A 57,671-nucleotide genomic window follows, 5' to 3' on the forward strand; every position below is an offset into this window, starting at 1 on the left:
GTCTGGATATTTAACCAGAGGTTCATTTCAGTACGTTTAATCTCATCTCCTTCCGGATCTTCAGCGATCTTTTCAAGAATCGCATCTATCTTTTCAAGTTCCAGATCTATAATATCGTCCATGATACGCTGAGCCGCATGAATATGTTGTTTAAATAAATCCCAATTAAACTTCGCTTTAGAAGTGAAAGGCTGATCTACATAAGAAAACAAATTGATAGCCAGCAATCGGCACGAATCATAAGGGCATAATGGAATTTCACCACATGGGTTAGTAGATACCGTCTGATAGCCTAAGTCAGCATAACAATCAGGCACAGATTCTCTGATAATAGTATCCCAGAACAAAATTCCAGGTTCCGCAGAACGCCAGGCATTATGTACAATCTTCTTCCATAATTGTGTCGGATCTATAGTTTTCTGATAAAGTGGGCTATCGCTATGAATTGGATATTGCTGCAAATAAGATTCGCCGGAAGCTACAGCTTTCATAAACTCATCGTCAATACGCACAGAAACATTGGCTCCAGTAACTTTACCTTGTTCCATTTTTGCATCAATAAAATCTTCTGCATCTGGGTGTTTGATAGCTACAGAAAGCATTAATGCTCCTCTTCTTCCATCTTGTGCAACTTCTCGGGTTGAATTTGAATAACGCTCCATAAACGGAACAATACCAGTAGAAGTTAGTGCAGAATTCTTTACAGGCGATGCTTTAGGGCGTATATGCGACAAATCATGTCCTACACCTCCACGTCTCTTCATCAACTGTACCTGCTCCTGATCAATCTTCATAATCCCGCCATAAGAATCAGAATCTCCATCATTACCAATCACGAAACAATTGGAAAGTGAAGCGATTTGATATGGATTACCAATACCTGTCATCGGACTTCCCTGAGGGATGATATATTTAAAATCTTTGATCAATTCAAATATTTCCGTTTCAGATAAAGGGTTAGCATAACGCTGCTCTATCCGAGCTAACTCAGATGCAATTCTATGATGCATATCATCTGGTGTTCCTTCATAAACAACCCCTTCAGAATCTTTCAAGGCATACTTGTTTACCCAAACTCGGGCAGCTAAATCATCACCTTTAAAATAGTCAAGAGATTTATTATAAGCTTCATCAGAGGTATAGGTAATTTGAACTGGTTCCAGGGATTCAACTTTCATAATATATTGAGTTTTCTTTTAATAAATGTAGATCACAAATATACATTTTCTGCACACCCACAACAAACATTAAATCCATAAAGTTTCATAAAAAATCACGCAATAAATTGAAAAACAAACACTTGACTTCTTATTAATCACAAAAAGTTTACAAATTTTAAAAACTAAATAACAAATAAAAATCACAGACATGAATGATCCATAGGCTATTACCTTCCAAAATGGATTTAAAAATCTTTTTATTGGATCGGAATAATAATCTGCACAACAGTTCCTTCACCTGAGGTACTATTTATTTCAAAATCCCCCTTATAATATCTTACTCTTTTTTCTATGTTCTCGAGACCAAAACCCTTTGCTACACGACTCAGGTCAAATCCCTTGCCATCATCACTATATTGAAAAACATAAGCATCTGGATACCCGTATAACTCTATAATAATCGAACTTGCATCACCATGCTTTAAAGAATTATTTATAATTTCCAGGGAAATCAGATATAAATCATAAATCCACACCTCGTCTAAACGCTCAGGAAAGTCGTAAGAAAACAGATCAATCTCCGCATTTCCTAATCCAACATTTAAGCTTAACACCTGACTTTTCAAACTAGACACTAATGCCCCCTCATCTAAAGATTTAGGTAAAATCTGATGCGATACCTCTCTAATATCACTAGTCAGGATTTTAATGTTCTCTTCCGCCAGAGCTATATTCTTAAGCTGAATCAACTGCAATACATAAGCCAACTTACTTCCGAAATTATCGTGTATAATATTTGCTATGGATCTACGCTCCCTAATTTGAACCTGCGTTATAGCTTGTAGCGATTTCTCTTTTTCCAGTATAATTTCCCTGATCAGCTTGTTATTTTTCTGAAAGGTATCTATATAGTTTTTAGTTAACACGTAACCAAAAAGCAGAACTTCATACAAGCAACTATACATCAACCCATCAACTTTTACGTCAATTGATATGATTCCAAAAAAGTTCAATATAAAGCATAAACCCCAGATATTCTGCGGCAAAAAAGCAAGAATAACATAGACTGCCTCATGTTTATTTATTTTCAAATGTAACACAGCGCTCCAGGCCATAAGTATTAAGGCTACAAGAAAATTAAAATAGCCCAACAACATAAAGCCTTTGATCCAACCAAGTTTATCCAACTGCAATAATGCTATGCTAACCAAAATGAGGCAAAAATTAAAAACATTAAGTCCTTGAATAATCCTGTACTTTATAAGATCAAACCTCCTCAAACTCAGATAATGTGATAAGAAAGCACTTAACGCAATCACCCAAAAAAAAGCCACATAAATCCTTAACTCACTATAAAATAAAAAATCAGGAAACAATAAATGCTTTGCATAATTAGTAGACACCAAAATATACAACATGCTCAGCATTGAATACAAAATATAAAACAGAAACAATCTTTTCCTGGTGATAAACAACAAGAGCAGATTAAATAGAACAAGCAAAAAAACAATGCCCATAAAAAATGAAATCACCGCAATCTTTACATTCGATTCACGAGCAAGACTATCACGATCAACCACATTAAAAGAAAAACCTAATGCTGAAATCTCCTTTTTTACACTAACGTAATACACTTTTTCCTCCCCGGGTTTTAATTTAACCCGAAAAGCAAGCGAGGTTAAAAAAGGACTGCTGTAAATAGTACGATCACCAAGGATCCCTGCTAACTTCCCCTTTTCATAAATAACAAGACTATCTATATGATTATTATTAAAACTCAGCCAGGCATCACCATCATTAAGTAAACTCTTATTTCTTATTTTGACATCACACCAGACAACAGTGCTATCATTGTAACCAATATCAATCCTTTCGCCGATCTGATAAGGTCTGAAACTTTTTTCACTAATATTTGTTATGCTCCATGTAGAATTTGTATCAACAGCATATCCAGCATTAACCTCCAGCTCCCCTTGTCCGTAAACAAATGAAACCACATTCAATAAAAAAAGACTAAGAAAACAGGTTATTTTCATTAGCAAACTTTATCAAAGAAGCACTATTACCTATCTCTAGTTTTCTATTTATATTTCTTCTATGCGTATCTACAGTAGTCTTACTGATAAATAGTATCTCAGCTATTTCTTTACTGGTCTTACCTTCTATAATTAATCTGATAATCTGTTTTTCCTGACCGGACAACCTGAATTTAGCTGCAACGCTCGTATCAATTTCCTGAAATGAATTACTATAATTCTTAACTCCTTTATTCGTATAAAACGAAGCATCCATATTCATTTCTATAACAGAAATCAACTCATTAGCCTCCGTTTCTTTTTTTAAAAATGCATGAATCCCAGCCTTTTCAGCCTTTTGTATCAGAAAATCTTCATAATAAGCAGTCAGAATTATAACCTTTGTTCCTTTTAATTCCTTCCTAAGCTCATTGATTAATACAAAACCATCAATATTATCAATATTCAGATCACATATAAACACATCCACAAGGTGCTGCTGTAAATACTGTTTACAAGATACAGAATCCTTAAAACTGATAATATCATACTTGCCGGTATTTTTTTTAAGCAATTCAGTTAATCCGCTAGAAAAAAGAATATGATCATCACAAATAACAATCTTTTTAGTCATTGAGGTAGGAGTTGCGTAGTCTGATTGCCAGCTAATATAACAAAAAACAAAACTATAAATCCATAACTTTATATTCAAAAAAACATGAAAGAAGATACTTGGTCAGCCTCCCAATACATTAAATTCGAACAAGAAAGAAATCGGCCAGTCATCGATCTGATCAATCAGATTCCCACAAACGAAGTAAACAAAGTTATTGACATCGGTTGCGGACCGGGTAATTCAACAGAATTACTCACTGCCCGCTTCCCAAAAGCTAAATCTATCTCCGGGATAGACAGCTCTGCCGACATGATAAAAGCAGCCCGGGAACGAATGCCTGATGTTCATTTTAAAATCTCAGACATCACAAAATGGAAAGAAGAAAGCCTTTATGATGTCATATTAGCCAACGCATCATTACAATGGGTCCCTGATCATAAGGTACTTTTTCCATCACTGATCCAAAAACTAAATAAAAATGGCTCACTTGCAGTTCAGATGCCTGATAACTTAAACGAACCAACTCATGTATTAATGCGCAAGATTGCATCAGGTGGGACCTGGGCCGATAAGCTTAAGGATCGATCAAAACGCAACAAAAGAGAAAGTGCCGAGTGGTACTACCAGCTACTTAAAGACAAAGCATCGACATTAAATATATGGCGTACGACATATTTCCACCCCTTATGCGGCGGTCATGAAGCAATAGTTGAATGGCTTAAAGGTACAGGATTACGACCATTTTTAGCACCACTTGATCAGAATGAAAAATCTGTATTCCTGGAAAAATATACCGCTGAAATTGCAAAAGTCTACCCGGTATATGACAATGGAAACGTACTGCTCCCTTTTCCCAGACTATTTATTGTTGCAACGCGTTAACACACAAGAAATATTAAAACAATAAACAGTGTTAAATAGTTAATTAAAAATAACGGTCACTATCTTTGAAAATAAGAACAGAGAATATTGAAATTTCATCAAAAAAAATCAGTTCGTAACTCATTAAGAGTAATTTCAATATTGTTGCTCTTTGCAGCTAAACAACATACATATGCTCAGGTTCAGCCTGTAGTTGACACTTTAAAAACAGCTCCTGTAAAAAACGACACTACTAATACCCAATATGATGTCGGTGATTTATTTTCAAACATTTTCCAGCCTAAAAAGAAAAATAACACATCCAATAAAAAATCGCCCGTAACCATTATACCTAATGTAGCCTATAATCCAAGTATTGGTGCACAAATAGGCATTAAGGCTGTAGCAGGTAAGGTACTTGGAAAAACACCAAATACATTGATGTCAATAGCAGCAACATCTGCTTCCATAACCACCAAGGGAATCATTTATGTTTATTTAAATCATAATGTTTATACTCCCAGCAATAAATGGAACCTTCAAGGTAGTTTAGTTGCAGCAAAAACCGTTGTTCCTGATTTTGGCTTAGGAATTGGCAACGCAGCACAAGGAAGTGAAGCCGATCTGGTATTAACAAACCCAGACAGAAAAGGCTATGTACTTCATGCAGAATACTACAACTTCAGAGAAAAAGTATACAAACAAGTACAACCTGGCTTATTTTTAGGCGCTGGAGTATCATTTGAAATCAGAAGAAAAATTGAAGATCGCGGAAACACAAATGAATTAACGCCTTATAACATTTATAGTGACCGCTATGGCTTCAACAGAGATCATTATCAATCTAATGGTTTACTTTTCAATATTCAATATACTACTCGAGACAATCAGAACCGAGCCTACAAAGGCATTTATGCTGACGCAGGAATTCGAATAAACCAAACCTGGATGGCAAGTACAAAGAACGCAGTACAAATCACCACCGATTTTAGAAAATACTGGAGTTTATCAGACAGAAACCCAGAACATGTCATTGCTTTCTGGAATTGGGGCTCATACCTGGTAAGTGGTGCCCTGCCCTATCTCGAGCTACCTGGAACCGGAAGGGATACCTACTTCCGTAGCGGCAGAGGCTATACCATCACTTACTTTAAAGGGCCACAGTATTTTTATTCAGAACTAGAATACCGTTTCCCTATCACTAGAAACAAATTCATTAGCGGGGTGACCTTTTTTAATATTCAAACCGCCAATGATAAACTAGGCACCCGTTTATTTGAACAATGGCAACCAGCAGGAGGTGCGGGTTTAAGGATCTTATTTAACAAAGCAACCAGAACCAATCTATGCCTGGATTATGCAATAGGAAAATATGGAGCTAAAGGACTGTTCCTAGGCTTAACTGAAGCTTTTTAAAGGGCATTTTTTTAAACTCTAATAAATAAACTATAATCAGTAAACAAAAAATCTTATTTTTGCAGAAGCAACAAAAAAAACATTCATGTAGGATTTAATTTCTTTCGGAAAAATAAACACAACCAATACAATTGGCCTGTGTAGTTATTCACCTTCTAAAAAGAAAGAAATTATGATCATTCTTCAAGACATCACTTATATACATCCAAACAAGGATATATTGTTTACAAATATAAATCTGATTGTAAACAAACATGATAAAATTGCACTAATTGGTAATAATGGAGTCGGTAAATCTACACTACTTAAGATTTTATCAGGCACATTAATACCCTCATACGGGAATATAAAAACAAACTCTTCCCCCTATTACTTACCTCAGATTTTTGGACAATTCAACCACTATAGTATTGCTCAGGCACTCCAAATAGATAAAAAAATAAACTCATTAAATGAAATCTTAAAAGGCAATGCAACAGATCAGCACTTAACAATACTTGAGGACGACTGGACAATAGAGGAGCGATGTAAAGAAGCATTTTCTCATTGGGGAATTGACAGCCTGGATTTAGGTCAAAAAATGGGAACCCTTAGTGGCGGACAAAAAACAAAAGCTTTCCTTGCCGGGATATTATTACATCGTCCTGAAATCGTTTTACTAGATGAACCCAGTAATCATCTGGACACCTGGAGTAGAAACAAGCTATACGATTACATTCAAAGCACTAAAAACACGCTGATAACTGTAAGCCATGATAGAACTTTATTAAATCTACTCAACACAATACAGGAGCTCAATAAGCACAGCATTAAAATATATGGTGGGAACTATGATTTTTATGCTACGCAAAAAGCAATGGAATACGACGCACTAAACCATGAATTAAAACACAGGGAAAAAGCATTAAGAAAAGCAAAGGAGATAGAAAAAGAAGCTGCAGAACGAAAACAAAAACTTGATGCACGCGGAAAAAAGAAACAAGAAAAAGCGGGATTACCAACAATCATGATGAACACACTTAAAAACGGTGCGGAAAAAAGTGCTTCAAAAATAAAAAGCGTACATACAGAAAAGATCGGTTCACTTTCAGAGGAACTAACTCAATTGCGAAAAACGGTAGCTGAGGTAGATAAAATGAAAATGATTTTTGGAACCTCCTCTCTTTACAAAGGAAAGAACTTGATTGAAGCAAAAGCCATTAATTTTAGATATAACAATCAGCTTTTATGGGAATCATCCTTAAACTTTCAAATTAACAGTGGAGAACGTGTAGTAATTAAAGGTCTAAATGGCTCAGGAAAAACAACTTTGATCAAGATGATTTTAAACATCCATGAACCAACTGAGGGAGTTCTTAAAAGAGCTGATTATAAAGCTATTTATATTGACCAGGATTATTCCCTTATTGACAATACAATAAGTGTATACGAGCAGGCACAACAGTACAACTCTGGGGAACTGCAGGAACACGAAATAAAAACCCGCTTGAACAGATTTCTATTTACAAAAACACACTGGGATAAACCTTGTAAAACACTTAGCGGAGGAGAAAAAATGCGATTAATGCTTTGTTCATTAACGCTGACCAACAAATCTCCAGACATGATTATTCTTGATGAGCCGACAAACAATCTCGATATCCAAAACATCGAAATCTTAACTGACGCTGTAAATCAATATCAGGGAACATTATTAGTAGTTACACATGATGAATATTTTTTAAAACAAATACATACAGAACAAACAATAACAGTCAGATAATGTATTAGGCAAAAAGGAAAACGGCCTGCCTTAAAAAAAGCAAGCCGTTTTCCTTTATTCAAAATATGAAATTACCTTTCACAATTAGCTGTCCAGGTAGCGCCGTCATTTGAAACCAGCATTACCAAAGAACTGGCATTGATTTTAATACCTGTTAAACCATTTCCAATACTTATATAAGTATTGTCATCTTGCTTCTCAAACTTCACTCCCTTAATATCAGGAATACCACTGCCAAAAAAGAAACTATAGGTATCATCAACCTTTGTTACAGTAACCTTTCCATCCTGACTGGTAATAGAAGTGCCGTCTTTGTTATAAGAAACAGAACCTTTATAGGTACCCACAAATAAATCGGCAGTTGCAGGATCTTTATCCTTTTTACAAGACATCATAACCGTTGTTACGACTAGGAATAAGCTTAAAATTTTCACTATGTTTTTCATGTTAAATTGATTTTGATGTAACATAAAGATTACAATAGCCATGCCAAAAGGAATAATCTGCTGCTCTTTTGACTTCAAACCCCCTGTCTATACCATCCAAATTCCCATTAAATCAAACCAAATTGTAACTAACACACTTCTTTTTAATCTATAAATAAAACACAAGCATGAATTTACTAGGCAATATCATTTGGTTCATTTTCGGTGGTATCTGGATAGTACTTACACACCTCTTCTTTGGTATCTTACTCTGTATTACAATTATTGGAATACCTTGGGGCAGACAGCACTTTAAGCTTATGAACCTGGCATTCTCCCCTTTTGGAAAATCACTGAATTAATGTCACTTAGCGATCACTCCAAGTGAAAACTTAAGATAAACAGGAACATGATCAGAAATTTTCCTGGCTTCTTTTAGACTATTAAAATCGCGATAAAAATGAACAACTCCTGCTTTTAAAACTTGAAATGATGATGATTTAAAAAAGATATTGTCATATTCAGACGCCAGGCAATCACCTTCAATACATTCCATCTTTAAAGATGTTTTTTGCCCTGCCAAAGCCGTTAAATATCCCATTTTCTTTAATGGATTAAACACAGTATGTGATTGCGGTAAATTAAAATCTCCGCAAAATATTAGATTATGATCTTTATATACGTCTGGAAAGAACTTAAAATATTTAATCTCTCGCTCCGGTTGCTTTTTTTTGGGAACAGCATGAAAACTCACTAACGTAAAGGCTTTGTTTTCAACCATAAACTGACTTAAATAAGGTTCCCTATCAATCTCATTTGCATAATTCTCATCTAACCAAGCCACTCCATTACGTTTAACCCTTACGGCATTCCACAAAAAAGCATATCGCTCTTTTGAACTCCCTAAACTTGAAGTAGGATTACTGATAATATAATCCCATTTACTCCCCTTACGGTTCAATTCATCAACCAAACGGGCCACTGCCTGACTACCACCATAACCCGCAACAACTTCCTGAATAGCAACAATATCAAACTCCTTAATGATATTAGCGATGAAGGCTATTTCTACATCGGTTTTAGTTTTACCGAAGTGCTGAATGTTCCATGAACAAATACTAACATTTTGGGAATAAACGGAAAAGCTTATAAATATAAGCAAGATGGTGATATACTTTTTCAAACGGAATCGAAATAAAAAAAGGAATGAAAGACTATTTTATATAAAGCTGATTAAACGCTTTTATAAAAACACCATAGTCAGCATTAGAGATAACCAAGGCAGTTTGGTAAAGATTTACGGGCTCATTATCATCATCATACGATTCAAACATCAGCTTCATAGCCGTATTTCCAACCTTAAAATCTTCATGAAATGGGATTACTTTTAGCGTTTTATTAATGTTGATCGTTCTAGCTGGCAATTTAATCATACCATAGAAACGCTGATAGGTTAAGGAGTCTTTTTTAAGAATAATGGTTTCAGAACCATGAATATGCCATATTGAGTACCTTAAAAACAAAATTTCAAAGACAAGAATGAACAAAACGATAATACCAATACCTCCAATTGTAAACAATACAATGACTGCTATAAGTAAGATGTTTAATACATATAAAGATACTTTTAAAGCAAGTGATGGTTTTACCTTTATAGAAGCCATAACACTGCTTCCATCATAATTCACTTCGAAATCCCCTGCCTTCATGCTTGTTTAATTAAAATTTATTTTTGGCCAAAGCTAGTAAAACCTTTAGAATTGTGATTGATGTTTTTATAAAATAGAAATAAGCAAAACAGGCTGTATCATGATACAGCCTGTTTTATTATACTTTTTTTGGAGGAAGCTCAAAAGCTATAGCCTCATGCTCAAAATGCCCATTATGAGCCCCATCGCAAAAAGGTTTGTTTTTTGATAAGCCACAACGACAAATAGAAAGTACCGTCCTTCCCTGTAATCCATAAACGTCACCGTTTCTATCTACGATCTCAAAATCACCTTCGATTTTAACTGAACCGTTATTGTTAATTGTAAGTTTAGTTTTTGACATATTCTGTTAGTTTGCCGCAAACATAGAACAATGCTGACATAGTCCAGAATATCATTTCAATTTAGAAACGTTTCTATTAACAACAGAGATGCTATTGACCAAATATATTCTTATATGCTGACCAACATGCATTTTTAATCTCCTGAGGAAGACCATCTTTTACATAAAACTGAATACCTTTATCAATATAAAAATACCGGTAATAATTACCTAATCTATCAGGCTTCTCACAAGTATGAATATTTTCACGTTTACTTAACCAATGAGCAAAGGTTACTTCAACCCTACCCAATGCATCTTCAAGATCTTTTAATTTTCCTGAGTTTTTATCAACCAACATCAAATCACTATAATCATTCATATCACTATACTTTAATTTACAAAGGTACAAAAAAACACCCAAACAAACCCTATAAGTACCAATAAAACAGACATTTTAACCAAATAAACGAATCTAAAACTTTAATTAGTTACAAATAAATATTTGTATTACAATCCTCGCAGCGAATATGAAATTCTGAAGATTTAATTATTACACTATCATGTTTAAAAAACTACAACTACGATATATGAAAACCTAACTTTGAGGCCTTAAAATAACACACTTCAGTGAATAACATAAAAGAGCTTAAACAGCAAAATCAAGGTATCTCTACCATACTTGCATTTGCCTTACTTCCACTTTCCGGCTTTGCAACAGACATATACATACCATCATTACCCAGTATGGCTTCAAATATGCAGGTTAGCAGCTTACAGGTGCAACTTACATTAAGCCTTTTCTTAATTAGTTATGGAGTTTCTCAACTATTTATTGGCAGTGTACTCGACAGCTTCGGCAGATATAGACTTAGCCTTATTTCCTTAATTATTTTTGCAGGAGCAAGTATTGTAATTGCGAATACGCATAACATTTACCTCATTTACCTGATGCGTGTTATCCATGGCTTTACAGTTGGAACAATCATTGTTGCCAAACGCGCCTACTTTGTAGATCTGTTTAAAGGCGATAAGCTCAAACACTATTTAAGCCTTTTCTCCATCATTTGGTCTACAGGACCAATCGTAGCCCCATTTTTAGGTGGCTACCTCCAAACTGTATTTAGCTGGGAATCCAATTTCTATTTCCTTGCTATTTTAGCAGTAATTTTAGCTATTCTAGAGTACATTTATAGTGGTGAAACCTTAAAATACTTCTCTGAATTCTCCTTTAAAAAAATTACCGGTGTTTATATTAACATGATTAAAACAGCAAGTTTTAGCTTGGGAATAGTAATGCTAGGACTTGCTTACACGATGGTTATGATATATAACATGACTGGTCCGTTTATAATTGAACACCATTTGCATTTAAGTCCCGTAATTGCAGGCTATAGCTCATTAGTACTAGGCTTCGCCTGGATGGTAGGCGGTTTCATTGGCAAAGCCACAATAAACAGTCCATTCTTTAAAAAAATGGCAACAAACTTAATTCTGCAAATTGCATTTGTAATCACAATGATTCTTAGTATACAGTTCATCTCCAACCTTTATTCGATGGTGATATTCGCTTTCCTAATCCACGTGACTGCGGGATATATTTTCAATAATTACTTTACATTCTGTCTGGGATTATTCCCTAAAAATGCGGGAATTGCAAGTGGATTAACAGGTGGCATAACTTATGTAATTGTTTCTTTCTTAAGTTACAGTGTCATTTCTATATTACCAGCAAAAGACGAACATCATCTTAGCGAAAGCTACTTAGTGCTGTCTATACTTTCTGCATTGATCATGTTCGCCGTTTATAGAATGACAAAAAAAGAATCCGGCTATTCAGATGCTGCCTGATGCTGCATATGAAAATACTTTCCGCCCATAAAATCTTTTTCTTTGACAACCTTAAAACCTAGCGATGAGTACAATTTCTCCGCTTTAGGATTATCTTTACTTACCAGCAGACCAGTTATATAATATTTACGCTGTTGGGCATAATCAATCATTGCTTGAATTAACTTTTTGCCAATCCCCTGCCCTTGACGGTCAGAAGCAACACTAACACAATCAAGATAATACTCTCCAGGCTCTGTTTCGTCATCAGGATTATGTTTAATACCGTAATTTTTATTTAGATAATCTAAAAAAGGTGCTCTTAAAGTATGTAGATCAACACCATCATAAGCATTAATCATCCCGCACACCCCTTGCTCATCCTCATAAACCAATGTATTCTCAAAACTATATTGATTGCCTGGCTGTGCCGCAAATCTTTCAAAAAGTGCAATAGCTTCATCAGGATCAGAAGATCCTGTAAATTTCACGGATAGATCATCCATTGCCAGAATAATAAGTCTGGCTATTGCTTGTGCATCTCCTGGTAAAGCTTCTCTTATCATAATTTTCTTTTTTTGTATTACAATCTGTATAAGGGTTCTATTTTAACACACGATTACCGGATCTTTTATAGAAAAAAATCAAATAAACAGAAAGTACAGCTGCAATAGCAAAACTTATTCCAGTAATCATATCAATAAATGAATCCGAGATATCTTTTCCTGTTAGCTTATCTGCATAGTACTTTATAAATGAGTTAGGTAGGTTTATTTCGCCTAAATGCTCTTTTATTTGCCAATGCCAATCAGTTAAAGGGCAATAACCTAAACCATACCATATACCTAATATCAACCAGGAACCTGCAGTAATAACTAATACAATAAAATGCAATTTCCTGCTAGATTGCCATATCCAGCCAAACAAGTTGAATCCAATTATCAATAAATGGAATAACGTAAAAAGAAGATCATATATGTAATACACTCTTATGGCTTTTATGCGAATATAATAATGATCTTGTAGCATTACGCAGCTCAAATGCGTTTTATATTCAAGAAAAGAAAACTAAAACCATCATCTTTAAGTTGTAACAACAGAAAAATGATGATAAATCTAAAATAAAAAACACACTCATGAACTTTAAAAACTATAAATTATTGATTGCTATATTGATAGTTGCAGGAGCATCTGCTTGTAAGAAGAAAGATGGAAGTTTAATGGAAGCTGATAAACTTAAACTAGAATCTCTAATGACTGAAATAAAAGTTTTATCTGAGGTCAAATGTGAAATTGCAGATGATTGGAAATTCAGACCAATTGGTTCTAAAGCCTGTGGCGGCCCAACCGGATATATAGCCTATTCGTCAAAAATTGACACTATTGTATTTATTCAAAAGGTTAACAAATACACTGCTGATCAAAAGATATTTAATAAAAAATGGGGTATCACATCAGATTGCAGTCTTCCTGCAAAACCTGAAAAGGTTATATGCGAGAATGATATAGCTAAGCTTGTATATAAAGATTAATAGAACAGACTATAAACAGAACATTATCTTAATGAGAATGAGACAGGTACATTAAATGCAATATTAGATGGCTTGCCTCTCACCACTCCAGGCTCCCATAATGGCGATTCCTGAATTACCCTAACTGCCTCTTTTGCTAATTCTGGATGCACCAAATTCATCACTTTAATATTTTGTATAGTACCGTCTTTCTTAACTATAAATTTCAACATCACCTTACCTTGTGTGCGGCTTCGCAAACACTCTTGTGGATAACGAATTGTCTTTTTCAGATAGTTATAGAATTTATCCATCCCGCCCTTAAACTGTGGTGAAACATATATTTTTGTGTATTGATAAACAGTGCCATCCTTATCAAAACTTTCACCAGAAACCAACTCACCATTAGCGTAGTTTTCCTTATATGTTGGTTTACCTATAGAATTACCACCAATCCATTCTCCATCATACTGCCCATTTTTTATACCACCTCTTTCTACACCCACATTAAAGTCAGCATCATAAATTCCACACTCACCATTTCCATCAACTACAAGTGCTTTACCTGTTGAATCCTGGACACTTTTAATATATTTCTGCTCCTTACCTCCATTCACAGCGGAAGTATACACAGTTGTCATATACAAAACTCCATTAGGATAAAAACTAAATGCAGTATCAACTAGCTTTCCTTTCTTGTAAGTACCAATTAAGCGTTTTTTACCATTTTTGAAGTAAGAAATATACTGTCCTTCATAAACAGGTGGATCTATTTTACTTGAATACCCGATAGTTTTATTAGCACCGTCAAGATAATGTTCATTTATCACATACAATTCTGACCCTGGTTCAGGCTCTTTAACTATCCTAAGATAATCAGCACTATCGCGTAACTTAACATACTGACCATTGTTCTTTAAAAAATAGAGATTTTGTCTTTGCCCAAATGCAGCTGAACTAATAAAGAGGAACAAAAACAGAAAGCGTATTTTGATCATGATTTTAAATTATCTTATGAAAGATAGAAATAAAATTGTAAAACAAAAAAATCCTATTTTTTCCATAACGAAGTTTTTTAGGTGCTATGATTAGTCACATTTGACATTGAAATGTAACAGATATCGCACAAAAACTGCCTTAAAACTGCTTTAACACTGGTTTGTTACTGCAAAAGCAGTAGCCGACCAGTAACAGACCAGTATCTGACCAGTAGCAGAGCAGTAGCAGGTATTCACCAAACCACCATTATCTTCTGTAATAATTCAGTAACAAAAAAAACACAAATCGCGATAAAAAATAGGCGTAATTACATGAAAATTTTAAGATCGATTTTAGAAGAAAAGTGCTAAGTCTTTAAAAGAGAAACGGGAATAAGTCGGAGAGACTATTCCCGTTAATAAGGTCGATCCACCACAGATCAACCTAAACCAAACTAAACCGAAATGTTAAATACAAAGACTGTGCCAATAATTAAAAAGGCCTATTAATTCGTTCCTTCAGCATAAACAAAGCACTTTTACACCAATCAGGACACCTAAATTATACACCTGTATAAAAAAGTTAACTATTCTCCTATTTCAATAACTTATCAATTGCCTGATAGGTCATAGGATGGTAGTTTGGCCTTGCTTCTTTATAAATTGCTCTGGCTACCTTTGCACCTTCTGGTGTAATCATCAACTCTTTATACAAAGGAATAATGTGCCACATGCGCCCATTTTCTAATAAATATGCTTTTATATTATTGTTCGCATGATTATAATGATGACGTATAGCTAGGGTATACCAGGCCAATTGCACATCAGTATTATGTGATCCAGTAAAATTAAACTCTGCATCCAGGGCAGCCATATCTGCCGCTTTTAGATCAGCAGGCAGCTGACTTATAAAATAACGTTTCTCATTACTGGATACGATTTCTTTACTCAGGCCTTTTACCACACCTGTTTTACGCCATTTTGCCATTAAAGCATCAATAGCCTTAAACCTTTCCGACCCTACAGCAACCACATTAGTAGGAATACCAGGCCCATAAACCCATTTATCTATATCAATCTTCTCTTCTATAGATTTATCACCTTTAATTAAACTCTTTTTCAGATAGTCTAAAAACTGGGCAGTATTTAATGACTTAAAAGCATTTGCATCAAAATACCCTCTTAAAAATGCATCAAATTTTTCTCTTCCTACTGCTGCCTCGATCGTTTTTAAGAAAAAGAAGCCTTTTTCATATGCAATATCATTCGTTCCCTCGTCAGGATTCCGACCAGTATAATCGGTTTGTAACCAGGTATCCCTACTTTCTGCACCCATATCAACAATAGCAGCATTTAATGCTTGTCTGGCAAACACCTCTTGCATTTCAGCTTCCCGTTTGCCAAAAATCTCTTCATCAATTCTACGTTCAAAGTAATTGGTAAACCCTTCATTTAACCAGAAATCATTCCAGTTTGAATTGGTCACCAGATTTCCACTCCAGCTATGCGCCAATTCATGACAAATAATACTAACTAATGATCTGTCACCTGCCAAAATGGTCGGTGTAATAAAGGTCAGATTAGGGTTCTCCATTCCTCCAAAAGGAAAACTAGGCGGCAATACCAATAAATCATACCTACCCCAACGATATGGACCATAAAGCTTTTCTGCTGCATGTACCATCTTACCCATATCAGCAAACTCATAAACCGCCTTGTTAAGTACAGAAGGCTCCGCATATACACCTGTACGGTCGTCAATAGACTTGAAGGTTATATCACCCACTGCCAAAGCCAATAAATATGAAGGAATGGCATGTGTTTGCTTAAAGTGATAAAGTCCCTCGCTATTTTTTGTTTGTGGATTTTCAGCACTCATTAAGGCCAGTAAATCTTTAGGCACACTTACTTTAGCATTATAGGTAAAGCGTATACCTGGACTATCCTGACATGGCACCCAACTTCTGGCAGCAATACTTTGCGACTGTGTAAAAAGATATGGCCTTTTTTTACCTGCTGTTTGTTGTGGGTTTAACCATTGCAAAGCACTTGCTTCTTTGTCAGTGGTATAATAGATATTTATCAATTTTGTATCTGCTGTAATCGCAACTTTTAAAGCTCTTCCCAGATATTCCACAACAGGCCCATATGTATAAGATGCTTCCTTTTCATCTTTCCCTAATGTGATCTTAGATATATTTAATTTACTATCATCAAAAATAATCTCTTTTGCTTTTGCCTTGTTATTAATAGTCCAACTTGCCTTTCCTGTTAATTGTTGTTGCTCAAAATCGACCTTTAAATCAAGGTCAAGATGCTCAACATAAGCTATGGATGGCTGTGCAAAAGAATGCGGATCTTCAGTTTTTAAAGAATCTGTCACTGTGTTTTTTTTACTACTCTGCTGACAAGATAACATCATCAGCATAGCAATCATTAAAGTTAGTTTATTCATGAAATATAATTTGCAGACGCAATTTATGGAATTTTTTGATCAAGAAACTCTTTACACAAACCCTATCCGCCTACAAAAGATCATTAGCCAGATTCGCTAACTCACTTCTTTCCCCTTTCCCAAGCGTTACATGGGCATACAACTCATTATTTTTAGCCTTATCAATTAAATAGGAAAGCCCATTACTCTCAGCATCCAGGTAAGGAGTATCAATCTGATAAATGTCACCTGTAAAAACAATTTTTGTATCTTCTCCTGCCCTCGATATAATTGTTTTGATCTCATGTGGAGTTAAATTCTGAGCTTCATCGACAATGAAAAAGATCTTGCTTAACGTCCTCCCTCTGATATAAGCCAAGGGTGTAATCACAATCTTCTCAGTCTTTACAAAATCGTCAATACGCCCCTGCATTTTAGGATCATCATTGTATTGCTCCTTTATAAACCTCAGGTTATCCCATATGGGTGCCATATAAGGATCAATTTTCGACTTTATATCGCCTGGTAAAAAACCGATATCTTTATTACTTAAAGCAACAATCGGCCTAGTAACATAAATTTGTCTGTAATCTTTACGTTGTTCTAATGCACTTGCTATCGCTAGCAAAGTTTTCCCTGTTCCAGCTTTACCTTGTATGGTGACCAGTTTGATATCAGGATTAAGCAATGCGTTTATAGCAAAGGACTGCTCCTCGTTACGTGGAGAAATATTAAATATAGTACGGGTAGCTACAGTAAAAATCCGACCTTCTTTTGCACTATAATAGGTTACAGCACTCTTACGTTTACCTTTCAATATACAAAAGTGATTAGCTAAATCATCTGTTAAAACAAGTCCGGTTGCATCCATACTTCCATCTGCTTTAAGTATTTTAAATACCTCATCAGAAACATTTGAAATTGTAGCTTTTCCAGTATACAGCTCATCAACATTTTTAATCTTACCAGTTTCGTAATCTTCGGCATATAGTTCAAGCGATTTCGCTTTAAGTCGCAAACAGATATCCTTAGACACCAGAATCACCCTCTTTTCTGGAAATTCTTGTTTAAGACTTAATGCAGCATTGAGTATACGATGATCAAACTTTCCTTTACCAAAAATCTCTTCCGCGTCCAGCTTATCGGGTTTATTATCCATAACCACTTTAAACCGTCCGCTTTTACTACCATTAAAAGGGATCCACTCATTGATAATCCTGTCGCCAGAAGTATTATCCATCAGCCTGATAAAGCTCCTCGCTTCTGCATTTCGGGTCTCATTTCCATTCTTCATGTTATCCAGCTCTTCAAGGACCTGAATTGGAATTGCTACATCGTGTTCTTGAAAGTTTTTAAATGCATTGTGGTCATAAAGAATTACAGAGGTATCAAGGACGAAGATCTTTTGCTCAAAGGAAGGATGTTTTACCGATTTACTCATGACACATAAAAATAATAAATTTCCAGCGTATGGAACGAGTAAATTACATATAAAAAGAAAACGGAGCCTTTCTTCTTTCGATTCAAGTTCTCCGTTTTCACCCATCCTTTAGCCGTAGCTATCAGACAAGCATCAATTCGTTTTTTACTTTACAATTCGTAGTATGCTCAATTTCCTAAGAAGTTGATACCCGTTTAAATTATCCTCCTGATTTATTCCGTAGAATGTTTCATTTTGGTATAATGTCCGTTTCAGATGCAATTAAATTCTGGCATATTTCAGCCTTCATTATTTAAGTTTTCATCGTTGTTTCCATTGATTCTAACTCTTCCTTGCTCCATCAAAATTTCCAGAGGCTTTTGCCCGGAGGCCAAGTATCTCTTTTTGGATATTTTTTCAGACTGTCAAAGTACTCCGTAATTGATAGATCTAATATACGCAGAATAACTATCTGATGCAAATATATTTAACCTTGTTTTTCAACATGTTATCAACCGCTTATCCACAAGTTTATCCACATCAACAAACCTATTTCGTTTCAAGTTCTGTTATAGTAAAAGGTTTATCTCTGCCTTTATACAAACTCCTAATCTTAGTAACCTCCTCCACATTTACCTTCGCGGCATTATTTTGCCACGAGCCGCGAATAAAACTCAATACTTGTGCAACATCATCATCAGATATTTCATCACTATGTGCTATGCCAGGCATATCGGAAGAAACTTCCGGGGCTTCATATAAATGTCCATTAACTTTAACAGGCCCTGTTAAACCATACAATACAATAGCAATCAAATTATCCTTCTTCCCTGTTACCCATTCCGACTTGTTTAAAGGTGGTGCCAAAGAACTGATTCCATTCCCATCTGCAGCATGGCAAGTCTGACAACTAGAAGCAAATAAAGCAGCACCTTTTGGAAATTCTTTATTTAACAATTCAGGATCCTTGCTCTTTTTATCATTTCTTAATCGAGTAATTATATTTTGCAATTGTTGATTAATAACCAGGTTCGTATCAGGTAATACATTAGCTATTGAAGTAGCAAATGCTTCTTCTTTATGAGCAAGGTTACTGATCACTGCAGTAGAGACATAACGGTTTTTAGGGTATTTTTTACCTAAAGCAACCAATAATCCATCAGTCGCCTTTTCATTATATGGCTTAATGTAACCAGCCAGAAAAGCAATATACGGAGCTATCAACTCATCATTCTCTTTCAGCATCTTTTGTAATACAGCAATATAAGCCCCACTTGAATTTACGTTAATAATTGATGGTATTACACTTAAAGCCTGAACTTTAATATTATAATTGTCAGATTTCAATAAATTGAGCACCTCATCAGCCTGCAATACTGAAAGTCCCTCTAACACCCACAGCGCATGAATAACCAGTAAAGAATGAGTTTTATCAGTAATTGCTTTTCTTAAATAAGGAATAGCATCTATACGTTTACCATCTATCAATACCTGCTGTGCCATATCGCGGACGGCTCCATTTGTATGTCCCAGAAGGCCAACAAGCACCTTCGGATTGTTACTAAAATTCAGCTTAGCTAGCCTTTTACCTTTAGGAACCACCTTATAAATTCTTCCGCAACCCAATGGTTCAGTTAGATTTCTTTTTAGGATTTCGTCTTTCAGATAAGGTGTCAGATATGTTTTATGCTGTATGATGCCCCTATACATATCTACTATATATAAGGCACCATCCAAACCATTGTATAAACTCACCGGTCTGAAACGTTCATCAATACTTGTCAGAAATTCCTTTCCTTTATATGCTTGTTCACCACTTACCTCAAAGCCTTTCTCATTAAGGATATTCCGTTTAATTAAGTTAGCCGCAGGCTCTGCAACAAACGCATTGAAATCATATTCAGGACCAAATAAATTACCACGATAAATAACAGGACCACATGCTGCTGTAAAATTCTTTAAACGTAAGCTATCATCCAAAACACCGGCCACATAAGCTCTGTTTACACCTGTTGTAATCCTTGCCGGATATACCCTGTTATCTCTAACTATTCTCTCTTCAAATCCAAATACATGTTTAAGATTCGGATTACCTGCAGCAAAACCAGGCATAAAATAATCACCAACCAGGTTAGTAGAATTGTCATTATAATACAACCGACCATAATTATCCTGACTAATTCCCCATTGCCCCCTAAAGTGAGTCTTTTCAATTAACCATTGGTCGCCCTTTTTACGGTATCTCTTAGTGGATTTAGCATTGTAAATCCAATTATCCAGCGCTCTCAAAAGTCCATTTGGCTGATGCTCTACATTACCCTCTGCAGCATATTCATTATCAACCAATACACGTTTGCCCGGTTGGTCATTTTTAATCTCATAATACCATAAATTAGGTGATTCGGCGACCAAAATACCCCCATCTATCAAACAGATTGCTCTTGGCAACACCAGCGAATCCAAAAAGACCTTCCTTGTATCCATCTGTCCGTCACCATTCTTATCTTCAAGAATCACAATTTTCCCGTTGGGTATATCCTCTCCTTTACCTTGAACATCTGGCATGTACCCAACCATTTCCACTACCCACAACCTGCCTTTCGCATCAAATACTGAAGCCACTGGTACCGAAATTAAAGGTTCTGCAGCAACAAGTTTTACTTCAAATCCATCCTCAACTTTCATAAGTTTAATAGAAGCTTCAGCAGAAATAACCTGTGAGCTACTCGTATCCGGGATCAGTTCTTTATTAACTTCAACTGTTTTTCTATGTGTCTGGCATTGATAAAAGGTAAAAACAACGAGAGCTAAAACAATATAAATGTATAATTTCATGCTCACCTATAACTCTTTATCTTCCAATGCTTTTATTTTTTCCAATCGTTTTACATGGCGCTCTTCACCAGAGAAAACAGCATTTAAAAATGCGTAGACAATATCTTTAGCAAGCTCAATACCAATAACACGTTCGCCCATGCAAAGTATATTCACATCATCATGTTCCACAGACTGATGCGCTGAATAGGTATCATGGCAAACCCCAGCTCTTATTCCCTTAAATTTATTCGCGGCAATACTTACACCTACCGCACTGCCACATATGAGGATACCTCTTTCACCTTTTCCATCTAAAATTGCCCCAGCTACATCAGCTGCATGATCAGGATAATCAGTAGGTTGTTCACTGTTTGTTCCCAGGTCAAGTACTTCATATCCATTTTGTAGTAATGCTGCAACCAGTATCGTTTTATAATTAAAACCCGCATGATCTGAACCTATAATTACTTTCATTGTGTCTATTTTTAAAGGGTAAATACCCGATTTTCAATATAATGTCCTAAATGTAGCGAGTTTTTTTAAATTAAATTGTAGCGTTAGCATGACATTATACGTCTACATTAAAGTTAATTTCACAAACCCTAATCGTATAAACATGAACAAACTTAAAATGTCAGTAACTAAAAAATTCAAAAACCTAGGTGTATTAGCACTTTTATCAATTGGAGCTTTAACTATCCAGTCTTGCTCAAAAGAAAATGCTCCAGCACAAGAGTATTCATTTTTAAACATTACAAATACCTCTCCTACACTGGCAACATTTAATATTTTTATAGATCAGAGTAAAATAAACCAGGGAGCTGTTGCTTTTTTAGGGAACTCAGGATATATGCCTCTTAGCCCAGGTGATCATAACATTAAGTTTACAACTGCCAGCAATGAGCCTGTTATTTCAAAAAACATATCATTGGAAACCAATGGAGTAACCTCACTTTTCTTAATTGACAAAGCGCCAAATATAGACTACCTTATTGTAAAAGATCAATTGGGTAACATGAATTCTTCAAAAGCCTTCATTAGATTTATTAATCTTTCTCCAAATGCACCTTCACTTGACCTTGCTGATAAAGATGGAGAAGTGATTATTTCTGCTAAAGCTTATAAAGCAGCAAGTGCTTTTATTGAGATAGATCCTAAATCTTATGTCCTTCAATTACAAGACAATGGTACAGAGCCTGAATTGGAGCCGAAAGATTTGGAAAGTTTTGAGTTTAAAGCAGGCAAATCATATACTGTAATTGCTGCTGGTTTATTGGGAGACACAGATAGACCTTTTGGTGGTAAAATCTTTATTAACTAATAATTATAAAAAAACTACCACATAAAACAAGAGCCTGATCAATTGATCAGGCTCTATTGGTTTTAGTGTGTGTTTATTAATGTCTGCCTCTACCGTGACCTCTATCTCCTCTATCTCTATCATGACCTTTATGGTCTCTGTCACGGCGATAATCATTACGATCTTTTCTATCCCATCTATCATGCCCTCTGTCATGATCTCTTGAATAATATTTTTTAGCATGTCCATGGGACATTCCGTGCGGATGACCTTTCACTACATAATACCTTGAATCGTTACTGTACCTGATTACTTTTTGTCCTCTATAGCTTTTATACCTTGCATAAGTAACTCTATCTCTATCAAAATGTCTGTACGGATCTCTTGAATTAACAACTACTTTGTAACCGCTATATAAATCATACCCCCTATATCTTGATGGCAAAGAAGCCGAAAATATCCATCTGGAATTTTGCAAGTAAATAAATTGTCTGTTAGGCACATGATAATAAGCTTCTACATCTGGTAGATAATAATAATCTACATAATCATAACCAACCGGCCCCCATAAAGGCTGTGAACCAATATTCACATTAATACTTAACTGCGCCTTGGCCTGGAACGGTAACCATCCTATTACTCCAAGCATTCCTAATAATAATAACCTTTTCATAGCCTTGTAATTTTAAATTTCATTTGTGTGTTGTTAAATCAAATCTCAGTACTGAACATGAAATGAACATGAAATTTTAAGATTATTTATTCCTTTTATTTTTCATCTTAAATTCATATTCAACACACACCTTTGTATTCATCTTTATATATTTACACCATGAGTATAATTCGTCTGTTTCGATACATTACTACAGTTCTGATTTTCGCATGTCTTCCTTTTGGTGCATTTGCTACCGAGACTATAACTGTTGTTATAATTTCAAAAGCTGACTATTACCAGGATAAAAGAGGCGGTAGACAAGAACGTGGCAAAGGTGATAAAGGTGGTAAAAAACCTGAAGTTAAAGAGGTTCCACAGTCTCGCAGACAGCAAAAACCTGGTGAAGTAAAACAAGAGAAAAAAGAAAAACCTGAAAAGGATAATAAACGAAGACACTAAACCTTAGTCAGAAATGAAAGTTTTAATCGTTGAAGATGAAAAAACACTGGCTTATGAAATAGAAGACTTTCTAAAAAAGGCCTTCTATATATGTGATCTCGCCCATGGCTTTAAAGCAGGTCTGGAAAAAATGCAGATCAACACTTATGACTTTATCTTGCTAGACCTTGGCTTACCCGATGGTGATGGTTTAAACCTCCTACCTGAAGCTAAGAAACACAATCCAGATGCGGCATATATCATTCTAACCGCCAGAGGTAACCTGGAAGACCGTATTGCCGGGCTTGATCTTGGCGCTGATGATTACCTGCCAAAACCTTTTTCATTGCTCGAATTACAATCTAGAATGCAGGCCATTGCACGTCGAAAATTTAATGTAAAGGAAGAGTTATTACCATTAGGAGATTTTAAACTTGATCTTCAAAAACGTCTTGTAATGCTCAATGAACAACAAATTGAATTATCAAGAAAAGAGTTTGATTTACTTAGCTACCTCTTTTTGCACAGCAACCGCGTACTTACCCGTATGCAGCTTAGTGAACACATTTGGGGCACTTTTGCTGATGATGATTACGACTCTAATTATATTGACGCACACATCAAAAACATTCGGAAAAAGTTAAATGCATGGGCCCCAACAGAATTCCTTGAAACTGTTCGTGGAGTGGGTTATAGAATTAAAAAATAACGTGAAATTATCAACTAAATTAGTCCTTTTTATTACGGGCTCTAAAGTAGCAATCGTACTCATGTTTATTATTACACTGCCTTTCCTGGTTGATGGTATTGTATCAGAATATACCAATTATTCATTACGCAGGCAGCAAAATAAGGTAATTAATGTAGTTAAAAAGAATGGTATAAATCATTACCTGCAAGGAGATGACAGTTATGGTAGTTATACCATGTTAAAGGAAGAATACATTGCATTAGAGCCAGCCGGCCAAGGATTACCAATCGACACGATAAAGACTGAACAACGTATAATTGAGCAAGACACATTGAATTACAGGATATTAATGCATACATTTAATTTCCAAAATAAGCCCTACCTACTTGAAATCGGAAAGACTGTATCCAGTATAAATCAATACAACAAGCCCCTACAACGTATTGCGTTATATGTATTACTGAGTCTTATTGCTATCAGTTTGATATTCGATCTGTTCTTTACACGTATGTTAATCCGTCCTCTGGGAAAAATCATTAAATCAAAACTGGTAGACCGTAAATTTCCTTTTAAGAATCATGCTCCTCTCATTAACACCTCAACTCAGGATTTCAGATTCCTTGATGCTTCTTTAGTCACATTATTAGATCAGATTAATGAAGCTTTTGAAAAAGAACGTGAATTTACGGCCAATGCTTCTCATGAACTAATGACTCCTATAAGTATTCTTCAAAATAAAATGGAAAACATGCTTGGCGATGAGCATCTGAATGAACCTGAAGCTTTAAAGATCGTCGAGATGATGAAAACCTTAAACAGACTAAAGAAAATTTCAAACTCATTGTTATTGATTTCAAGGATAGAAAATGAACAATTTGCAAAATCCGACATCGTAAACCCTTCAGAACTAATAAAGGAAGCCATTGAAGAGATCACCCACAGGTTTGAAGAAAAAGGGTTAAGCGTTAAACTAGACCTTACAACTCATATATCTATTAAACAGGTAAACAGAGACCTGCTATTTCAATTATTTTATAACTTGATTAACAACGCCATAAAGTATAACGTAGTTAATGGAAGTTTAACTATTTCAGACAATATAGAGTCTAATGGTGCATATGCAATTAATTTCGAAGATACAGGGATCGGGATTAGTAAGGATGACCTCCCTTATATTTTTGATCGCTTCAGAAAGGCCAACCTAACAGAAAATGTTGGACATGGACTCGGGCTTTCTATTGTAAAAAGTATTTGCGTATCTCAGCAAATTACAATCAGTGTAAGCTCTGAAGTGAATAAAGGAAGTGTCTTTCACCTCATATTCCCTTCAGAGTTATGTAGTAAAACTGTTTAAAAGTATTATAGAATTTTATTTACGATAACACCTCTAGTGTCAACAACTATATTCTTTTCCTGAGTAAGATTTTTCAATTCTATTTTATAATAAAACTGTTTGCCTACTTCATATTTATCAACATCATCAATCCAAAAGCCTTTGTAATTTTTTTTCAAACTTGCAGATACAGCAGCCGGAAGCTCTCTTGATTTAACTTCCTGTTTGTGTTTTACAATTCCACCAGCAGCATTTAGCCAAACCTCATGATCACGTCTGTTAACATCAAATTCTGCATTGTACAAATCTCCCTTCATTTCCCATTCAACCTTTACCGCATTTGGAAAAGCCTTGGTAAATGAGTTCATTACCACAGCTGGCACACTACTTGCCGGGATATCCTGTGCATAAGTCAGACTTGAAAAAAGCAGGGATAACGCTAATAATAATTTTTGCTTCATAAAGTTTATATTTTTAATTAATACTGAGACTAAGTATACAACAAAAATATGGAACATTTGTTTAAATAGAATTTTGGATTAAAATGACAGAAATATTTGAATAGAATCGGATATTAGTGACCTATTCAAATCAAATGAGAAAAATATTCCTTGCATTAATAATTGCAGTTTGCACATTATCAGCCAATGCTCAGCAACCAATTCCAGGCACAGATATGCCAAAAGCACTATTCTACAAAACTGATGGAGGAAACTTTTCCACAGATCTTATTCCAAAAGGAACTAAATCTATGATCATTCTTTTTGATGCAACCTGTGATCATTGTCAGAAGGTGGCAACAAACATTTCTAAAAGAAGTGACGAATTGACTAACGTAAACATATATCTTGTTACACAAGATGAGATCCGTTCCGTAAATTATTTTATGGATAACTTTGCCAAACCATTAAAAACAATGAAGAATGTTACAGTATTACAGGATCGTGATCGTATTTTCATTCCCCTCTTCCACCCTAAACAATATCCTTCATTGTACTTATACGGAAAAGATAAGAAACTGGAGTTCTATTCAAGTGATGAAAGAGATGTTCCCAGATTCTTCAGCAGGATAAAATAGTATCGTTAATAATTGATTTTAAAGGAGCGTCTGGCAAGTAATTTCCATTCATCTCCTCTTTTTTCCCAAACCAATACTATACCGAGGTTAACTTTACCAGGAATTCCCCCGTCATTTGTATCTGCTCTTAAAATATGACGCACTATAGCTGTCTTTCCGGCTATTGTAACCGCAATTTCAGATAATTCTATGGTTTTAAAATCAGATTTTTTAGTCGATAATGCTTCAACAAAAGCTGCCTTATCTTCAATTTTTCCATTCGAATGACCGTAAGTTAAATTATCCCATACCAGCTTTTCCAGATCAACTTTATTTCCACTGATCATAGAAGCACGTAGCTTTTCGGTCAATTTTTCAATTTTAGTCTCTTCTTTTGTTTGTGCAGCGGCAATTAAGCTCATAATGGTAAATGTAAATAGAATAATTGTTCGTTTCATTATCTGTTGTTTTAGCAAAGCCAATATAAATATAAATTATTTTACTGCTTTGTATTCTATCCCCATATTATAAAACATAAAGGCCCATTTATCGGCAATTTCTTCTATAGCTTTATCAGTAGGCTTTCCTGCTCCATGGCCTGCGTTTGTCTGTATACTGATTAAAACAGGAGCTTTACCTCCCTGATCTTTTTGTAATGTTGCTGCAAATTTAAAGGAGTGAGCTGGCACAACCCTATCATCATGATCTGCAGTAGTTACCAATGTTGCCGGATACTTAATACCTTCTTTTAATGCGTGTACCGGTGAGTATTTATACAAGTACTCAAACATCTCTTTTGAATCTTCAGAAGTACCATAATCATAAGCCCAGCCTGCACCTGAAGTGAATTTATGATATCTTAACATGTCTAAAACTCCTACCGCAGGGAAAGCTACTTTAAATAACTCCGGTCTTTGTGTCATTACAGCTCCAACTAACAATCCTCCATTAGATCCCCCCATAATAGCAAGATAGTCACTTGAAGTATATTTCTCTGCAATCAAAAACTCTGCAGCAGCTATAAAATCATCAAATACGTTTTGCTTTTGCAGCTTCGTACCCATTATATGCCAATTTTCTCCATACTCACCCCCACCTCTTAAATTGGCCACAGCATAAATGCCCCCCTGCTCTAACAAAGAAACTACTGAGGTGCTAAATGCAGGTGTAAGACTAATATTAAAACCTCCATAGCCATATAAAACAGTTGGATTCTTGCCATTTAATGGAATTCCTTTTTTATAAGTAATGATTACAGGAACCTTTGTCCCGTCTTTAGATTTATAAAACAATTGCTTTGATTCATACATTAAAGGATCAAAATCTACTCCTGATTTTTTATACAAAAATGAACTTCCATTGCTTACAACATATTTAAAAATTGTAGTAGGATAAACATAGGAAGTAAAAGTATAAAAAATCTCCTTTTCTGTTTTTTTACCCCTAAAACCAACCGCAGTACCCAAGCCTGGAAGTTCAATTTCATGTTCTAAATTACCTTCCATATCATATTGCAAAACCTTACTCACTGCATCTACAATATAGTTTGCAAACAATTTACCTCCGCCTGTTGAAGGAGATAATACATTACTGGTTTCTTTGATCAGTTCTTTCCATTTTGATGGTTTAGGATCAGCAGCATCTACAGTGACTATACGTCCGTTTGGTGCATTTAAATTAGTATAGATATATAATTTGCTACCAATATTATCTATAATGGAATGATTCTGATCGAAATTATCCACTACAGAAATAATCTCTGAATCAGGCTGATTTAGATCCCTGATATACAACTCATTTCCTGAAGTTGTATTTGCCGCAGAAATAATCAGATAACGTTCATCTTCCGTTAATTCTGCACCGACATATCTACGTGGTGTTTTTTCGCCACCAAATATCAACACATCTTCTTTTTGTGATGTACCAAGCTTATGAAAATATAGCTTATGGTATTGGGTTAATCCAGATAACTGGCTTCCAGCAACAGGTTTATCATAACTAGAATAATAGAATCCTTCATTACCCTGCCATGCAATTCCAGAAAACTTCACATCTTTTAATGTATCTCCTACCACAGACTTATCATCTGTTTTCATTACAACAACACTGGTCCAGTCAGAACCTCCGACAGATAACTGGTAAGCACATAAACTACCATCTTTAGAGAAATCTATCCCTGAAAGCGAAGTAGTCGCATCTTTAGAAAAAGTATTAGGATCTAAAAAAATCTCTGCATCCTCACCATCCTTCTGACGATACAATAGACTTTGATTTTGCAAACCTGTATTTTTATAAAAATAAGTATAGACACCTTCTTTAAAAGGCTGAGAATACTTTTCATAATCCATTAAATGAGTTAACCGTTCTTTAATCGCATTCCGATAAGGAATTTGTGACAGGTACTTCTGTGTCACCTCATTTTGGGCAATAACCCAGGCTTTAGTCTCTTCAGACTGGTCATCCTCCAGCCAGCGGTATGGATCTGTTACTTCTGTTCCAAAATAATTATCTTTTATAGCTATGCTCTTCGTCTTGGGATAAATCATTGTTCCTTTTTGTATTTGCTTTAATTGTGCCACGGATAATATCGGCGATAATATAGCCAAAACTAATAATCCTTTATTTGTTATCACTTTCATAGCCCATAAATTACTTTAGTTTTAAATTCAACAGACAGTATCACTACTTTTTCTTGATAAACTCGGTAGTAAAATGCTCAGTATGCTTAGGTTTTGCAAACTTTTCTGCATTGTAAACGTCTGACTGTCCTCTTGGAATTGATAACGACACCCAATCTTTGCCACGTATCATTTTGCCAATAAAAACCATTTGTCCAACATGGTAGGGATAATGCGCCAGTTGTCTGTTAATAGCTTCCATAACAGTATGGCCCATATTGCGAATAAAAACTTCTTTTACAAGATCTTGATTCCTTAGAGAATATATGGTATCAAGCAAACATTTCCAGCCATCATTCCATACTTTCAACACCTCTTCCCTGGTAGATAGATCATTATCAAACTCAGATTCTCTATTTCTAGTTTCTTTCTCACCATCAGTTGTAAGGAAGTCAGTCCACCTGGATTTCATATTACCTGATATATGTTTAACGATAGTAGCAATACTATTGCTTTCCTCATTATATTGCCAAAACAGCTTTTCTTCAGGAACCTGATTTATAGTCTTATCACCCAAAAGCTTATAATATTCAAATTGCTTTTGTACACTTGATAGATAATCTGTTTCCATAATTTAATGTGTAGAATTTACACTGTTAAAATTACGAATTTCTTAATTCAGTTTTATGGGGGTAGCAGCTAATCTTTTATTTCTAGAAATCAATATCCAGGCAAATACAGCACCAGTTAAGGCCATCAATACTCCTACAGCAACAGGTGATGTGTAACTATATCCTGCAGCTAAAGGTAAACCACCCAAAAAAGCACCTAATGCATTGCCAATGTTAAAGCTTGCCTGGCTAGCAGAAGCTGCAAGCATTTCTGATCCTTTTGCTGTATTAATCATCAGCATTTGAATAGGTGCAGCCAAAGCAAATGCTACAGCACCGGTAACAAAAGTCATTATCAATGCAAGCATTTGATTAACAGAAATAAAATGAACAATTGATAAAGTTACTGCCATTGCAATGAGTAAAGATACAGAAGCCTTTGCAGGAGAAAACTTATCTGCCAACTTACCTCCAATAAAGTTACCTACCATCATTCCCAATCCGGCAAGCACTAAAACATAAGTAATAGAATCCGGAGAAAAACCACCTACATCAGTCAGCAAAGGCGCTATATAACTGTACCAGGAGAATAAACCTCCTGTTCCTATGGCAATCATCAATATAATAAGCCAGGCCTCCGGCAGTTTAAAGAAACTCAGTTCTTTTTTAAGATCTCTATCCTTTGCTGCTGGCAATGTAGGCATCCACAATTTTAAACTCAATAAAGTGACGAGGCCTACGATAACAATGATCACAAATGTATATCTCCAGGAATAGTTATGACCAATAAAAGTACCTAGAGGCACTCCAATTACATTGGCAATTGTTAAACCTGCAAACATCAAAGATACTGCCTGTGCTTCCTTTCCTTTTTCAGCAAGCTTACTGGCCACTACTGATCCTACACCAAAAAATGCTCCATGAGGTAAACCTGCTAGTAAACGAGCAATAAACATGGTTGTATAATCGGGTGAAAAAGCAGAAAAGGAATTAAAAGCTACAAACATTAACATCAGTGCCATCAATATCTTTTTTGGAGGATAACTACCTGCAATAGCTACTAATAAAGGGGCACCAATAACCACACCTAAGGCGTAAGCAGAAATCAAGTGTCCAGCCTGGGGAATTGTAATCGCTAAGTCTTTCGCGATATCAGGCAATAAACCCATCATAACAAACTCCGTAATGCCAATCCCCAGTCCACCAAGGGTTAATGCTAGTAAACTTTTTTTCATCTATTTCAAGTAGTAGTTAGTGTAAAAAATACACGATGCAAAAATAGAGAATAAATTAGCCCTGTTTAGTCTTCAAAAGGTAAAAGTTTAAGGCTGTTTGAAATCGCAAATGCTTCAGTATTAAGAAAAATAAATCACTTTCTCATTTTTTTCAAAACACTACTACCCTATATCTGTTTAGTTATTAATGAAAGTGTTTTCATCCATTAAAATAAATAGTTATGAATTATAGAAAATTAATTTCCGACCACTTTTCAAACATGCCAACGCATAAATCCAGTGATAAATCTGGAGCAATTGTGGCTTTATTAGCAGGTCTTGCAATTGGCGGAGTATTGGGTGTGTTGTTCGCCCCGGAAAGTGGTAGAAAAATCAGAGGGAGAATTTCGGACAAAGCAATGAATGCAGCTGATACTGTTAAAGAAGGCTTTAATTCAGCGAAGAACAATGTAAAAAACAAAGCACAAGAAATAAGTCAGGAATTTGAAAATTTCAAAAGCGAGACAAAATCAGATGTTAAAAATGCTGCGGATAAAGCAAATGAAAAAATCCAAAATGCTTAAAAACACCTAATAAACGAGTAACAAAAACACAAAAGCTTTCAAATGAAACAGCTAAACCGTTTCACTTGAAAGCTTTTGATGTTTAAAAAACATCCTGGTAATCGGGATTAATAAAGCGCCACATAGTGCAAAAATGATAAACGACACCCTCAAATTGAAAGCATGTGCCAGATAGCCTATTAATGGAGGCCCAAGTAACATTCCTGTAATAGAATAAGTTGCAATAATAGAAATTGCCATTCCTGCTGAATATTTCTTTGAAGCACCTGCGAGAGCATAAGACATTGGAATAATTGCCGCTGTGCCAAACCCTACTAATGAAAACCCTATCATAGCGGGCCAGAAATATGGAAAGATAGTGGCTAATCCGATACCAGAAATAATGAACACAGCACTCATGATATAAGTTTTTGGCATCCCAAACCTGGAAATAATAATATCAGATAAAAATCTTGATGTGGCCATAAAGGTCATAAAAATGAGATAACCGTAAGTAAAGATCTCTACCTTAATGATCTCCTGAAAATAGATTCCACTCCAATCGAACATCCCACCCTCACATATTGCACATAGAAATACAACTGAACCAAGATAAAAGATATAAGGATCTGGCTTACTTAATATCAGCTTATTACCCGTTTTAGCCTTATCTCCATGCAGCAAAAACTGATAGGAATACAGTGTAATTAGTAACATCACAATAGCAACAGCTATAAAATGATGTTGTATGGAAACATTTAACTCCAATAAAAGAGTCGATAAAAGTATACCTGCTATACCTCCCATACTCCAATAGCCATGAAAGGAACCCATTATTTTCTTATCAAACCGTTTTTGCAGGGTTATAGCCTGAGTATTTACAGAAATATTAAAAATCCTTGTTGTAAAAGCAAATAAAACAACAGCAACAACCAGGCTAAAGGTATTATATGAAAAACCAATCAGCGCCAACGAAAAGGCATTAAGGCCATATCCTACTGTTAATGGAACTCTGCTATTGTATTTGGAAACCAACCAACCGGAGAGTGGTAGTCCCAATAATGAACCAATTGGTAACGCCAGCAAAAGGCTACCCAATTCAGCTTCATTGAAACCAAAAGCGGTTTTAATAGTGGGGATTCTGGATGCCCAGGTTGAAAAACTTAACCCTGACATGAAGAAAAAAAGACTTAGAAAGAAACGATGTTTTGTATTAGAAATCATTGCATTGTAATTGCACTGCAAATCTAATAATTCATTTTCGACGAATTTCAATGAAGTGTCAGCATCAGGTAAATCCTCAGATATTAACATCATTATTTTAAAAATTTGGCTTTAAGAATATAATAACATAGCTTTACAAAAAACTTTAGGGGTGCCTTGCGCTGAGATATACCCTTTGAACCTGATGCAGTTAGTACTGCCGAAGGGAAAAGTAGAAGCAAATCTATTGCTATCTTTTCGAGCCGTCATGGGCTGTCTCCTATAGTTTTCCAAAATTTTACAGATTATGGAGATAACTATAAATAACAAAAATCATCAATTTAATCAGTCCTGCTCTATAGCAGAAATGATCGCTGTTATGCTACCTGGCGAAGTCAAAGGCATTGCAGTTGCAGTTAATCAAACCATCATTACAAAATCCGACTGGCCCCACCATTTCTTAAAAGATGGTGACAGGGTTACACTCATAAAAGCTACTCAAGGCGGATAAACACCTCCTATTCACTCATTTTAAATCACATCTTTTAGTATAACAACATGAAAACTGAAAAGACTCCAAACCAAGAAGTAATCAGCAGAAGTCCATTCCCCGCTTCCCGTAAAGTATTCGTTAAAGGCCAGCTACACGATATCAGTGTAGCCATGCGCGAGATCACTTTGAACGATACAAAAATTCATAATGGTTTCGGGTTAACAGAAACTAACCCTCCAGTAACTGTATATGACACCAGCGGACCTTATACAGATCCTAATGTCCATATTGATGTTAAAGAAGGTCTACCTAGATTAAGAGAAAAATGGATAACCAACAGAGCAGATGTTGAACAACTTGAACATATTTCATCAGATTATGGACAACAGCGCCTGGCCGACAACAAATTGGATGTACTAAGATTTTCTCATCTTAATAAGCCCTATAAAGCTAAAAATGGGATGAATGTATCACAAATGCATTATGCTAAAAAAGGCATTATTACTGCAGAAATGGAATACATTGCCATCAGGGAAAATCAGCGCATAGACATACTGAACGAACAATTAGGTGACCAGTACGATGTTATGAACCACCAGCATAAAGGACATAGTTTTGGTGCCAATACCCCAAAGGGATATATTACACCAGAGTTTGTGCGTTCGGAAGTAGCCGCGGGTCGTGCGGTTATCCCATGCAACATCAACCACCCCGAACTTGAACCAATGATCATAGGACGTAACTTCCTGGTAAAGATCAATGCTAACATTGGCAATTCAGCTGTTACTTCATCCATTGAAGAAGAAGTTGAAAAAGCGGTATGGGCATGCAGATGGGGTGCTGATACCATTATGGATCTTTCTACTGGTAAAAATATACATGAAACAAGAGAATGGATTATCCGTAACTCCCCTGTTCCAATTGGTACTGTTCCTATTTACCAGGCGCTCGAAAAGGTGAACGGTAAAGCAGAAGACCTGACCTGGGAGTTGTTTAGAGATACATTAATTGAGCAGGCAGAACAGGGTGTAGATTACTTTACTATACATGCAGGTGTCCTGCTGCGTTATGTGCCTTTAACCGCAAAGAGAATAACAGGTATTGTATCTCGAGGTGGCTCTATTATGGCTAAATGGTGTCTGGCACATCACAAAGAGAATTTTATATATACTCATTTCGAGGAGATCTGTGAGATCATGAAAACTTATGATGTAGCATTTTCATTGGGAGACGGATTAAGACCAGGCTGTATTGCTGATGCAAATGATGAAGCACAGTTCAGTGAACTGGAAACCTTAGGCGAGTTGACTAAAATAGCATGGAAACATGATGTTCAAACCATTATTGAAGGCCCCGGACACGTACCAATGCACCTGATTAAGGAGAATATGGAGAAACAGCTTGAACATTGTTCTGAAGCTCCTTTTTATACTTTAGGCCCACTAACTACTGATATTGCACCTGGATATGACCACATTACATCAGCTATTGGCGCTGCTATGATCGGTTGGTTTGGGACTGCAATGTTGTGCTATGTAACTCCTAAAGAGCATTTGGGTTTACCAAATAAAAAAGATGTTAAAGATGGTGTAATTACCTATAAAATTGCTGCACATGCTGCTGATCTGGCTAAAGGACATCCTGGTGCTCAATACAGAGATAATGCATTGAGTAAGGCTAGATTCGAATTTAGATGGGAAGATCAGTTTAACCTTTCTCTTGACCCAGATACAGCCAAAGAGTTTCATGATGAAACGCTACCTGCTGACGGCGCCAAGATTGCCCACTTCTGTTCAATGTGCGGCCCTAATTTTTGCTCTATGAAAATCACACAAGATGTGAGAACTTATGCTGCAAATCAAGGCATTGATGAACAGGAAGCAATTAAGAAAGGAATGGCCGATAAGTCTAAAGAGTTTACTGAAAAAGGCAGTGAAATCTACCTGTAATCTATAAAGCTATAAACTTTTCAAAAGTCCTCTTAAAATGTCTTTAATTGTTATTTCTGAACCAATTTGTTTTAATCAAGAAAGTAGATTGATCAATCTGCTATTCGATGCTGGCTTAAATGTTTTTCATTTAAGAAAGCCAGGTATTGATTGTTCAAGATATAAAAAGTTGATTTCTGAAATAGATGATAAGTACCATGACAGAATCGCTTTACACCAGTTCCATCATTTGCGTCGGGCTTTTCCATTAATAAAACGGTTGCACTATGCCGAACAACTTAGAAAGACCAATTCTCATGGAGAATTTGATGAACTGGAGGGTTACACTTTAAGCACTTCAGTTCATCAATTAAATGACTTAAAAGAACTAAATAGCTTTGATTATACTTTTTATGGGCCTGTGTTTAACAGCATATCCAAACTGGGGTACACTGGCCTGTCTAAAGCTAATTTGATGCTTCCGGATCAAAATAGAAAAGCTAAAATTATCGGATTGGGAGGAATAACTCCTCAAAATATTCAGGAGATAAAGCAACTAGGATTTGATGGTGCAGCAGTTTTAGGCACAATATGGCGAGATAAAAAAGCTGCAATTATAAATTTTAAATCATTATTAATCAGATACAATAAAAATTTCAAATAAAGCACAACATCAACAAAATGGAATTTACAAAAGCACTACGTCCATATGTAATGAGCATTGCAGGATTCGATCCAAGCGCTGGTGCTGGGGTTCTGGCAGACATTAAATGTTTTGAGCAACAGGAAGTTTACGGCTTTGGAATTTGTTCAGCATTAACGATTCAGACAGATATCGATTTTTTTAAAAATGAATGGCTGAATGCTCCTCAAATTATAGAGCAAACTGCACCACTTCTATCTCGTTTTAAAATAGCTGCTGTAAAGATCGGTTTGATTAAAAACATCTCTGTTTTAATGGAAGTGATTAGTCATTTAAAAAAGCAGCAATCGGATATAAAAATAGTAATGGATCCTGTATTGAAAGCAAGTGCTGGTTACGATTTCCATGATTGGGAGAATGGCTTAAAACAATTGCTTCCTGTATTAAAACAAATTGATTTGATTACTCCGAACTACACTGAAATGCTTCGTTTGGGTGGAGATAATGAGGTATATACTACAGCTAAAATATGGTCTGCCCATTGCCCTGTTTTACTTAAAGGCGGACATAGTGCTAAAAATATAGGTACAGATTATTTATATGTGGATGATCAGATACATGAATTACACCCCGGCACAACAAGCATCTATCAAAAACATGGTTCAGGCTGTGTTTTATCAGCAGCAATTACAGCGTCCCTAGCTAAAGGGAAGGAACTTTTAGAAGCATGTACATCTGCAAAAGTAAGCACAGAGCATTTTTTAAACAGCAATGAGTCCCTTCTAGGCTACCATAAATTATAATACAAACAATAAATGATCAACAGACTACACTATATATCCCCATTAAATTCACAATTAAAGGCCATTGAAATGGTATTACTGGCTGGTGGCAAATGGATTCAATTGAGGGTTAAAAACCAAACTGAAGATGAGGTTTTAGCTTTAGCCATCGAGGCAGTCGCATTATGTAAAAAGCATGGTGCTAAACTTATTATTAATGATTATCCTCTGGTTGCATTAAAAGCTGGTGCTGACGGCGTTCATTTAGGTTTAGATGACATGCCTATTGCTGAAGCAAGAACTATTCTGGGGCCTGAAATGATTATCGGAGGTACAGCTAATACTCTTGTTCATATACAGTTAAGAGTCGACGAAGGTGCTGACTATATAGGTTTAGGCCCATATAGATTCACCAGCACTAAAAAGAATTTAAGTCCGATAATTGGTTTAGAGGGCTATGTTTCCTTAATGAAACAGGCAAAAGATATCGGAATCAAGACTCCTGTTATTGCTATTGGTGGAATTGAAACAACCGATATTTCCGCATTGATAGCAGCAGGAGTGTATGGCATTGCTATTTCAGGAGCACTGACCACCAACCCTGAGCACACTCCGGTCATCCAGAATTTAGTTCATTTTCTATTACGAAATTCTGAACAATCATTAAACCTGACGTAAAATAATCCATCCTATTAATTTAAAAAGATGTTAAAAATAGCAGATAAAACTTTCAATTCGCGACTCTTTACAGGCACAGGTAAATTCAGCTCAACTTCAGAAATGGAAAAAGCCCTATTGGCCTCAGCTTCTGAATTGGTTACTGTTGCACTTAAAAGAGTGGATATGCAGAGAAATGACGATGATATCTTAGCACATTTAAACCACTCTCATATCAATGTACTTCCCAATACATCCGGAGTTCGAAATGCAAAGGAAGCCATTTTTGCAGCACAAATGGCAAGAGAAGCTTTACAAACAAACTGGATAAAGCTGGAAATTCATCCTGACCCTAAATATCTGATGCCCGACCCTATTGAAACATTAAAGGCTACTGAAGAATTGGCAAAGCTAGGATTTGTCGTATTGCCATACATTCATGCCGATCCTGTTTTATGCAAGCGTCTGGAAGATGTCGGTACTGCCGCTGTAATGCCCCTCGGATCACCAATTGGTAGTAATAAGGGTTTAAGAACAATTGATTTTCTTGAAATTATCATCAGTCAAAGTGTAGTCCCCGTAATTATAGATGCCGGCATAGGCTCCCCCTCCGATGCAGCAAAAGCAATGGAAATTGGTGCTGATGCAGTTTTAGTGAATACAGCTATTGCTGTTTCCGGTAACCCAACAAAGATGGCACAGGCTTTTAAAATGGCTGTCGAAGCTGGCAGGATGGCCTATGAAGCTAGGTTGGGTAATGTAGCTGTACAGGCCATAGCAAGTAGTCCGCTCACCTCATTTTTAGATTAACAACCATGGGTACTTTTAACGATATCTTTGAAAAATGTGATTGGAATAAAACCCGTAACAGCATCTATAACAAAACAGTATCCGATGTTGAGCAAGCCTTGACTTCCAGTAAAAGAACTCTGGAAGATTTTAAAGCTCTAATTTCACCTGCTGCTGCCCCATATCTGGAACAAATGGCAGGGATTAGTCAGCAGCTAACATTAAGGCGTTTTGGTCGCGTTGTTCAAATGTATGTACCTCTCTACTTATCAAATGAATGCAATAACATTTGTACGTATTGTGGCTTTAGCTACGACAACAAGGTAAGACGAAAAACCTTGTCACCCATAGAAATCATGCAGGAAGTAGCTGCAATTAAAAATATGGGCTTCGATCATGTATTACTGGTTACCGGAGAAGCCAATCAAAGTGTTCATACTGATTATTTTAAAAAGGTATTGGAATTGATCAGGCCTCATTTTGCACAAATATCGATGGAAGTACAGCCTCTTGATCTTGAAGATTATGAAGAATTAAGGCCTTACGGCTTAAATACAGTATTGGTTTATCAGGAAACCTATCATCAGGAAGATTATAAAAAACATCATCCTAAAGGGAAGAAATCAAATTTTCAATATAGGCTTGAAACGCCCGACAGACTAGGTCAGTCAGGTATCCATAAAATGGGACTTGGCGTATTAATTGGCCTGGAAGACTGGCGTACTGACTCATTTTATACAGCCCTACATCTCAATTACCTTGAAAAAACATATTGGCAGAGTAAATACAGTATTTCTTTCCCCAGATTAAGGCCTTTCAGCGGTGGGTTAGAACCTAAAGTTGTCATGAGTGACAGAGAACTGGTTCAATTGATCTGTGCCTATCGATTGTTTAATGAAGAAGTAGAACTATCAATCTCTACAAGAGAGTCTGAAGTATTTAGAAACAACATTGTTAAACTTGGAATCACATCAATGAGTGCAGCATCTAAAACAAATCCTGGTGGCTATACTGTTGAACCGCAATCATTAGAACAGTTTGAAATATCGGATGAACGTAGTGCTTCAGAAATCGCTGAAATGATCTCGGAACAGGGATATGAAGCGATATGGAAAGATTGGGACAATATTCTCGTTTAACAATAGAATGTAATGGTCATGACCCCAACAAAGAATTATAAAAGATACAGCAGGCAGATTACGCTTGACGAAATTGGTTTAGAAGGACAGCAAAAGCTTCAGAATGCAAAGGTATTGGTTATTGGAGCTGGAGGATTGGGCTGCCCCTTACTTCTATATCTTGCCGGAGCTGGAGTTGGTCACATCGGGATTATAGATCATGACCTGGTAGACGAGACTAACCTCCACCGTCAGATCCTATATCATATCTCCGATATCGGGAAGCATAAAGCTGATGTCGCGGCTGCGAAACTTCGATTGTTTAATCCAGATATAGACATTGATTCATATGCTTTTAAGCTTACAAAGGAAAATTCTACTTCATTAATCAGACAATATGATCTTATTATTGATGGTTCTGATAATTTCCTGACACGTTATCTTGTTAATGACACTTGTGTTAAGTTAAATAAACCTTTGGTATTCGGTTCAATACTACAGTTTGAAGGGCAGATATCGGTCTTCAACCTTAATGGTGGGCCTGATTACAGGAGCCTTTACCAAGAACCCCCTCGTCCCGAAGCCACTGGCAATTGTGGCGAAAGTGGTGTAATAGGTACGCTTCCTGGTATTATTGGCAGTTTAATGGCCAATGAAGCCATTAAAGTAATCTGCGGTTTTGGAGAGGTGCTTTCCGGACAGCTACTCCTGTTTAATGCATTGAATAACGAAATGCAATGTTTCAAATTTGCAACTCCAACAATTAAACAGGCTTCAAAAATTAAAAAAATAGTCTATTCTACAACTGCAATGGAGATCAGTTTAATGGAATTGGAGCAATGGAAATCTCAAAAAAAAGAATTTACACTAATAGATGTCAGGGAAACTTATGAATTCGAAGAAAACAATATTGGTGGAATCAATATCCCTCTTTACGAACTAAATAATCGGCTTGATGAAGTTTCTCTGCATAAAAAAATAGTTTTCTGTTGCTCATTGGGTAAAAGAAGTAAAATAGCCATACAATTATTAAAAAATAAAGCAAATGCTGAGCTCTACTCAGTAATTTTAAAATAAGTGAGATATTTTTACCAACTTATATATGCTTCTGTATAGACTTGTGGTAATATGAAAGCAAACATCCAAAACAAAGAACTATTACCAAAGAAATACAGAATCGAAGAATGTATTGAGAATCTAAAGAAACATGAATATCACATTGTACTTAAGGCTATTCCAGGTATTATTGGCAAAGGAATGAGCACTTTTTACAATTACAGGGATATCCAGATTGACGATAAACTTGATATTCCCTACAAGATTGCCCGTAAATTGGAAATTTTATTCGGTCTGGAGTATGGAGGACTAGAAACCAGAAAAACTGTTGGTAAACATTATAGTCAAATTGTTGAAGCACATAAAAAACAACGGGAGAATACTACCTTTGTAAAATGATAGCAATAGGACAATACAACGACCTTAGAATTATAAAAAAAACTGAAGAAGGGCTGATTTTAACCGAAGGTGAAAAAGAAGTACTTCTACCCTACGTTGATGTTCCGCAGAATGTCGAAATTGGCGACAACCTGAATGTTTTTGTTTTTATGCAAAAAGATGGCAGATTACAGGCTACTACAAAAAAACCTTATGCCTGCGTTGGCGACTTTGCATTCCTTACTGTTGTTGATGAAGCTGAGGATGGTGGTGCATTTATGGACATTGGCCTGGGCAAAGATATATACGTTCCTAAGCGCGAACAGAAACGTCCAATGTTTAAAGGAGACAAACATGTAGTTTATGTTTTTCTGGATGAAAGCAATGACCGTATGGTAGCTTCCTCTAAACTGGTAAATTATGTAGAAGAAGAAGATATTGACCTTGAAGAAGCTGATGAAGTTAGTTTATTAATTGTAGACAGATCGGATTTAGGTTATAATGCCATTATTGACAATAAATATATTGGCCTATTATATACCAATGAGCTCTTTGATGAATTGAATCCTGGTGAAACACGTAAAGGATGGATTAAAAAGATTCGTGTTGAAGGTAAAATTGACTTAAGCTTACAACCTATGGGTTATGGTCATATACTGGAAACAAAAGATGTTTTGTTGGCAGACCTGAAAGAAAGTGGTGGCGTAATCTCATTGGGTGATAAAAGCTCTCCAGATGATATTTATTACCGCTTTAAAATCAGTAAGAGTGCTTTTAAGAAAGCTATAGGTGGCTTGTATAAAGAAAGATTGATAACTATTTCTGATCATGAAATCAAGCTTCTTGTAGACCACGAAGCTGAATAAAATATAAAAAAAGCGATAAGAACAATTCTCATCGCTTTTTTTACTATTAGATATTCTTTTTCTTCAGTTCTTTTACTGCATAATCACATGCACGTGCAGTTAAAGCCATAAAAGTTAACGAAGGGTTTTGACAAGCAATTGATGGCATACAAGAGCCATCTGTAACAAATACATTATTTACTTCATGCATTTGATTCCACTTGTTCAGAACAGATGTTTTTGGATCATTACCCATTCTGGCAGTTCCCATCTCATGAATTGCCATTCCCGGATAACACCCTCTGTCGTAAGTTTTGATGTTCTTCATACCAGCCGCTTCAAGCATTTCCGCAGCATCGTTCATCATATCTTTACGCATCTTCTGTTCATTCTCTTTGTACTCGCAGTCAATAGCCAATACAGGTTGTCCCCATTTGTCTTTCTTGGTTTTATCGATATACACCTTATTTTCATAATAAGGAAGCATTTCACCAAAACCACCTAGCCCCATAGTCCATGCTCCAGGAGTACTCATTTGCTCTTTAAAGTCATTACCAAAAGCAAGCTCAGCTATATCACTTTGCCAGTTCTTGCGGCTAGCACCTCCTTGATAACCAAATCCACGTAAGTAATCACGTTTATCATTACCTACATTCTGATATCTAGGCACATAAATTCCATTTGCCCTACGACCAAAAGTATATTTATCATCAAAACCTGGCGCTTCACCAGAGGCACCACAACGGAAATGGTGATCCATAAGATTATGTCCCAATTGTCCACTACCATTACCCAATCCGTTTGGATGTGCTTCTGAAGTAGAGTTTAATAAAATAAATGTTGATCCTAATGTAGAACCATTCACAAAAACAATTTTAGCATAAAACTCCATTGTTTTGTTTGTCTCCGCATCTATAACCATTACTCCTTTGGCCTTTTTTGTATTCTTATCATAGATGATATGATTTACGATAGAATAAGGCCTTAATGTTAGTCTTCCTGTTGCTTCTGCAGCTGGTAAAGTCGATGATTGAGTGCTGAAATAAGCCCCGAACGGACACCCGCGACTACACAAGTTTCTGTATTGGCAATTACCACGACCTTTATGCGGAACCGTTAAATTCGCTACACGACCGATAGTCAGAATCCTTGTTCTTTTATAGTGTTCTTCTATGCGTTTCTTAACAGATTTCTCTACGATATTAAGATCCATTGGTGGAAGAAACTGTCCATCTGGTAACAAAGGCCAGTTTTCATTTTGCCCGCTAATTCCGGCAAAACGTTCTGTATAATCATACCATGGAGCCAGATCCTTATAACGGATTGGCCAGTCATTACCATGCCCATCTTTAGCGTTATCTTCAAAGTTGTGATCACTAAAACGATAACTTTGACGACCCCACATTAATGATTTACCTCCAACATGGAAACCACGATACCAGTCAAAACGTTTATCTTCAGTATACGGGCATTCTAAATCATTTACCCACCACTTCTCATTATATTCTGAATATGGATAATCCCTTTTCTGAACCGGATGCGTTCTTTTTTGTTCTTCAGTCAGTCGGCCGGCATGTTTAAACTCCCATGGATCTTTCATCGCCGTATCATAATCTTTCACGTGTTCTATATTCATTCCACGCTCCAACATCAATACCCTTAAGCCCTTTTCTGTTAATTCTTTTGCAGCCCAGCCACCACTAATCCCAGATCCTATTACAATAGCATCGTATGTATTTTCCTTTTTTAAATCGGTATTTATATTCATGATTTATTCTATCCTTAAAATTAAACGTTAACTAGCCCAGGATTTCTGTCCCGGCTTCAAATCAGCTGATCCATCATAGCGACCTGGAATAGCAATATACTCACGCGCTTGTGTGCAACCAATTTCAGAGGCAAAATACCCCAATACGGTTAGATCTCTCAGCAATACAAAGAAATATACAGCACCTTTCTTTTTAGATGCTCTATCTGCTTTTTGCTGTTCGATAGTTTCAGTTCTGATAGAACCTACCAGCTGTTCACGTTCTTTTACAGTTAGAGATAAAAATTCCTTATTAAAATCCTTTAATGATTTTGCTTCTACACTTTTCAATCCTTCCGCAAAAGCTTTTTGCATGTTTGCAGGATAGCAATCTTTAATCATCATTGGGATGAAAGTACCTAAACCTGCTGCTTTAGCCCCTCCAACATCCTTAGTAGGTGGGATAATGATATCGGCAAGCTCTGCCAGTATCTCTTCCTCTTTCACCGAAAATGAGATGGTATTTTTCTCATTTTCAGGAAGTGTAAAACCTTCAAATAAAACACCAAAGGTAGTAGCCGAAATTGCTGTTCCGAGCCATACCGCAGTATTTTTAAGTGCTTCTCTTCTGTTCATTTCTTTGTGTGGTTGTGTGTGGTTGTTTTAAAAATTAAAAATGTCCAATTGTTAAAGTCATTTTCAATAAGCGCAACAATTTAGGGCTTATTTATTAATCTGACAATATAGCACACATCAATTTTTGATTTAAGTAGCTTAAACCGTAAAAAACTTATTAATTAGGTTGCTAGAAGTTGAATCCTACAGATAAGTACAGCATGCTAGCTTCTTTAGATGCGCCAACACTTGCCTGAAGCAGAATAACTTCACCAGGCATTACATATAAACCACCACCATAGCCCTGATGCCACCTACCAGATTGCTCTCCCTTTTCCCAAACACGACCGACATCGGTAAAGCCAATCATGCCAACTGTACCTGGAACCAGATATGATGTAAAATTGAAAAGCTTAAGTCGCAGGTCAAGGTTGTTATAAACCATGCTATTACCGGTAAAACGCTTGCTGTTAAAGCCTCGCAAGCTATTTACACCACCTAACTGCATGCGTTGGAAGAAAGTAGGTTCTCCAATAGTAGTTCCTCCTCCCAATCTATTCGCAATAACAAGTCCTGATTTTCCAGGATTGATGTAAAAACGAAATTCAGTCTTTACAGCGCCATAACGATCTCCGGAATTACCGATTTTCTGTTGTGCTGTTAAGGATGTGTTCCAGTAAACACCTTTCTTCGGTATAGCAATATTATCCCTTGTATCATAAGTCAGCCCGGCTACAAAACCACCATAGAACTTATCAGAGAAAATCTGCTGATCCGGATTGGCAGCATTATAATCATTAAAGAACCGCTCTTCATTGCCCGAAGCTGTACTTGTATAATAAGAGAATAACACACCCGCATTAGCGCGCAAATACTTAGTTATATTACGACTCAATTTAACATCTACATTGAGATAATTGTAACGATTTCTGTAATATGAGATACCATCTTCACGGCCCATTTCATCTTCATCATCATGATCAATGTTTTCGGTATTATTTCCTAAACCAAAAAAGTTACTCAGGTTATTCGGACCCAACAAGTTAGCATGTATACTCAGATCATTATTTCCTATGGCCTTTTTAAAATCTGATATATAATCCAATACAAATGATTTTCTACCACTATTATAATTGGCCCAAAACTCATGCTTGCGTGCATAAGGACTTTTCCTGAATCCCTGTTTTTCAATCACATAACCTAAACCAATCTGTATACCCTGATCAATATTATATCCCCCGTTAAAAAGAACACCAGATCTATCGTATAAAAAGCTATTTTTATCAAACTGATTGATCAGAGAATCATTCGATAAGCGAAGTTTGGCTTGATATCTTTCAGGAAAATGGTTAGTCGTATCTGGCTGGTCATATATGAAAGGTCTATTTTTTACCTCCTGTGCTATTTGATATTGATTAGCTGCCGATGAACCAATTAAACGTACCCGAATCGGAGAAGCCGCTATACCCTCAACTTTGAATGTATCTTCCCCACCAATAGCAAAAAGCCTAACCTCCTTAGTCACCCCCTTATTAAATACCCTTTTGTAAATCAGCCGACCTTTTTTTCCTTCCTTATTGATGTTATGTATAACAACTTCCACATCACCATTTTCCAGATTTTTAACCGTAAAAATCTCTTTTTTCTCTGAAGCAGGAATATCCACATTTATGGACAAAAATCTATAATACTGTAGTGCAAGTGTCTCCAACTTGTCTCTTCTTGACGTAAAATACCTGATCAGCTCCGGGCCTGAGAGTTTATATACCGTATCCGGCATTTTACGAAATGCCTTTTCAATCAGCTCATCAGTAAGTTTGGTTTGCACATACTTAGCCTCTGTCTGCCAATCCTGCTCTGTCAGTTCATTTAAAAAGTATCTATCAAAATACCTTTCATTAAAATTCCAATGGTTAACATCCCTGATATTTTCACTATAAGGTTGTAAATGCGTCTTAAGCCATTGATGGTTTAAGACCCATGGGAATACACCTGATGTTTTATAAAAAACCTTATCTCTGTCTCGCGGAACTGGTAAGTAATTGGTTTCCTTTCCTTCCTCTTTCTCTATCCATCTCCAGTTATCTTCATGGCGATCCCAATCTCCTAATAAGAAGTCAAGCAACCTCGCTCTTAATGTTAACTTTTGATCAGCTTTGGTATCGTTATTCTTCTGGATTTTTTTCTGTACTTTTTCAGTATTATCAGTCTTTTCCTCAAAAGGACTTCTTTCCTCAATCAGGTAAACTGCATTTGCAAACTCTTTTCTGTATTCCTTTAACCCCGGATCGTCACCAACATATACAATTTCAGGCTTAGCATGAGGTAAATCAAGCGCTTCTGCGAAATCTGGCACGACCAACGATGCAAAAGGATGATTAGTAGACACTTGATCTTGTGCAATATCTTTCGCAATAGTTGCTCTTAGGTTTTCTGCCAGCCCTCTTTCCGGATACTTCTGTACTGTACGTAAAACCCATTCTTTACCCTTAGGATCTACCAATCGAAGTGAACGTGTTTGCATTCCTCCTCCTAATTTCACAATGGTTAATCCCCCCTTTTCCTTTTGAAGATCAATGATTCTCATTCTAACAGGAGTTGCCCATATTTCACGATGACTCTCGCCAAGCCAAAACCTGTGAAACCCGCTAACTGCATTATATTCAGGAGCAACAGCTATAGTGATAGAATCTTTGGTATTAAGCTGTTGGGCACTTGCATTAAAAATTCCCGTTAACATTAAAGGAACTGAAAATAGCAGCGCAAATAAAGGTCTTTTAAAACTCATGATGATCATTTAATATTTAACGCCAACCCTAAGGGCTTTTAACCCTTCTACACCTTGCAACTCTTCTAATTCCAGAAATTCCAGATCCTCGTTTAACAAGCGCTGTCCTTGTAACTTTTTAATATAACGCTGATAAGCCTGAGCTTCATGACTATCAAAATATACAATAGCTATTTTACCTGGCTTTGTAAGTCGCTCACTTGTATTTTTAATTAAAGCTTTATCTATGCGCTTTTTCACCATCTGGTATCGAATATTGTAACTACCCTCAACATCAAACCTTTGTTCATCAATTCTAAAGCTAATGTCGATCAGTTTTTCATATACAAAAATAAGCTGTGTCGTTTCCAGTGGAATAGAAAAGTAAGGCCCCAAATTATTTGTTGTACGAGCTATTTCTGCAAGTACACTTAATTGCCTCAATCTAAAATCATGAACAATGTTTGCTGGAAAAGGAATGTCAGGTGTAATTGATTGTCCCAGATAAAGATCAAACTCTACCCCATCAGTTCTAAACTTCTCGAAATAACAAGGATAAATGCTTTGTAATTCCGCATTAAACTCATCCAGATGTCTGGTAACCGCTACATTGATCATTTGCATGCTCTTTTCATAACGTTCCCTATTTTCCAGAATCTTCCCCTTATCTCCTGTAAGTTTAAAATAATTGTCAACTATATCACTTACCTCTGGGTAGTTCTCCTTTAAATGCTGAAGAGCATGAGGAATTTGTCGCTGTAAGTAATCTTCCGTTTTAAAAATTTCACGATCTGATAATTCCTCAAGGTGTTTATTACTCCATACTGATCCCCCACTTGGTATTTCAGTTTCCGAACATAAAACAGCCTTAACTCTAATCTGGTTCAAAGTATCTTCGAGAATTTCAAAATGCGCATATAAATCTCTTCTGATTGCCGCATTACGTTGAATACTTGAATTTCGAATATCTACAGCAGCATATAGTGGAATTACATCTTTAAAGAAAATAGGCTCTATGGGATAGTTTCTATCTCTTGCTCCTGAATGCACATAATTATAAGCGGCCTCATGAAAGCGCCATTGCACCGATGGCTGCAAGGCCGTAAACTTATCCATAATTACATCCTGTATATCGTTGTTAAAACCAACAATCACATTGTGATAGAACTGAGCGAGTAATGGGAATGCCGCTTCTATTTTACTTAATATATTTGGACTAAACTGCTTTGAATCTTTAGTATACATTTCAAGGCAACCTACCAATCCTCCATTATAGTATAATGGAAATATGGCGTATGATTTAATTCCTGTTTGCCCTAATAGCTTTAAAGTAGGGTATTTGATTTGGTCTTCTTCCTTAATATCAGGAAAAATTAATGTCCGAGGCTGGCTAAGGTAATTGTCTACAAGCGTATGATTCGTTATATCATCGAATCCATCCTCGGTTGCTACTTGAAGTAATACACTATTAAATCCTTGCAGTTGATTTACCTTTACCTGGTTATTTAACTTGATATATGGAATCATCCCAAAATCAATGTGATCTGTCCCAACAAGCGTCTTTAGTGCAGTAGCAATCTCTTTAGTATGTAGGCCCCGCTGAGACTCACTTTGGTTTATAACTAAGTTTTTAACTGTTTCAAGGGCATACTCGTCGGTCACATCTACAAGAGTAACAATAGAAATACCTTCGATAGAGAAATTTTCGGGTGGCATTAGCTTTGTTAATACTTTTAGCGTATTCTGTTCATCTTTAATATAATCCCTAACATCTTTTATATTGTATTCAGGCAATTGAACATTGGATTTCACCTCAATAAACCGCGTATCAATATTCAAGCGATAATATTTAAGCAAATGAGTTTCCGGATCTATTACCGAATGGATAACCATCTGATTACCTGTCAATGAAAAGTTATAAAACCTTTCCATTATAAGATTATAAAATGCCGAAATCAGATTTTTCTCCATCTCCTTTTTAGAGGGAAGACTGAGATCTGCTTTTAAATGACATTTTGTAGCGTCCATCAAAACGCTATAAAAGGCATCTGTACCAAAATGAAAGCATGGAGATACAGGCGTACTTATAGCCCAATACTGTTGCTTTTCATCATTGATAATAGGTGATAAAGCGGTATATATAAGTTCAAAAAGTGCTGTATACTTTTCTGCATCGCCAGCAGGTATAGGCTCCTTAAGTTCTGGAAACGCATTAAACTGCCCAAGTATATAATTAAAGAAGTTTACTTTAGCAGATCTCTCTACCTCAGCTTTCTTTTCTACATATTCAATAAAAGGTCGTAAAGAGAGTTTGATATCAGCACCAAGAGGATGTTTATCTGATTTACTTATACTCTTATTTAGATCTAGCGTTATTGCTTGCATTATATGTTTGGTTAAGATTACGGCAGCTACGTCGCAAATTTACTACCTGTTTCAGTATAATCAGTAATAACAGCGTAACTATTTTTTGACAGCCGGTAAATACCTGAATTTTAAAATATTACCATCAGCAACCTCATCTCCTTCATTAGATATATAAAGATTCAATTCTTGATCAAACGCCATCCCCTCTGGTTGATTAAATGTTGAGGAATTTAATTTATGAGCTTCTTTAATTTTCCAATTGGCATCAGTAACCAGCAATAATTTATCTGTTGATGAAAGCACATACCATTCGCCTGTTTTCGGATTCTTAGCCAAGGCCGCAGGCTTTAAGCTGGTTTTAAATTTGGAGTTAAATAACTTAAGTCCAGAAAGGTCAATATTAAAGCTTCCTGCTGCTCTTAAGCTATCTGTCCCCGCATCATAATCTAATATGTAGCCCGTTAACTGTTTCATTTTTTTATCTACCTCACAACTTTTACATAAAATATATAACTTATTGGTCAGCGGATCCGCGTACATCCCCTCATATTCTGCTTTCGGCACTAGTTTTTTTGTTTCTTTCACCAGATTTGATTCATTCTTTGATGCTTCTGCAAATGGAAATGAATAAAGAGTACCATTACTTTTTAATACAAACACCATTTCATTAAATATAGATACATCTTCATAGTCCCCTTTAGGGCCAAACTTCAGGTGATACTGCTTTTTAACATCCCAACCCTGCCTAAACAACTTACCATCCTCATCCTGAATACTATATATTGTATCACTTAGCCCATTACGAAAAGCAATACCCGAAATTTCCAGCAAACTGGAGGGCATATTGAATTTCTCTGGTTCACTAAAATTATAACCTTGTGGACTGGTATATTTGTTTACCAGATTCTTACAAGCATAGCTACCAAAAACGATCAGCGTTAAAAACAGGTATAAAAAGTTCACGTAAAGTCTCTTCATAAATTTTCTTAAAGAGTCACCCATGCCGAAGCAATAATAAAAGCCAAAACCGCAGCAACTATTCCAAACATAAATACATTATAGGCAACTCTTAACAATCTGTATTTACGCCCTAATACGACCCCCTGAGCATATACATCCTTTATTAAGCTACCATAAAGAAAATCCTTATCCTCCATCATCTTACGCATTCCATACTCATAATCAGTCAGGCTTGTCCGGTAAAAATTACCGAAAAATAGTAGGTTCACCTTTTTCTCATCAATATCTCTTTGTGTAAACACACCTTCTGGAATAGATGGTCGCGTAGCCAGAATAGAAAACACCATGGTCACCACACAAATGATCAGCAATAGTAATGTAGGGATTATAAGATGTGGGTTGTCTTCCAGTTTCCTAAGGAGTAAACTCAAAATTACCGACAGAATAATTGAGTTTGTCGAGATCATGATATGCGCCTTGTTATCTGCCATATCACTTAACCGTTGATGATTTGCAGAAGAAATTCTGAACATAGTTTCTATACCTCGTCCAGGTTTTTCAGCATCTTTCTTCTTCTCGGTTTTAGAAACTGTTTTTGTCCCTGTTTCAGACGATGTATTTAACTTATCTTCCATTTCGGCTAAGTTCTGTGCTTTTTTAAAATTTAATAATTCCTTACAGTAATCGGTATGGTAATGATGAGCTTTAAAAAGAGCTATTGTCTTAATTCTCCACTCCATTTTATCTATTTCCTTATTGCAAAATGCCTGAGCCTCCTGGCGCATCAGCTTGTTTTTTTCTTTAAAACTGCTGCTTCCTAAATGAAATAAATCCGCATCACAAACAATTTGTTGCAATAGACCTGTTGGATTCTGTGGCATTTTGGTCGCCATAATACAGCCACTAACCTGATTAATGACATTTTTATCGACTCCTTTCTCTTCCAAAAAGCTGACAGCCATGCGTTCTCCACGGACTTCATGTTGGCTGCAATCAAACAAATAACCCATATCGTGAAACCAGCTTGCGGCAACAACAATAAAGAAATCCTGATCTGAAAGCTGATAGTGACTGGCAATTTTCACAGTATTCTCAACCACCTGCTCTGTATGTCCTATATTATGATAAACAAACCGTTTGTCATTATTGGCTTCAAACAAGTTTGCAACATAGGCATGGAGTTGATTTAGAATTTCACTGTACTGCATCTTAAATATTTTTTACTGAATAAAACTCCCATGATTACCATGTTTCGTTTGCTGTATAAATATGAGGGTTTTAATTTTCTTTTTTTAAAATACTTTAAAAGATGTCAAAAACATAACTTTTGCACATCAAGAGCTATAAATAATGATAGACATCACATTATACGCTGACCATAATCATACTATATGGTAACAAATACACAGAACTTTGATGAAAATTATTTTAATATATGGTACATCAAAAAACGCTCAAAGCCGAAACTCATTGTTACCATTGCGGAGATGACTTACCAGTTAACCTTTACTTACACGATGATAAACAGTTTTGCTGTTTAGGTTGTAAAGGTGTTTATGAAATTCTTTCCAACCATAATTTAAGTAGTTACTACGCCTACAATGATGTACCCGGGCAAAGCCAAAAGGCTCAGTCTAAACATTATGAATATCTAGACGAACCACCAATAGTCAGCAAATTAGTTGATTATCAAGACGATAAAATCACATCTATAACGCTATATGTACCTGCAATTCACTGTAGTTCTTGTATATGGTTACTAGAAAACCTACATAAAATAAATCCTGCCATTGTACAATCTAGAATTGATTTTTTAAAGAAGCAAGTGTCTATCACCTTTAAAAGTGAGCTCAGTTCTTTAAGAGCTATAGTTGAAACTATGGTTTCCATTGGTTATGAGCCACTCATCAGTTTACAGGATGTTGTTAAAAAGCAAAACTCTGATTTCTCTGAAAGGAAGCTGGTCACTAAAATAGCACTGGCAGGCTTTTGCTTTGGTAACGTCATGCTACTTAGCTTTCCGGAATACTTTGGATTATCAGATCTGGAAAAGGAGTTTAAATCCTTTTTTGGCTGGTTAAACCTGGCATTCGCTTTACCTGTTACTTTCTACTGTGGACGGGACTATTTCAGTTCGGCTTATAACAACTTGAAAAATGGCATATTAAATCTGGATTTCCCTCTGGCCCTGGGCATTGCAGTAATGTTTATCCGGTCTGTATATGAAATTATTGGAAATACGGGTGCAGGGTTTGTAGATACCCTTTGCGGTCTTGTCTTTTTTCTGCTGATTGGTAAATGGATGCAGAAACGCACTTATCATCATCTCTCTTTCGAACGTGATTACAGATCTTACTTTCCGGTTGCGGTAACCCTGATTAAAGATGGTCAGGAAAAGCCCGTTCCACTTAATGAACTTCGCACTGGCGATAGGATGCTCATCAGGAGTAATGAAATCATCCCTGCAGATGCCATATTACTAAAAGGAGAAGCAGAAGTGGACTTCAGTTTTGTTACAGGTGAATCTATGCCTATAAAAAAAACACTCGGAGAAGTAGTCTATGCAGGTGGCCGTCAACTTCTTGGCGCTATAGAACTAGAGGTAGTAAAGCCTGTTTCTCAAAGTTACCTGACTAAACTATGGAACAACGAAGCCTTTTTTACAGATAAAAACAGAATTAAAACATTTAGTGATACTGCAAGTAAGTATTTCAGTATAGTTCTGCTATCTATAGCATTGGGTTCTGCTGCTTTCTGGATGCTTTACGATAATAATACCACTAAAGCTATAGCATCATTTACTGCAGTACTGATTATAGCGTGCCCCTGCGCCCTTGCTTTAAGTACTCCATTTACTCTGGCAGCAGTATTGAGCATTTTTGATAAGAATAAATTCTATTTAAAAAGTACTGCTGTAGTGGAGGAATTAGCAAGAATAGACACTTTTGTCTTCGACAAAACGGGTACTATCAGTAACCCAGAGGCTGCAGGATTCAGCTTCCATGGTAACATTACAACAGAACAGAAACAGTTACTTAGCGACCTGGCTCGAAACTCAGGCCACCCTTTAAGCAGGGAACTCGTAAAGCTTTTAAACATAAACAGGCTTTATTTAGTCGATGATTACGTTGAAAAAATTGGAAGAGGAATTAGCGGCAGAATTAATGGTAATAAAGTGAAATTGGGAAGTTCCGCTTTTATTGGCCTGCCGCTAATCACCTCACCAACAGGAAGTAGTGTTCATGTCATGATCAATGATAAATACCTGGGTTACTTCACTTTCAGGCAACAATGGCGTGATGGCTTTAGAGATGTCACTTTTAAATTGAGCAAATATGCAGATCTTCATTTGTTATCTGGAGACCAGGACCATGACAAGCCAATGCTCATCCCCTTCTTTCCACGAGCGCAACAGATGCAATTCGGACAAAGTCCGCAGAACAAGCTGGATTACATAAAGGCACTCCAAAACAATGGCAAAAAGGTTGTTATGTTTGGTGATGGTTTAAATGATGCCGGTGCGCTAAGACAAAGCAACCTCGGTATTGCGGTTACAGACAATATCAATAATTTCTCGCCAGACTGCGATGCCATTCTGGATGGTGCCGCATTTCAAAAAATACCACAGTTTATCCAACAGGCAAAAGATGGCGTAAAAGTAATCCATATCAGCTTTGTTATATCACTACTATACAATGCCGTAGGTTTATCCTTTGCAGTCCAGGGACTATTATCACCTCTCATTGCAGCTATTTTAATGCCCATCAGTACAGTTACAATAATTTTATTCACCAGCATAGCGGCAAGACTTTATGCACGTAAAAACAACTTACTATGAACATGATCTACTTTTTGATAGGATGCAGCATCTTGCTTGCACTTATATTTCTCGCAGCTTTTTTCTGGGCCACTAAAAACGGACAGCACGATGATACTTATACCCCCTCAGTACGCATACTTTTTGATGATGAGCTAAAAGTCCCTGAAGAGTCTGAAAAATGTGATGAAGATCACCTTTAAGTCAAATACCCGTCATTCCCAAATAAACTATACTCGGGTAATTTTACACCCACAAACCTTTCATTAATTACACATGACAGATAAATTTTACTACGACAACAAGATCGTCAGAAACTTTGCCATAGCAACCATTGTATGGGGCATTATAGGCATGACGGTTGGTTTGCTCATTGCAATGCAACTCTTCAAACCTGCATTAAATATGGGCTCTCAGTACACTACATTTGGTCGGATCAGACCTCTACACACCAATGCGGTTATTTTCGCTTTTGTGGGCAACGCCATATTTATGGGGGTTTATTATTCTCTACAACGGCTGTTAAAAGCACGGATGTATAGTGATATACTTAGTAAAATACATTTCTGGGGATGGCAACTCATTATTGTAGCTGCCGTAATTACACTTCCCTTGGGTCTCAGCTCTTCTCATGAATATGCAGAACTGGAATGGCCAATTGATATTGCCATTACCTTAATATGGGTAGTATTTGGGATAAACATGTTTGGCACAATCATCAAACGCAGAGAAAAGCATATGTATGTAGCCATCTGGTTCTACATTGCTACTTTTGTAACGGTTGCTGTTCTTCATATTGTTAACTCATTTCAATTACCTATTTCTGCTTTTAAAAGCTATTATTTATATGCTGGCGTACAGGATGCTCTGGTACAATGGTGGTATGGCCACAATGCCGTAGCATTCTTCTTAACCACCCCATACCTGGGTATGATGTATTATTTTCTTCCGAAAATGGCTCAACGCCCGGTTTACTCTTATAAATTAAGTATTCTTCATTTCTGGTCGCTCATTTTCATCTATATCTGGGCTGGTCCTCACCACTTATTATACACCTCGCTTCCGGGCTGGGCACAATCATTAGGTGTAGCTTTCTCTATCATGCTCATCGCACCAAGCTGGGGCGGTATGATCAACGGACTGCTGACGCTTCGTGGAGCATGGGATAAAGTACGTGAAGATGCTACGCTTAAGTTTATGGTAGTTGGTTTAACAGCTTATGGTATGGCTACTTTTGAGGGCCCGATGCTAGCTTTGAAGCAAATTAATGCCATTGCACACTATACTGACTGGATCGTAGCACACGTTCACGTAGGTGCTTTAGGATGGAACGGCTTCCTTACCTTCGGAATTCTATACTGGCTGATACCAAGAATTTACAGGACTTCTTTATACTCTAAAAAATTAGCGTCTTTCCATTTCTGGATCGGTACATTAGGTATTATCTTTTATGCTGTACCATTATACTTTGCCGGATTTACCCAAGGATTGATGTGGAAAGAGTTTACTGAAGAAGGTATGTTAAGATATCCTAACTTCCTAGAAACTGTAATCCAGATTTTACCAATGTACGTTTTAAGGGCAATTGGTGGTGCATTATATCTTGCAGGGGTAATTGTAATGACTTACAACCTAATCAAAACGGTACGTACAGGAAAATTATTAGCTAATGAAGCTGCAGAAGCAATGCCTTTACCGAAAGAATTTGTTGCTGAGGGTTCCGATAAGAAATTACACCGTGTATTAGAACGTAAACCAATGGTATTCCTTGTACTTTCATTGATTGTAATTCTTATTGGTGGAATGATAGAGATGATGCCAACTTTCACCATTAAGTCCAATATCCCTACCATCAGTAGTATAAAACCATACAGTCCACTGGAATTACAAGGCCGCGATTTATACATTAAAGAAGGCTGTGTAAGCTGTCACTCACAAATGATACGTCCGTTCCGCTCTGAAACAGAAAGATATGGTGAATATAGCAAAGCTGGTGAGTTTGTATATGATCATCCGCACTTATGGGGTTCAAAACGTACTGGTCCCGATTTACAACGTGAAGGTGGTAAATATGGTAACGTTTGGCATTATAACCACATGATCGATCCACAAACAATGTCACCAGGTAGTATTATGCCACCATACGATTGGTTAGCTACTCAAACGCTAGATACAACTACTACACGTGCCAAAATCAATGCAATGCGCACATTAGGAGTACCATATGAGATTGGTTACGAACACAAGGCAAATCTCGATCTGGACATTCAGGCCAAAGCTATTGCTGCAGACCTTCAACAGAACAACATTAAAGTAAAGAGCGACAAGGAAATCATTGCATTGATTGCTTATTTGCAGAGACTTGGAACTGATATCAAAGCTAAGTAATCCTAAAACTACAACATTATGTTTAAACAATTTTTAGATCAAGCCACCGGAAACAATGGCTACCTACTTACCTCACTGGGAATATTCATGCTTTTCTTTATTATGGTAGCTATCCTGCTACTTACAATGAAAAAAGATGAGGTAAAATATATGAGTGAACTCCCTTTAAAAGATGATGTAAAATGAACGATATATTACTTTGGGCCTTACTGTTTGTTTCAGTAAGCATATTAATAGCCGCAATACTGGTTTTAAGAGTAATTAAAATCTTTGTTCAGCAAAGCTTAAATCCGACGTATTTTGCTTCAACTGAGGAAAAAGAAAAGTACCTGATTGAACAAAATAAACTTGAAGCAGAAAAGCCAGAGAAAAAGACACTCTGGAACTGGATATTAGGTTTAAGACCACTTTCGGAAGAGAAAGATCTGGTAATGGAGCATGAATTTGATGGGATTGCAGAATTAGATAATCCCACTCCTGCCTGGTTTATGGTTCTTTTTTATGGCACTATTATTTTCGCAATAGGCTATATGCTGAATTACCATGTTATCGGCTGGGGTAAATCTCAGGAGCAGGAATATGCAGCAGAACTAGTTCAAGCTGAAGAAGACCGTTTGGTGATGTTACAGAAACCGGGTGCTGGTGGTGCAAATAAAATAAATGAAAACAATGTGGAAGCTTCATCTGATGAGGCTGTTTTACAAGCTGGTGCCGCGTTGTTTAAAAACGTATGTTCACCATGTCATGGTGAACATGGTGAAGGTACTGTTGGGCCAAACCTTACAGACGAATACTGGCTTCATGGCGGAACTGTGAAGGACATCTTCAGAACGATAAAATATGGTGTCCCTGAAAAAGGAATGATCGCATGGGAGAAGTCTATGAATGGAAAGCAAATTGCCGATATTACCAGCTACATTTTATCTATAAAAGGAAGTAACCCTCCTGGAGCCAAAGCTCCACAAGGTGATAAAGAATAATATGTCGCAAAGTCCAAATCATTTCAGAAATCAGATCTCAACATTAACTGATGATGGGAAAAGCCGTAAATGGATATATCCCAGAGTTATAAAGGGAAAGTTATATAAATACCGTTCAGCAATCAGTTATTTCTTTCTTACATTGTTGTTTGCCTCACCATTTATTAAACTAAATGGTGAGCAACTCATCCTGCTAAATGTATTGGAAAGAAAGTTCGTCTTCTTTGGTGTTATATTCTGGCCACAGGACTTTTATTTGTTTGTACTTGCACTGCTTACTTTTATTGTCTTCATCGTTTTATTTACAGTAGTATTTGGACGTGTTTTTTGCGGCTGGGCTTGTCCACAAACCATATTTCTGGAAATGGTTTTCCGTAAAATCG

56 protein-coding genes and 1 riboswitch (2 of these 57 cut by a window edge) are annotated in these 57,671 nt (G+C 36.3%); of the genes, 28 read left to right on the forward strand and 28 right to left on the reverse strand.

Going from position 1 to position 57,671, the window contains the following annotated elements; translation table 11 throughout:
- The 3 genes from ABDJ41_RS16480 to ABDJ41_RS16490 form a co-directional block, all read right to left on the reverse strand.
- Nucleotides 1-1,178, reverse strand: the beginning of a protein-coding gene (locus tag ABDJ41_RS16480) for an adenosylcobalamin-dependent ribonucleoside-diphosphate reductase (RefSeq protein ID WP_349787172.1). The gene continues 1,378 nt to the left of window position 1, outside the view; 1,178 of the gene's 2,556 nt are visible here — the first part of the coding sequence; it begins with the start codon at nt 1,176-1,178; its stop codon lies off the left edge, out of view.
- Nucleotides 1,179-1,417: 239 nt separating this feature from the next.
- Nucleotides 1,418-3,196: a 7TM diverse intracellular signaling domain-containing protein gene (locus ABDJ41_RS16485; protein WP_349787173.1), complete on the reverse strand. Its 1,779-nt coding sequence runs from the start codon at nt 3,194-3,196 to the stop codon at nt 1,418-1,420.
- Nucleotides 3,174-3,809, reverse strand: a complete 636-nt coding sequence (locus tag ABDJ41_RS16490) for a response regulator (RefSeq protein WP_349787174.1) — start codon at nt 3,807-3,809, stop codon at nt 3,174-3,176. The genes ABDJ41_RS16485 and ABDJ41_RS16490 overlap by 23 nt, the downstream gene beginning before the upstream one ends.
- An 84-nt stretch (nt 3,810-3,893) precedes the next feature.
- Here ABDJ41_RS16490 and tam point away from each other — a divergent pair, with 84 nt between their 5' ends.
- From tam to abc-f, 3 genes are all read left to right on the forward strand, one after another.
- A complete protein-coding gene (tam, locus tag ABDJ41_RS16495) occupies nt 3,894-4,673 on the forward strand; it encodes a trans-aconitate 2-methyltransferase (protein WP_349787175.1) in 780 nt (259 codons plus the stop codon).
- Between the two features lie 87 nt (nt 4,674-4,760).
- Nucleotides 4,761-6,068 carry a BamA/TamA family outer membrane protein gene (locus ABDJ41_RS16500; RefSeq protein WP_349787176.1) on the forward strand — a complete coding sequence of 436 codons (1,308 nt, stop codon included), beginning with the start codon at nt 4,761-4,763 and terminating at the stop codon, nt 6,066-6,068.
- A 172-nt stretch (nt 6,069-6,240) separates the two neighbouring features.
- Nucleotides 6,241-7,830 (forward strand): ribosomal protection-like ABC-F family protein, encoded by a 1,590-nt coding sequence (gene abc-f, locus ABDJ41_RS16505; protein ID WP_349787177.1) that lies wholly within the window; start codon nt 6,241-6,243, stop codon nt 7,828-7,830.
- A 71-nt stretch (nt 7,831-7,901) separates the two neighbouring features.
- Here abc-f and ABDJ41_RS16510 read toward each other — a convergent pair whose 3' ends face one another.
- Entirely contained in the window at nt 7,902-8,276 is a 375-nt protein-coding gene (locus ABDJ41_RS16510) for a hypothetical protein (RefSeq protein ID WP_349787178.1), read from the reverse strand.
- A 167-nt stretch (nt 8,277-8,443) separates the two neighbouring features.
- Between ABDJ41_RS16510 and ABDJ41_RS16515 the strand changes: the two genes are divergently transcribed.
- Nucleotides 8,444-8,617, forward strand: a complete 174-nt coding sequence (locus ABDJ41_RS16515; protein WP_349787179.1) for a YccF domain-containing protein — start codon at nt 8,444-8,446, stop codon at nt 8,615-8,617.
- A gap of 2 nt (nt 8,618-8,619) precedes the next feature.
- Here ABDJ41_RS16515 and ABDJ41_RS16520 read toward each other — a convergent pair whose 3' ends face one another.
- From ABDJ41_RS16520 to ABDJ41_RS16535, 4 genes are all read right to left on the reverse strand, one after another.
- Entirely contained in the window at nt 8,620-9,438 is an 819-nt protein-coding gene (locus ABDJ41_RS16520; RefSeq protein WP_349787180.1) for an endonuclease/exonuclease/phosphatase family protein, read from the reverse strand.
- Between the two features lie 31 nt (nt 9,439-9,469).
- The gene (locus ABDJ41_RS16525) at nt 9,470-9,964 is read right to left on the reverse strand and encodes a hypothetical protein (RefSeq protein ID WP_349787181.1); all 495 of its coding nucleotides are present in this window, start codon (nt 9,962-9,964) and stop codon (nt 9,470-9,472) included.
- Between the two features lie 118 nt (nt 9,965-10,082).
- Nucleotides 10,083-10,307 (reverse strand): CDGSH iron-sulfur domain-containing protein, encoded by a 225-nt coding sequence (locus tag ABDJ41_RS16530; RefSeq protein WP_349787182.1) that lies wholly within the window; start codon nt 10,305-10,307, stop codon nt 10,083-10,085.
- 91 nt (nt 10,308-10,398) lie between these two features.
- Nucleotides 10,399-10,668: a hypothetical protein gene (locus tag ABDJ41_RS16535; protein WP_349787183.1), complete on the reverse strand. Its 270-nt coding sequence runs from the start codon at nt 10,666-10,668 to the stop codon at nt 10,399-10,401.
- A 248-nt stretch (nt 10,669-10,916) separates the two neighbouring features.
- Here ABDJ41_RS16535 and ABDJ41_RS16540 point away from each other — a divergent pair, with 248 nt between their 5' ends.
- Nucleotides 10,917-12,137, forward strand: a complete 1,221-nt coding sequence (locus ABDJ41_RS16540) for an MFS transporter (RefSeq protein WP_349787184.1) — start codon at nt 10,917-10,919, stop codon at nt 12,135-12,137.
- Here ABDJ41_RS16540 and ABDJ41_RS16545 read toward each other — a convergent pair.
- Together ABDJ41_RS16545 and ABDJ41_RS16550 are read right to left on the reverse strand one after the other, a co-directional pair.
- Nucleotides 12,119-12,682 carry a GNAT family N-acetyltransferase gene (locus ABDJ41_RS16545; protein ID WP_349787185.1) on the reverse strand — a complete coding sequence of 188 codons (564 nt, stop codon included), beginning with the start codon at nt 12,680-12,682 and terminating at the stop codon, nt 12,119-12,121. The genes ABDJ41_RS16540 and ABDJ41_RS16545 overlap by 19 nt on opposite strands.
- Nucleotides 12,683-12,719: 37 nt before the next feature.
- A complete protein-coding gene (locus tag ABDJ41_RS16550; protein WP_349787186.1) occupies nt 12,720-13,103 on the reverse strand; it encodes a DUF2784 domain-containing protein in 384 nt (127 codons plus the stop codon).
- A 149-nt stretch (nt 13,104-13,252) separates the two neighbouring features.
- Here ABDJ41_RS16550 and ABDJ41_RS16555 point away from each other — a divergent pair, with 149 nt between their 5' ends.
- Nucleotides 13,253-13,648 (forward strand): hypothetical protein, encoded by a 396-nt coding sequence (locus ABDJ41_RS16555; RefSeq protein ID WP_349787187.1) that lies wholly within the window; start codon nt 13,253-13,255, stop codon nt 13,646-13,648.
- Nucleotides 13,649-13,671: 23 nt separating this feature from the next.
- Here the strand turns inward: ABDJ41_RS16555 and ABDJ41_RS16560 are convergent, their stop codons facing one another.
- The 5 genes from ABDJ41_RS16560 to rpiB all read right to left on the reverse strand — a co-directional run bounded on the left by ABDJ41_RS16560 (nt 13,672) and on the right by rpiB (nt 21,749).
- Nucleotides 13,672-14,625 carry a TonB family protein gene (locus tag ABDJ41_RS16560; protein WP_349787188.1) on the reverse strand — a complete coding sequence of 318 codons (954 nt, stop codon included), beginning with the start codon at nt 14,623-14,625 and terminating at the stop codon, nt 13,672-13,674.
- A gap of 574 nt (nt 14,626-15,199) precedes the next feature.
- Nucleotides 15,200-17,059, reverse strand: a complete 1,860-nt coding sequence (locus ABDJ41_RS16565; RefSeq protein WP_349787189.1) for a M1 family metallopeptidase — start codon at nt 17,057-17,059, stop codon at nt 15,200-15,202.
- A gap of 70 nt (nt 17,060-17,129) precedes the next feature.
- Nucleotides 17,130-18,479 (reverse strand): PhoH family protein, encoded by a 1,350-nt coding sequence (locus ABDJ41_RS16570; RefSeq protein ID WP_349787190.1) that lies wholly within the window; start codon nt 18,477-18,479, stop codon nt 17,130-17,132.
- 528 nt (nt 18,480-19,007) lie between these two features.
- Nucleotides 19,008-21,293 (reverse strand): DUF7133 domain-containing protein, encoded by a 2,286-nt coding sequence (locus ABDJ41_RS16575; RefSeq protein WP_349787191.1) that lies wholly within the window; start codon nt 21,291-21,293, stop codon nt 19,008-19,010.
- Nucleotides 21,294-21,299: 6 nt separating this feature from the next.
- Nucleotides 21,300-21,749 (reverse strand): ribose 5-phosphate isomerase B, encoded by a 450-nt coding sequence (gene rpiB / locus ABDJ41_RS16580; RefSeq protein ID WP_349787192.1) that lies wholly within the window; start codon nt 21,747-21,749, stop codon nt 21,300-21,302.
- 142 nt (nt 21,750-21,891) lie between these two features.
- Between rpiB and ABDJ41_RS16585 the strand changes: the two genes are divergently transcribed.
- Nucleotides 21,892-22,596: a DUF4397 domain-containing protein gene (locus ABDJ41_RS16585; protein WP_349787193.1), complete on the forward strand. Its 705-nt coding sequence runs from the start codon at nt 21,892-21,894 to the stop codon at nt 22,594-22,596.
- Nucleotides 22,597-22,672: 76 nt separating this feature from the next.
- Here the strand turns inward: ABDJ41_RS16585 and ABDJ41_RS16590 are convergent, their stop codons facing one another.
- Nucleotides 22,673-23,248, reverse strand: a complete 576-nt coding sequence (locus ABDJ41_RS16590; protein ID WP_349787194.1) for a hypothetical protein — start codon at nt 23,246-23,248, stop codon at nt 22,673-22,675.
- Between the two features lie 159 nt (nt 23,249-23,407).
- Between ABDJ41_RS16590 and ABDJ41_RS16595 the strand changes: the two genes are divergently transcribed.
- From ABDJ41_RS16595 to ABDJ41_RS16605, 3 genes are read left to right on the forward strand one after another with little or no spacing between them, the layout of a single operon-like run.
- Nucleotides 23,408-23,689 carry a hypothetical protein gene (locus ABDJ41_RS16595; protein WP_349787195.1) on the forward strand — a complete coding sequence of 94 codons (282 nt, stop codon included), beginning with the start codon at nt 23,408-23,410 and terminating at the stop codon, nt 23,687-23,689.
- 13 nt (nt 23,690-23,702) lie between these two features.
- Nucleotides 23,703-24,377 carry a response regulator transcription factor gene (locus ABDJ41_RS16600; RefSeq protein WP_349787196.1) on the forward strand — a complete coding sequence of 225 codons (675 nt, stop codon included), beginning with the start codon at nt 23,703-23,705 and terminating at the stop codon, nt 24,375-24,377.
- Between the two features lies 1 nt (nt 24,378).
- The gene (locus tag ABDJ41_RS16605; protein WP_349787197.1) at nt 24,379-25,713 is read left to right on the forward strand and encodes a sensor histidine kinase; all 1,335 of its coding nucleotides are present in this window, start codon (nt 24,379-24,381) and stop codon (nt 25,711-25,713) included.
- A gap of 5 nt (nt 25,714-25,718) precedes the next feature.
- On the opposite strand, the gene ABDJ41_RS16610 is transcribed toward ABDJ41_RS16605, so the two are convergent.
- Complete coding sequence (locus ABDJ41_RS16610) at nt 25,719-26,153, reverse strand: PepSY-like domain-containing protein (RefSeq protein WP_349787198.1); 435 nt, start codon at nt 26,151-26,153, stop codon at nt 25,719-25,721.
- A 134-nt stretch (nt 26,154-26,287) separates the two neighbouring features.
- Here ABDJ41_RS16610 and ABDJ41_RS16615 point away from each other — a divergent pair, with 134 nt between their 5' ends.
- Nucleotides 26,288-26,770 carry a peroxiredoxin family protein gene (locus ABDJ41_RS16615; RefSeq protein ID WP_349787199.1) on the forward strand — a complete coding sequence of 161 codons (483 nt, stop codon included), beginning with the start codon at nt 26,288-26,290 and terminating at the stop codon, nt 26,768-26,770.
- Nucleotides 26,771-26,775: 5 nt separating this feature from the next.
- Here the strand turns inward: ABDJ41_RS16615 and ABDJ41_RS16620 are convergent, their stop codons facing one another.
- From ABDJ41_RS16620 to ABDJ41_RS16635, 4 genes are read right to left on the reverse strand one after another with little or no spacing between them, the layout of a single operon-like run.
- Nucleotides 26,776-27,207 (reverse strand): nuclear transport factor 2 family protein, encoded by a 432-nt coding sequence (locus tag ABDJ41_RS16620; protein ID WP_349787200.1) that lies wholly within the window; start codon nt 27,205-27,207, stop codon nt 26,776-26,778.
- A gap of 36 nt (nt 27,208-27,243) precedes the next feature.
- Nucleotides 27,244-29,388 carry a prolyl oligopeptidase family serine peptidase gene (locus ABDJ41_RS16625; RefSeq protein WP_349787201.1) on the reverse strand — a complete coding sequence of 715 codons (2,145 nt, stop codon included), beginning with the start codon at nt 29,386-29,388 and terminating at the stop codon, nt 27,244-27,246.
- A gap of 43 nt (nt 29,389-29,431) precedes the next feature.
- The gene (locus ABDJ41_RS16630) at nt 29,432-29,998 is read right to left on the reverse strand and encodes a DUF1572 domain-containing protein (RefSeq protein ID WP_349787202.1); all 567 of its coding nucleotides are present in this window, start codon (nt 29,996-29,998) and stop codon (nt 29,432-29,434) included.
- A gap of 42 nt (nt 29,999-30,040) precedes the next feature.
- On the reverse strand, nt 30,041-31,213 hold the full coding sequence (locus ABDJ41_RS16635; RefSeq protein ID WP_349787203.1) for an MFS transporter: 1,173 nt from the start codon (nt 31,211-31,213) through the stop codon (nt 30,041-30,043).
- 221 nt (nt 31,214-31,434) lie between these two features.
- Between ABDJ41_RS16635 and ABDJ41_RS16640 the strand changes: the two genes are divergently transcribed.
- Nucleotides 31,435-31,776: a YtxH domain-containing protein gene (locus ABDJ41_RS16640; RefSeq protein WP_349787204.1), complete on the forward strand. Its 342-nt coding sequence runs from the start codon at nt 31,435-31,437 to the stop codon at nt 31,774-31,776.
- Nucleotides 31,777-31,827: 51 nt separating this feature from the next.
- Here ABDJ41_RS16640 and ABDJ41_RS16645 read toward each other — a convergent pair whose 3' ends face one another.
- A complete protein-coding gene (locus ABDJ41_RS16645; protein WP_349787205.1) occupies nt 31,828-33,072 on the reverse strand; it encodes an MFS transporter in 1,245 nt (414 codons plus the stop codon).
- Nucleotides 33,073-33,116: 44 nt separating this feature from the next.
- Nucleotides 33,117-33,204: riboswitch (TPP riboswitch) on the forward strand.
- Between the two features lie 61 nt (nt 33,205-33,265).
- On the opposite strand from ABDJ41_RS16645, the gene thiS reads away from it, so the two are divergent.
- Genes thiS through ABDJ41_RS16695 form a run of 10 tightly spaced genes read left to right on the forward strand, consistent with a single transcriptional unit; the run spans nt 33,266 to nt 41,668 of the window.
- Complete coding sequence (gene thiS / locus ABDJ41_RS16650; protein WP_349787206.1) at nt 33,266-33,469, forward strand: sulfur carrier protein ThiS; 204 nt, start codon at nt 33,266-33,268, stop codon at nt 33,467-33,469.
- A 47-nt stretch (nt 33,470-33,516) separates the two neighbouring features.
- A complete protein-coding gene (gene thiC / locus ABDJ41_RS16655) occupies nt 33,517-35,400 on the forward strand; it encodes a phosphomethylpyrimidine synthase ThiC (RefSeq protein ID WP_349787207.1) in 1,884 nt (627 codons plus the stop codon).
- Between the two features lie 37 nt (nt 35,401-35,437).
- Nucleotides 35,438-36,043, forward strand: coding sequence for a thiamine phosphate synthase (locus ABDJ41_RS16660; RefSeq protein ID WP_349787208.1), 606 nt, complete (start codon nt 35,438-35,440; stop codon nt 36,041-36,043).
- A 17-nt stretch (nt 36,044-36,060) separates the two neighbouring features.
- Nucleotides 36,061-36,825, forward strand: coding sequence for a hydroxymethylpyrimidine/phosphomethylpyrimidine kinase (locus ABDJ41_RS16665; protein WP_349787209.1), 765 nt, complete (start codon nt 36,061-36,063; stop codon nt 36,823-36,825).
- A 12-nt stretch (nt 36,826-36,837) separates the two neighbouring features.
- On the forward strand, nt 36,838-37,482 hold the full coding sequence (locus tag ABDJ41_RS16670) for a thiamine phosphate synthase (RefSeq protein ID WP_349787210.1): 645 nt from the start codon (nt 36,838-36,840) through the stop codon (nt 37,480-37,482).
- A 27-nt stretch (nt 37,483-37,509) separates the two neighbouring features.
- Nucleotides 37,510-38,271 (forward strand): thiazole synthase, encoded by a 762-nt coding sequence (locus tag ABDJ41_RS16675; protein WP_349787211.1) that lies wholly within the window; start codon nt 37,510-37,512, stop codon nt 38,269-38,271.
- 5 nt (nt 38,272-38,276) lie between these two features.
- Nucleotides 38,277-39,389 carry a 2-iminoacetate synthase ThiH gene (thiH, locus tag ABDJ41_RS16680; RefSeq protein ID WP_349787212.1) on the forward strand — a complete coding sequence of 371 codons (1,113 nt, stop codon included), beginning with the start codon at nt 38,277-38,279 and terminating at the stop codon, nt 39,387-39,389.
- An 18-nt stretch (nt 39,390-39,407) separates the two neighbouring features.
- Nucleotides 39,408-40,445: a ThiF family adenylyltransferase gene (locus tag ABDJ41_RS16685; protein ID WP_349787213.1), complete on the forward strand. Its 1,038-nt coding sequence runs from the start codon at nt 39,408-39,410 to the stop codon at nt 40,443-40,445.
- Nucleotides 40,446-40,496: 51 nt separating this feature from the next.
- Nucleotides 40,497-40,823 carry a hypothetical protein gene (locus ABDJ41_RS16690; RefSeq protein ID WP_349787214.1) on the forward strand — a complete coding sequence of 109 codons (327 nt, stop codon included), beginning with the start codon at nt 40,497-40,499 and terminating at the stop codon, nt 40,821-40,823.
- Nucleotides 40,820-41,668 carry a CvfB family protein gene (locus ABDJ41_RS16695; RefSeq protein WP_349787216.1) on the forward strand — a complete coding sequence of 283 codons (849 nt, stop codon included), beginning with the start codon at nt 40,820-40,822 and terminating at the stop codon, nt 41,666-41,668. Before ABDJ41_RS16690 ends, ABDJ41_RS16695 begins: the two co-directional genes overlap by 4 nt.
- A 46-nt stretch (nt 41,669-41,714) precedes the next feature.
- On the opposite strand, the gene ABDJ41_RS16700 is transcribed toward ABDJ41_RS16695, so the two are convergent.
- From ABDJ41_RS16700 to ABDJ41_RS16725, 6 genes are all read right to left on the reverse strand, one after another.
- Nucleotides 41,715-43,415 carry a GMC oxidoreductase gene (locus ABDJ41_RS16700; RefSeq protein ID WP_349787217.1) on the reverse strand — a complete coding sequence of 567 codons (1,701 nt, stop codon included), beginning with the start codon at nt 43,413-43,415 and terminating at the stop codon, nt 41,715-41,717.
- Between the two features lie 27 nt (nt 43,416-43,442).
- On the reverse strand, nt 43,443-44,030 hold the full coding sequence (locus ABDJ41_RS16705; RefSeq protein WP_349787219.1) for a gluconate 2-dehydrogenase subunit 3 family protein: 588 nt from the start codon (nt 44,028-44,030) through the stop codon (nt 43,443-43,445).
- A gap of 169 nt (nt 44,031-44,199) precedes the next feature.
- Nucleotides 44,200-46,797, reverse strand: coding sequence for a BamA/TamA family outer membrane protein (locus ABDJ41_RS16710; protein ID WP_349787220.1), 2,598 nt, complete (start codon nt 46,795-46,797; stop codon nt 44,200-44,202).
- Nucleotides 46,798-46,806: 9 nt separating this feature from the next.
- Nucleotides 46,807-49,161, reverse strand: coding sequence for a GAF domain-containing protein (locus ABDJ41_RS16715; protein WP_349787221.1), 2,355 nt, complete (start codon nt 49,159-49,161; stop codon nt 46,807-46,809).
- Between the two features lie 78 nt (nt 49,162-49,239).
- Nucleotides 49,240-50,121: an SdiA-regulated domain-containing protein gene (locus ABDJ41_RS16720; RefSeq protein ID WP_349787222.1), complete on the reverse strand. Its 882-nt coding sequence runs from the start codon at nt 50,119-50,121 to the stop codon at nt 49,240-49,242.
- An 8-nt stretch (nt 50,122-50,129) separates the two neighbouring features.
- A complete protein-coding gene (locus tag ABDJ41_RS16725; protein WP_349787223.1) occupies nt 50,130-51,311 on the reverse strand; it encodes a Pycsar system effector family protein in 1,182 nt (393 codons plus the stop codon).
- 227 nt (nt 51,312-51,538) lie between these two features.
- Here ABDJ41_RS16725 and ABDJ41_RS16730 point away from each other — a divergent pair, with 227 nt between their 5' ends.
- From ABDJ41_RS16730 to ccoG, 6 genes are all read left to right on the forward strand, one after another.
- On the forward strand, nt 51,539-53,941 hold the full coding sequence (locus tag ABDJ41_RS16730) for a heavy metal translocating P-type ATPase (RefSeq protein WP_349787224.1): 2,403 nt from the start codon (nt 51,539-51,541) through the stop codon (nt 53,939-53,941).
- Entirely contained in the window at nt 53,938-54,123 is a 186-nt protein-coding gene (gene ccoS, locus ABDJ41_RS16735) for a cbb3-type cytochrome oxidase assembly protein CcoS (RefSeq protein WP_349787225.1), read from the forward strand. The genes ABDJ41_RS16730 and ccoS overlap by 4 nt, the downstream gene beginning before the upstream one ends.
- A 73-nt stretch (nt 54,124-54,196) precedes the next feature.
- A complete protein-coding gene (gene ccoN, locus ABDJ41_RS16740) occupies nt 54,197-56,308 on the forward strand; it encodes a cytochrome-c oxidase, cbb3-type subunit I (protein ID WP_349787226.1) in 2,112 nt (703 codons plus the stop codon).
- Between the two features lie 18 nt (nt 56,309-56,326).
- Nucleotides 56,327-56,494: a hypothetical protein gene (locus ABDJ41_RS16745; RefSeq protein WP_349787227.1), complete on the forward strand. Its 168-nt coding sequence runs from the start codon at nt 56,327-56,329 to the stop codon at nt 56,492-56,494.
- Complete coding sequence (locus ABDJ41_RS16750) at nt 56,491-57,288, forward strand: cbb3-type cytochrome c oxidase N-terminal domain-containing protein (protein ID WP_349787228.1); 798 nt, start codon at nt 56,491-56,493, stop codon at nt 57,286-57,288. Before ABDJ41_RS16745 ends, ABDJ41_RS16750 begins: the two co-directional genes overlap by 4 nt.
- Before the next feature lies 1 nt (nt 57,289).
- Nucleotides 57,290-57,671: the 5' end (the start) of a cytochrome c oxidase accessory protein CcoG gene (ccoG, locus tag ABDJ41_RS16755; RefSeq protein WP_349787353.1), read on the forward strand. It continues 1,016 nt past the right edge of the window; only the first 382 of its 1,398 coding nucleotides appear in the window; it begins with the start codon at nt 57,290-57,292; its stop codon lies beyond the right edge, outside the window.

It is taken from the genome of Pedobacter sp. ASV1-7 (assembly GCF_040203335.1).
Lineage (GTDB): Bacteria > Bacteroidota > Bacteroidia > Sphingobacteriales > Sphingobacteriaceae > Pedobacter.

Bases quoted from the DNA above. Each gene is read 5' to 3' on its own strand.
- ABDJ41_RS16570 (WP_349787190.1), bottom strand. From the start codon at position 18,479: ATGAGTAAATCGGTAAAACATCCTTCCTTTGAGCAAAAGATCTTCGTC.
- rpiB (WP_349787192.1), bottom strand. From the start codon at position 21,749: ATGAAAGTAATTATAGGTTCAGATCATGCGGGTTTTAATTATAAAACG.
- ABDJ41_RS16515 (WP_349787179.1), top strand. From the start codon at position 8,444: ATGAATTTACTAGGCAATATCATTTGGTTCATTTTCGGTGGTATCTGG.
- ABDJ41_RS16670 (WP_349787210.1), top strand. From the start codon at position 36,838: ATGATCAACAGACTACACTATATATCCCCATTAAATTCACAATTAAAG.
- ABDJ41_RS16490 (WP_349787174.1), bottom strand. From the start codon at position 3,809: ATGACTAAAAAGATTGTTATTTGTGATGATCATATTCTTTTTTCTAGC.
- ccoN (WP_349787226.1), top strand. From the start codon at position 54,197: ATGACAGATAAATTTTACTACGACAACAAGATCGTCAGAAACTTTGCC.
- ABDJ41_RS16545 (WP_349787185.1), bottom strand. From the start codon at position 12,682: ATGATAAGAGAAGCTTTACCAGGAGATGCACAAGCAATAGCCAGACTT.
- ABDJ41_RS16645 (WP_349787205.1), bottom strand. From the start codon at position 33,072: ATGATGTTAATATCTGAGGATTTACCTGATGCTGACACTTCATTGAAA.
- ABDJ41_RS16730 (WP_349787224.1), top strand. From the start codon at position 51,539: ATGGTACATCAAAAAACGCTCAAAGCCGAAACTCATTGTTACCATTGC.
- ABDJ41_RS16695 (WP_349787216.1), top strand. From the start codon at position 40,820: ATGATAGCAATAGGACAATACAACGACCTTAGAATTATAAAAAAAACT.
- ABDJ41_RS16750 (WP_349787228.1), top strand. From the start codon at position 56,491: ATGAACGATATATTACTTTGGGCCTTACTGTTTGTTTCAGTAAGCATA.
- ABDJ41_RS16675 (WP_349787211.1), top strand. From the start codon at position 37,510: ATGTTAAAAATAGCAGATAAAACTTTCAATTCGCGACTCTTTACAGGC.
- ABDJ41_RS16725 (WP_349787223.1), bottom strand. From the start codon at position 51,311: ATGCAGTACAGTGAAATTCTAAATCAACTCCATGCCTATGTTGCAAAC.
- ABDJ41_RS16640 (WP_349787204.1), top strand. From the start codon at position 31,435: ATGAATTATAGAAAATTAATTTCCGACCACTTTTCAAACATGCCAACG.
- thiC (WP_349787207.1), top strand. From the start codon at position 33,517: ATGAAAACTGAAAAGACTCCAAACCAAGAAGTAATCAGCAGAAGTCCA.
- ABDJ41_RS16720 (WP_349787222.1), bottom strand. From the start codon at position 50,121: ATGAAGAGACTTTACGTGAACTTTTTATACCTGTTTTTAACGCTGATC.
- abc-f (WP_349787177.1), top strand. From the start codon at position 6,241: ATGATCATTCTTCAAGACATCACTTATATACATCCAAACAAGGATATA.
- ABDJ41_RS16555 (WP_349787187.1), top strand. From the start codon at position 13,253: ATGAACTTTAAAAACTATAAATTATTGATTGCTATATTGATAGTTGCA.
- ABDJ41_RS16565 (WP_349787189.1), bottom strand. From the start codon at position 17,059: ATGAATAAACTAACTTTAATGATTGCTATGCTGATGATGTTATCTTGT.
- ABDJ41_RS16705 (WP_349787219.1), bottom strand. From the start codon at position 44,030: ATGAACAGAAGAGAAGCACTTAAAAATACTGCGGTATGGCTCGGAACA.
- ABDJ41_RS16745 (WP_349787227.1), top strand. From the start codon at position 56,327: ATGTTTAAACAATTTTTAGATCAAGCCACCGGAAACAATGGCTACCTA.
- ABDJ41_RS16660 (WP_349787208.1), top strand. From the start codon at position 35,438: ATGTCTTTAATTGTTATTTCTGAACCAATTTGTTTTAATCAAGAAAGT.
- ABDJ41_RS16560 (WP_349787188.1), bottom strand. From the start codon at position 14,625: ATGATCAAAATACGCTTTCTGTTTTTGTTCCTCTTTATTAGTTCAGCT.
- ABDJ41_RS16710 (WP_349787220.1), bottom strand. From the start codon at position 46,797: ATGAGTTTTAAAAGACCTTTATTTGCGCTGCTATTTTCAGTTCCTTTA.
- ABDJ41_RS16485 (WP_349787173.1), bottom strand. From the start codon at position 3,196: ATGAAAATAACCTGTTTTCTTAGTCTTTTTTTATTGAATGTGGTTTCA.
- ABDJ41_RS16685 (WP_349787213.1), top strand. From the start codon at position 39,408: ATGACCCCAACAAAGAATTATAAAAGATACAGCAGGCAGATTACGCTT.
- thiS (WP_349787206.1), top strand. From the start codon at position 33,266: ATGGAGATAACTATAAATAACAAAAATCATCAATTTAATCAGTCCTGC.
- ABDJ41_RS16690 (WP_349787214.1), top strand. From the start codon at position 40,497: ATGAAAGCAAACATCCAAAACAAAGAACTATTACCAAAGAAATACAGA.
- ABDJ41_RS16530 (WP_349787182.1), bottom strand. From the start codon at position 10,307: ATGTCAAAAACTAAACTTACAATTAACAATAACGGTTCAGTTAAAATC.
- ABDJ41_RS16620 (WP_349787200.1), bottom strand. From the start codon at position 27,207: ATGAAACGAACAATTATTCTATTTACATTTACCATTATGAGCTTAATT.
- ABDJ41_RS16630 (WP_349787202.1), bottom strand. From the start codon at position 29,998: ATGGAAACAGATTATCTATCAAGTGTACAAAAGCAATTTGAATATTAT.
- ABDJ41_RS16575 (WP_349787191.1), bottom strand. From the start codon at position 21,293: ATGAAATTATACATTTATATTGTTTTAGCTCTCGTTGTTTTTACCTTT.
- ABDJ41_RS16610 (WP_349787198.1), bottom strand. From the start codon at position 26,153: ATGAAGCAAAAATTATTATTAGCGTTATCCCTGCTTTTTTCAAGTCTG.
- ABDJ41_RS16715 (WP_349787221.1), bottom strand. From the start codon at position 49,161: ATGCAAGCAATAACGCTAGATCTAAATAAGAGTATAAGTAAATCAGAT.
- thiH (WP_349787212.1), top strand. From the start codon at position 38,277: ATGGGTACTTTTAACGATATCTTTGAAAAATGTGATTGGAATAAAACC.
- ABDJ41_RS16510 (WP_349787178.1), bottom strand. From the start codon at position 8,276: ATGAAAAACATAGTGAAAATTTTAAGCTTATTCCTAGTCGTAACAACG.
- ABDJ41_RS16535 (WP_349787183.1), bottom strand. From the start codon at position 10,668: ATGAATGATTATAGTGATTTGATGTTGGTTGATAAAAACTCAGGAAAA.
- ABDJ41_RS16525 (WP_349787181.1), bottom strand. From the start codon at position 9,964: ATGAAGGCAGGGGATTTCGAAGTGAATTATGATGGAAGCAGTGTTATG.
- ABDJ41_RS16585 (WP_349787193.1), top strand. From the start codon at position 21,892: ATGAACAAACTTAAAATGTCAGTAACTAAAAAATTCAAAAACCTAGGT.
- ABDJ41_RS16625 (WP_349787201.1), bottom strand. From the start codon at position 29,388: ATGAAAGTGATAACAAATAAAGGATTATTAGTTTTGGCTATATTATCG.
- tam (WP_349787175.1), top strand. From the start codon at position 3,894: ATGAAAGAAGATACTTGGTCAGCCTCCCAATACATTAAATTCGAACAA.
- ABDJ41_RS16700 (WP_349787217.1), bottom strand. From the start codon at position 43,415: ATGAATATAAATACCGATTTAAAAAAGGAAAATACATACGATGCTATT.
- ABDJ41_RS16635 (WP_349787203.1), bottom strand. From the start codon at position 31,213: ATGAAAAAAAGTTTACTAGCATTAACCCTTGGTGGACTGGGGATTGGC.
- ABDJ41_RS16600 (WP_349787196.1), top strand. From the start codon at position 23,703: ATGAAAGTTTTAATCGTTGAAGATGAAAAAACACTGGCTTATGAAATA.
- ccoS (WP_349787225.1), top strand. From the start codon at position 53,938: ATGAACATGATCTACTTTTTGATAGGATGCAGCATCTTGCTTGCACTT.
- ABDJ41_RS16595 (WP_349787195.1), top strand. From the start codon at position 23,408: ATGAGTATAATTCGTCTGTTTCGATACATTACTACAGTTCTGATTTTC.
- ABDJ41_RS16665 (WP_349787209.1), top strand. From the start codon at position 36,061: ATGGAATTTACAAAAGCACTACGTCCATATGTAATGAGCATTGCAGGA.
- ABDJ41_RS16615 (WP_349787199.1), top strand. From the start codon at position 26,288: ATGAGAAAAATATTCCTTGCATTAATAATTGCAGTTTGCACATTATCA.
- ABDJ41_RS16590 (WP_349787194.1), bottom strand. From the start codon at position 23,248: ATGAAAAGGTTATTATTATTAGGAATGCTTGGAGTAATAGGATGGTTA.